Raw genomic sequence first — 57671 nt, forward strand, 5'->3', positions numbered from 1 at the left:
CTCTGTCACAGCGAATCAAGAAATTGAAGCAGCAGTTTTAGGCAATCTTGTTTTTTCCCCCAATGCCAATTTTGATGGCACAACCAACTTTACTTGGAATGCGTTTGATGGCATTGCCTACGCAGCGGCTGCTGCAAGTGTTAACCTCACCGTCAATAATGTTAATAACCTGCCGATTGTCAGTACGGTGGTTAAACAAGGCGATGAAGATACAAACATTGTATTTGATGCAACTGACTTTACGGGTGCCTTTGGAGATTTAGATGGTGAGAATTTAGCGAAGATTCAGCTCACCTCGCTACCTCAAAATGGCACGCTAAGTTTAGCCGGCGCTGTAGTAACGGTTAATCAAGAAATTGCGGTTGCTGAACTCAACAATCTCACCTTTACACCGACAGCTAATTTTAATGGAGCGGTTACTTTTAACTGGAATGCTTCAGATGGCACGGCGTATGCGGCAACAGGTAGCACAGTAAGTTTAACGGTTAAGCCTGTTAATGATCCGCCGACGTTATCGGCAGCAATTAGTGATCAAAGTGCGGTGCAAAATACCGCCTTTAATTTCACGGTTGCCGAGAATACGTTCACGGATGTTGATGGCGACACCCTCACTTACAGCGCCAGTTTAGAAAATGGCGAACCTTTACCAAGTTGGTTAAGCTTTAACCCGACAACCCGCGCATTTTCAGGAACGCCAAACCCAGATGATTTAGGCGCACTTAATGTAAAAGTGACGGCATCCGATGGCGTGGCAACTGCCAGTGATGTGTTGACTTTAACGGTTAATGCGACTCCGAATACTGCGCCGGTAGTGGCAACACCCATTTCAGATCGTACGGCAACGGCGGGAACAGTCTTTACTTATACATTCCCAGAAAATACGTTTGTTGATGCGGATGGGGATGCGCTGACTTATGCGTTGACGCTGGCGGATGGTAGTCCCTTGCCGGCATGGTTGAGTTTCGATTTGCAAACACGCACGATTTCAGGGACACCTCCAGAAGGGACGGCGGCAACGTTTGATGTTTTGGTGACGGTTAAGGATGCGGAGGGTGCTTCTGCCGGTGATAGCTTTAATTTGGCGGTGAGTGTACCAACACCGACTCCGACACCTGAACCCACTCCGACTCCGACACCTGAACCCACGCCGACTCCCACTCCTAACCCAATACGCTTCCCAATACCGGCACCAACTCCCAACCCAACACCGGCACCCACCCCAACGTCTACCGATACCAGTTGCCTCTGCGATATTTTCCCCACGCCTAGTTTAGTTGCTGCCACAATTATTCCGAATCTTGTTGAAAGCAATTTTAATGGGGAAAATGGTGTAGATTCTTTTGTCGGAAATTCTGCCGCAGAAGCGTTTTCTGGTGAAGGCGGTAATGACATTATTGTTGCAATGGATAGCAATGATAATGTTTATGGCGGTGATGGCGATGACTTGCTGTTTGGCAATATTGGTGCTGATTTTATCGATGCCGGTGTTGGCAATGATATCGCTTTTGGCGGTCAAGATGCGGATGGCATATTAGGTGGCGATGGTGATGATATTGTCTTAGGCGATATCGGCAATGATACTATCCTTGGCGGTGCCGGCAATGATTTATTATTCGGCAATATTGGCGATGATTTCATTGATGGCGAAGCCGGGAATGATACGATTTTTGGCGGCAAAGATAATGATGCTTTGTTGGGGAATGCCGGCGATGATGTTGTCTTAGGTGATATCGGGAACGATACGATTGTTGGGGGTGCCGGCAATGATCTGCTATTTGGTAATGTTGGCGCTGATTTTATCGATGGCGGCGACGGTAACGATACGATTTTTGGCGGCAAGGATCATGACATCCTCAAAGGAAGCTTAGGGAATGATATTCTCCTCGGTGATATTGGCAATGACACTCTTTGCGGTGGTGAAGGCAATGATAGTGTCTTTGGTAATGCCGGCGATGACATTATGGATGGGTGTGAGGGTGATGATACTCTCTACGGGGGTAAGGATAATGACACTTTAGTTGGCAATGTCGGCAATGATTTGCTCAATGGTGAATTGGGTAATGATTCGCTTTACGGAAATCAAGGTAGTGACACTCTTGATGGTGGGGATGGCAATGACACACTTTATGGCGGCAAGGATAATGATGTACTGACTGGCGGTAATGGGGATGATGTACTGATTGGGGATTTGGGTAATGATATCCTGACTGGCGGTGCCGGCAGTGATATTTTCTTCTTGAAAGTTGGTGCCGGCAGCGATACGATTACCGATTTTATGGATGGTGAAGATTTCCTGAGTTTAAGTGCCGGTTTAACCTTCGCAAATCTCACGATTACTTCGGGTAATAACGCTGCTTTGATTAGTGCCGGTGATGAACTTCTTGCTTCTTTAACTGGAGTGCAAGCCGGCTTGATCACTGTCAATGATTTTGCCCAAGTGTAGTCACACATACCCTCTGCCTCACATCTCAGCAAGGCAGAGGGAATAGGACGGTTTTCCCCAAGAATTTTGCGGCTATCAGTCGAGTAGGGTGCGTGACTCACGCACCCTACTGTATTGAGTGCCGGCTGACAAAAAAACTCATAACAAAAATAACCTTTTTTCAGATTTAGTGAAAATAATCAACTCTACACAGAAAGATTTTTTTGGGTTAGGGTAGAGGCTGCCGGCGTGTCCAAAATGTGTCACGCTTTATGGAGATTTTCTTCAGTGATACAGCTATCGAACTCAGCCTCAGAACCCTCTCCAGTCTTGAAAATTACTTGTTCGCGTCATTTTCAAGACTGGTTACACTCCCAGCAAATTAGCCTCGCTTTCACGACTTATCAATCCAACCGGCTATTTTTAATTGGATTAAAACCAGACGGGCAACTTTCTGCGTTTAATCGCAGTTTTGACCGGCCAATGGGACTGTATGCTACAGATGAGCGGCTTTACATGAGCACACGATTTCATCTGTGGCAAATTGAAGGCATCAGTGTAAATACTGCCGGCAAAGAAAGCTTTAATTCCTACCAAGACTATGACAAAATTTATCTGCCGCGAACCGGGTATATTACCGGCGATTTAAACACCCATGATGTCGTAGTTCTTCCAGAATCTGAAGAAATCGTTTTTGTTAATACGTTGTTTAGCTGCCTTGCCACTGTTCATCCGCAGTACAGCTTTAACCCGATTTGGAAACCTCCTTTTATCTCCAAACTTGTCCCCGAAGATCGCTGCCACCTCAACGGAGTCGCGGTAGTCGAGGGAAAACCCCGCTATGTTACTGCCGTGAGTGATTCGGATGTGGCGTCAAACTGGCGGCAAAAGCGGGATAAAGGCGGAGTAATCATGGATGTGCAAACAGATGAGGTACTCGTTGCCGGTCTTTCCATGCCCCACTCACCCAGAGTTTACAACGGCAAACTGTGGCTGCTCAACTCCGGCACTGGGGAATTTGGATATGCGGATCTTGACACCGGCAAGTTTGAACCCGTTGCCTTTTGTCCGGGTTTTGTGCGGGGATTAGCATTTCACAACCATTTTGCCATTGTGGGAATGTCTAAACCCCGCGATGGACGCTTAGCCGGCTTGCAACTTGAACAAAACCTAGCCGCCAGAGGAACCGTTGCCTATTGCGGCTTAATGGTGATTGACTTAAATGCCGGCAAGATTGTCCACTGGCTGCAACTGGATGGGGAAGTCTGCGAATTGTACGATGTTGCGGTATTGCCGGGAGTGCGTCAAGCCGCCATTATCGGATTAGAAGGCGATGAAATTGAGCGTCTTGTAACATTCCCGAATGCTCAAGGTATTGTTATCACAAAACCTGCCGTCGCATCGGCAAAAGGGGAACCCATTAACGCCCCATCCCCAATCCCCGATTCCCCATCCCCAACATCATTCCAGGTTAAATACCAAATGGTGCATAACCTGGATGTTGCTTCTTCTTGTGAATACGATGCCCTAACCTTTCCGAGTCTTAAAAAACGCTGGCAAACCCGACAACTGCGAGGCGACTTGTTGGGCGTATCCGCCTCAGTTGGTGGGCAGCTTGTTGGCTTTGCAATTGCAGAAGTTTTGCCAGAAGACAAGCGTGCTGAAATCATTTCTTTTTTGGTTGTTCCAGAGTTTCGCAATCAAAAGATTGGAACTCAATTACTTTACTTTTTAGAAAAAGGATTGGCAGATAATGGCTGCCGGCAAATAGACATTTCTTATCAGCAAACACAAATAACTCAGTTAGCCTTAGAACCGATTCTCAGGAAACTAAGCTGGCAACCACCTGAATCAAAATTTTTGCTGTGTAAAACCACAACGGAAAAAATTGCTCAAGCACCTTGGCTGTACAAAACCAAGTTGCCGGCAGAGTTTGAAATTTTCCCTTGGCAGGAATTAACGCAAGCCGAAGCGCAAAAAATTATTGAGCGAAAAGACTATCCAGAAGCTTTAAGTCCTTTTGGAGATGCCGGCAGAATCGAATTTCTCAATAGTTTAGGATTGCGCTATCAAGGCGAAGTGATTGGCTGGGTGGTAACTCACCGGGTTGCGCCGGATACCATTCGCTATTCTTCCTTATTCGTTTCAGAGAACTTCCAAAAATTCGGACGGGGTATTCCAGCTTTGGCGGAAGCAATTCGACGGCAAATTGCGAGTTCCGTGCCTTACTGTACCTATTCTATTGCTTGGGAGAATGAAGCCATGCGGAATTTTTCAAGACGCCGAATCGAGCCTTATTTAACTTTTTGTAGTGAAGCACGGCATTCATTTAAGCAACTTTAAACACAGAGAGGCTGTCAGAGAAAAATAGCCGAGGTCTAGCAAAGGAAGTCTGCAATCAGACTTCACCCATGACTGATAACGAAATTAGGAGAAACTAAAAATGGCAGCTTTTCAAGAACAAACCGGCAGCAATAACCCCTTTAATGGTGTTGATGTGGGGGGTTCCAGCAAACCAACCTTAGGCGATATTGACGCTGATGGGGATTTAGACGCTGTTATTGGTGACAGTACATATTACAATTCGCAGGGGACTTCGGATGGCAAAATCCGCTACTACCGCAACGATGGGGGCACTTTCATCGAACTTTTCGGCACGAGTAAACCCTTTGACGTGTCTGCGGTCGGTAGTAGTAGGCTCGCCCCTAGTGTCGCCCCAACCTTGGGCGATATTGACTCTGATGGGGATTTAGATGCTTTTATTACGGTAATAAGACCTACTCTTCTTGCGGAACAGGACGGCACAAGCCGCTACTACTACCGCAACGATAGCGGGACATTTAGCGAGCAAACTGGCAGCAATAATCCCTTGAACAATGTGTATGTGGGGTTTAGCAGCGCCCCAACCTTTGCCGATATAGACAATGATGGAGATTTAGATGCTTTTATTGGGGCATGGGACGGCACAATCCGCTACTACCTCAACGATAGCGGCACCTTTAGCGAGCAAACTGGCAGCAGTAACCCCTTTGACGGTGTGGATGTGGGGAATAACAGCAAACCAACCTTTGCCGATATAGATGGGGATGGGGATAGTGATGCTTTTATTGGGACAAGTGACGGCATAATCCGCTACTATCGCAACGCTGGCGGGACATTTAGCGAGCAAACTGGCAGCAATAACCCCTTGAACGGTGTAGATGTGGGGTATGACAGCGCCCCAACCTTTGCCGATATAGATGGAGATGGGGATAGTGATGCTTTTATTGGGGAACGTGACGGCACAATCCGCTACTACGAAAACGTGCCCGTAAGCATCGCCGCCGGCACGTCTCCAACAGAAGCCGGGACAACGGGCACCTTTATCGTTCGTCTCAGTGAGCCGGCACCGGATGGTGGCCTGACGGTATCTTACACGGTAGGGGGTACAGCCTCCAGTGGCACCGACTACAATGCTTTATCGGGAACTGTCTCCTTTGCCGCCGGGGAAACAGTTGCCACAATTAATGTCGTTCCCATCCATGATACGATTGTCGATCAAAATGAGACGGTACAAGTTACCCTCACTAACACGACGAGTGCCGCGGTAAGGGTTTCGCCCAATAACACCGCCACGCTAACCATTGAAGATAATGATATCGAATATGCCATCGTGGCCGGCACTCCTACAGTAGCGGAAGGAAACATCGGCAACACCACACCCATCACCTATACCATTACCCGCACAGGGCGCACAGATCAAGCCAGCAGCGTCAATTTTGACTTAGCCGGCACCGCTACCAATAACGCAGATTACACCCTAGCCAGGGTTTCCGGAGCCGGTGGTAGCAGTAGCACTCCCGACGAAAATATCATGTACTTTCTTGACGGTTCAACAACTGCAACCATCACCCTAGATGTATTAGGCGATGTTGTGGATGAAGATAACGAAACCGTAGAAATTTCTCTTTTTTCCCCTACTGCACCTGCCGGTTTCCAAGCAACAGTTCCCGTCGCCACGCCTGCCAGGACAACAATTACTGATGACGATACGGCAGGCTTTAGCATTACCCCTGTCGGTGTCACGCTCAACACAAATGAAGCCGGGGGAACGGCAACTTTTACCCTTCAGCTAGATACTCAACCGACATCTGATGTCACTATTGCTTTAAATAGCAGCAACACTGCCGAAGGAACTGTCACTTCATCGGTGACATTTAATTCCACTAATTGGAATACTCCTCAAACTGTCACGATTACAGGGCAAGATGATCTTAATGCTGATGGGGAAGTTGCCTATCAAATTATCACGGACGGTGCTGTTAGTAGTGATGCCAACTATAACGGTTTAGATGCGCCAGATATTAATGTCACCAATACCGATAACGATAGTCCTGGCACTACAATTACTCAATCAGATGGCATTACATCTGTTGCTCCACGGGGAGTTACCGACAGTTACCAAATTGCCTTAAATACCGTTCCTACCGGCTCTGTAGAAATTACGGTGACTGCTGACGCACAAACCCAAATTAGTTTAGATGGAACCACGTTTTCCAACACTCTAACCTTCACTCGTAGCGATCTCACCGCCCAAACAATTTCTGTACGAGCTGTGGATGATTCTATTGTTAGTGAAGGCACTCATGCCGGCACGATTACCCACGCAATTACAAATAGCCCAGATAGCAATTATCCGACCACGCTAGCGATTAATTCGGTTAATGTTTCCCTCACGGAGAATACTGCGCCGACTGTTGCAACGCCAATTTCAGATACCCAGGCGACGGCGGGAACACTCTTTAGCTATACCTTCCCGAACAATACGTTTGTTGATGCCGATGGCAATGCGCTGACTTATACGTTGACGCTAGCAGATGGCAGTCCCTTACCGGCCTGGTTGAGTTTCGAGGAGCAAACCCGCACGATTTCAGGGACGCCCCCAGAAGGGACGGCAGAGACGTTTGATATTTTGGTAACGGCATCAGATACTGCCGGTGCCAGTAATAGTGAGCGCTTTAATTTGGCGGTGAGTAATCCGACGCCAACCCCGACACCTAATCCAACTCCAAGACCGACACCTAACCCAACACCGGCACCCACAGCAACACCCACAGCAACACCCACACCAACTCCTGGCATTGCCGATCTAGGAAATCTTGCACTTGGCATCCCCATCATTCCCAATATCAATGAAGTTGAATCTACTCTTACTGGGGGCGAGTCGGACGATACAATCACCGGCACAAATGCAGCCGAAGCAATTGATGGCTTTGCCGGCGATGATTGGCTCTTTGGCAGTGGCGCTAATGACAATCTCATCGGCAGTGACGGAATTGACATCTTATTTGGAAATGCCGGCGCTGATAATATCGATGGCGGCAATGATATTGACGTAATCTTTGCCGGTAAAGACAATGATGTTGTCTTAGGACAAGATGGGGATGATTTGCTGTTTGGTGAACAGGGAAATGACACGGTTCATGGAAGTGCCGGCAATGACTATATTAATGGCAATGCTAATAATGACACCCTCGATGGTGGTAATGGTAATGACACAATCAATGGGGGCAAAGATAATGATCTGCTCATTGGAAACCTAGGCGCGGATCTGCTGCTTGGAGATATAGCCAACGATACTGTTGTTGGCGGTGATGGCAACGACTACCTCAACGGCAATGTGGGCAATGATCTCCTCGATGGTGGTAATGGTAATGATACCCAGAGCGGCGGCAAAGACGAAGATATTCTCATTGGCAATACCGGCGATGATACCCTGAGCGGGGATGCCGGCAATGATGCACTCTACGGCAACGCGGGTGCGGATCTTTTGGATGGCGGCGATGGCAATGATAGCCTCCACGGCGGCAAAGATGATGACACTCTCATCGGCGGTAGTGGGGATGATATTCTCAGTGGAGATATGGGGAATGACAGTTTAATCGGCGGTGCCGGCAATGATCGTTTTGTGCTGAAAGTCGGTGCCGGCAGTGATACGATTACTGATTTCACAGATGGGGAAGATTTGCTGGGTTTAAGTGCCGGTTTAACGTTCGAGAATCTTACGATTACTGCGGGTAATAATGCTACTTTAATTCTTGCCGGTGATGAACTGTTAGCTTCCTTAAAGGGAGTAGAAGCCGGCTTGATTACCGGCGAGGATTTCACCAGCATCTAAACTTATCAAGCCGGTTGGATTGAGTGAGTTTCAACCCAATCGGCTTGATAATCAGCGAAAATTACAAAAACTAGTCTTGAATTTATACAAACATTCCTCATTTTTTGGGTAATGTTTTTAACTTAATTATTTAATGAGGAGCAACGAACAATGGCAACTTTTCAAGAACAAGCCGGCAGCAATAACCCCTTCAACGGTGTGGATGTGGGGGAAGGAAGCCGCCCAACCTTTGCTGATATTGACTCAGATGGAGATTTAGACGCTTTTATTGGGGAACTATTGTACGGTAAAGTCCGCTACTACCGCAACGATGGCGGGACGTTTAGCGAGCAAATCGGCAGCAATAACCCCTTAAACGATGTGAATGTGGTGGCTTACAGCGCCCCAGCCTTAGCCGATATTGACTTGGACGGGGATCTAGACGCTTTTATTGGGACAAGTAGTAATGGCACAATCCGCTACTATCGCAACGATGGCGGGACATTTAGCGAGCAAATCGGCACCAGCAATCCCTTTAACGGTGTGGATGTGGTAGATGTCAGCAAACCAACCTTTGTCGATATGGACGGTGATGGGGATTTAGATGCTTTTATTGGGGCTTATGATGGCACAGTGCACCACTACCGCAACGATGGCGGGACATTTAGCGAGCAAACTGGCACCAGTAACCCCTTTAACGGCGTAGATGTGGGGCGTCTCAGCGCCCCAGCCTTAGCCGATATTGACTCAGATGGAGATAGTGATGCTTTTATTGGGGAAGAAAACGGCACAATCCGCTACTATCGTAACGATGGCGGGACATTTAGCGAGCAAATCGGCACTAATAACCCCTTAAACGGTATAAATCTCGGTTCTCAGAGCACCCCAACCTTTGCCGATATTGACAGTGATGGGGTTTTAGATGCTTTTATTGGGGCACGGGATGGCACAATTCGCTACTACGAAAATGCGCCCGTTGTGAGGATCGCCACCGGCACCTCTCCAACAGAAGCAGGGACAGCCGGCACCTTTATCCTCACCCTCAGTGAGCCGACACCTGTCGCTGGCATCACGGTATCTTACACAGTGGCAGGTACTGCCTCCAATGGCACCGACTATGATGCTTTATCGGGAACAGTCTCTTTTGCGGCAGGGGAAACAGTTGCCACCATTAACGTCGTTCCCACCGACGATGCAATTGCCGATCCAAACGAAACTGTTACCCTTACCGTCACCGACACTGCGAGTTACAACGTCGCGGTTGTGCCCAATAATACCGCCACGCTAACCATTGAAGATAATGATATCGAATATGCCATCGCCGCCGGCACCCCCACAGTCGCGGAAGGAAACACCGACAACACCACTCCCATCAAGTATACCATTACCCGCACAGGGCGCACAGATCAAGCCAGCAGCGTCAATTTTGACTTAGCCGGCACCGCTACCAATAACGCAGATTACACCCTAGCCGGAGTTGCCGGCGCAAACATTACCAATACCGGAAATACCGTTAACTTTGCTGCCGGTGCAACCGTCGCCACCGTCACCGTTGATGTTGCCGGCGACGTTGTCGATGAAGAAGACGAAACCGTGCAAATTTCTCTTTCTTCCCCTACTGCACCTGCCGGTTTCCAAGCAACCGTTCCCGTCGCCGCGCCTGCCACGACAACAATTACTGATGACGATATAACCGGCTTTAGCATTACCCCTGCCGGTGTCACCCTCAACACAAATGAAGCCGGAGGAACGGCAACTTTTACGGTTCAGTTAAATACTCAACCTACATCTGATGTCAGCATTGCTTTAAGCAGCAGCAATACTGCTGAAGGAACTGTCTCTTCATCAGTAACATTTAATTCCCTCAACTGGAATACCCCTCAAACTGTCACGATTACTGGACAAGATGATCTCAATGCTGATGGGGAAGTTGCCTATCAAATTACTACTGCCGGTGCTGTTAGCACGGATGCCAAGTATAACGGTTTAGATGCACCTGATATTAATGTCACCAACACCGATAACGATAGTGCCGGCATCACAATTACTCAATCCGGTGGCATCACCTCTGTTGCGGAAGGGGGTGTTAGCGACAGTTACCAAATTGCCTTAAATACAATTCCCACAGGCAGCGTTGAAATTACGGTGACGGCAGACGCCCAAACCCAAATCAGTTTGGATGGAACCACGTTTTCCAACACTCTAACTTTCACCCGTAGCGATCTGGGCGCTCAAACAATTGCTGTACGAGCTGTCGATGATTCTATCATCAGTGAAGGCACTCATGCCGGCACGATTACCCACGCGATTACAAATAGCCCAGATAGCAATTATCCCACAACGCTGGCGATTAATTTGGTTAATGTCAGCCTTACTGATAACGACAATCCGCCGACGGTTACGAATATCAATAAAGCAGGCGTTGAAGACACCGCTATTACTTTTACTGGGGCTGATTTTACGGGTGCCTTTAGCGATGTTGATGGCAACAGTTTAACGAAAATTCAGATTGTGACATTACCGGCCAATGGCAACTTAAGTTTAAATGGCACGGCTGTCACAACAGGGCAAGAAATTGCCTTGGCTTCTTTAAGCAATCTTTCTTTCACGCCATCTGCTAATTTCAATGGCAATGTTAGCTTTAATTGGAAGGGGTTTGATGGCACAGCTTACGCGGCTGCCGATGCGACAGTTAACTTAAGTTTTAGCGCCATTAATGATGCAGCGACTGTCACTAATATTGTCAAAGCCGGCACTGAAGATATCGCCATTACTTTTGCAGCAGCTGATTTTACTGGTGCCTTTAGTGATGTTGATGGCAACAGTTTAAACAAAATTAAAATCACTTCTGTCCCCGGAAACGGCACCCTAAAGTTGAGTGGGGTTGCCGTGGCAGTTAATCAGGAAATTGAGGTTGCCAATGTCGGCAATCTTTCCTTCAGCCCATCTGCCAATTTTAACGGCAATATTAGCTTTAATTGGAATGGGTTTGATGGCACGGCTTATGCGGCTGCCGACGCAACAGTAAATTTAACGGTTAGCGCGGTTGATGATCTGCCAACGTTATCAACAGCTATTAATGATCAAAGTGCAACACAAAATACTGGCTTTTATTTAACGGTTGCCGAGAATACTTTCACCGATGTAGATGGCGACACCCTAACTTATAGCGCGAGTTTAGAAAATGGGGGTGCTTTGCCAAGTTGGTTAAGCTTTAACCCAACAACGCGCACGTTTTCAGGAACACCAGCACCGAATAATTTAGGGGCAATTAATGTAAAAGTCTCCGCATCAGATGGCGTGGCAACTGCCAGCGATGTGTTGACTTTAACCGTTAACGCAACACTGAATACTGCGCCGGTAGTGGCAACACCTATATCAGATCGCACGGGGACGGCGGGAACCGTCTTTAGTTATACGTTCCCAGAAAATACGTTTGTGGATGCGGATGGGGATGCGCTGACTTATACGTTGACGCTGGCGGATGGCAGTCCCTTGCCGGCATGGTTGAGTTTTAATGCACAAACACGCACGATTTCAGGGACACCTCCCGAAGTGACGGCAGGGACGTTTGCTATTTTGGTAACGGCATCAGATACTGCCGGTGCTTCTGTCGGTGATAGCTTTAATTTGGCGGTGAGTGCTGCCACACCCACTCCTACACCCAACCCAATACCAACGCCGGCACCAATTCCCAACCCAACACCGGCACCAACTCCCAACCCAACACCGGCACCAACTCCTAACCCAACACCGGCACCCGCTCCCAACCCAACACCCACACCGGCACCCACAGCAACACCCGGCATTGCGAATCTGGGAAATCTTGCACTTGGCATCCCCATCATTCCCAATGTCAATGAAGTTGAATCAACGCTTAATGGGGGCCAGTCAGACGATACAATCACCGGCACAAATACAGCCGAAGCAATTGATGGCTTTGCCGGCAGTGATTGGCTGTTCGGCGGCATTGGTAATGACAATATCATCGGCGGTGACGGAATTGATATTCTATTTGGAAATGCCGGCGCTGATTATATCGATGGCGGCAATGATATTGACGTAATCTTTGCCGGTAAAGACAATGATGTTGTCTTAGGACAAGATGGGGATGATTTGCTGTTTGGTGAACAGGAGAGTGACACTGTTTTAGGCGGTGCCGGCAATGACTATATTAATGGCAATGCTAATAATGACACCCTCGATGGTGGTAATGGTAATGACACAATCAATGGGGGCAAAGATAATGATCTGCTCATTGGAAACCTAGGCGCGGATCTGCTGCTTGGAGATATAGCCAACGATACTGTTGTTGGCGGTGATGGCAACGACTACCTCAACGGCAATGTGGGCAATGATCTCCTCGATGGTGGTAATGGTAATGATACCCAGAGCGGCGGCAAAGACGAAGATATTCTCATTGGCAATACCGGCGATGATACCCTGAGCGGGGATGCCGGCAATGATGCACTCTACGGCAACGCGGGTGCGGATCTTTTGGATGGCGGTGATGGCAATGATACCCTCCACGGCGGCAAAGATGATGACACACTGATCGGCGGTAGTGGCGATGATATTCTCAATGGGGATATGGGGAATGACAGCTTAATCGGTGGTGCCGGCAATGATCGTTTTGTGCTGAAATCGGGTGCCGGCAGCGATACGATTACCGATTTCACAGATGGGGAAGATTTGCTGGGTTTAAGTGCCGGTTTAACCTTCGAGAATCTCACCATTACTGCGGGTAATAACGCTGCTTTGATTAGTGCCGGTGATGAACTTCTTGCTTCTTTAAGTGGAGTGCAAGACGGCTTTATCAATGTTAATGATTTTGTCCAAGTGTAGTTAGACAAATTGCCTCTGCTGTCATCTAATATCATGTTGGGCTAAAGTTAAGTTCTGGCGGGGTTTTCACCCCGTCAGGAGTTTATTTGCTGAGGAGAAATTGGCTTTAGTCACTTGGCAATCTGTAGGATTTTTCGATTTAGACGACCCTCGAAACCGAATAGTATTTGTACAAATTATTGGGTAGCGAAACATTTAAAATATCGTGCCGGCAGAAAGTTAGAGGATGTCTAAAGACAGAGGTATGATCGCTGAGGGTGGAAATCTCTACACCCCGGCATACACAATTTCATGAGACGAATTGGTAAAATATATTCAAAGGATTATCAAACTGACTGAGAAGCATTGACGATGAAAAAGTCAATTTTAAGCATTGCACTGTTCGCTTGGTTACTGCTATTGATTACCGCTCCCTTCGCAGCATTCGCTAGTTTAATGCTGTTTGTCGTGGGTGCCGCATTTCTCCGTACTTTTTGGAGTTTATTCGCTGTCTTGATAGCCGGTGATTCCCATGAGTCATCCTAATTACTCTTTAAGGCTTAGGAGGGGTGAGCAAAAATGGTTAACAAAACCGGCCCTAACAAATAGTAATGACCCACACAATTAAATCCTGATTCAATTCCCAATAGTTCACGAGCTTGCGAACTGTAAAACCGGATATCACCGGGAGAAACCCCTAAATAGTGAGGCTGGGATTGCTGGTTGGTGGTAATATCAACTAAATAAAACTTTCCACCTTTTTGCAAGACCCGGCTGACTTCTGCAAACACTTGTTCAGGGGAGGGGTAGTGCAAAAAACTCAGGGTGTTGAAAATAGCATTAAACTGACCATCTGCAAAGGGAAGTGCAAGGGCGTTTCCTTGTATGTAAATAAGACGAGGCCGGTGATGATTGCGGCTGCGGGCTTGACGGATCATTTGAGCAGATAAATCTAAGCCGGTGCCACGCAAATCTGGAAAAGTAGCGGCCAATCTTGAAAGCAGCCGGCCTGTTCCACAACCTAGATCCAAAACATTGGGTTGAGGAGGTAAATCAATATATTCAAGCAACCTTTGGTGAATTGCTTGATAAATGACAGAGGGGAAAAGAGAGTCGTAGGAAGGTGCCCACAGATCAAACAGTTGCTCTTTGTTATTCACCGGCATGATTGGTTACGGTAGCGTGTAACCGCGTTTAAGGTTAGATAGGCGGGACAGTTAGTAACCTTTTCTTCCTGACTATTATAGACAATATTGAAGAAGTTTACTAATAAATCGATTCTGACATACTGGAAAGACAGGGTAGTTTCTTTAATTTATTCAGCTTTTAAATTTGTTTTATAATTTAATAGCGAGTAATTTCATTATTAAAGCAGGTTATTGTCTTCATGAGCAGTTGTATTGACTATTTCTATAACATTTTGTCTCGCCGCGACTATAGCGCTGCCGAACTTCGCAAAAAAGCACATGAGAAAGGCTTTGAGCAAAGCGAAGTTTTAGAAGCGATTAATTACCTTCAAGAAATGGGCGCTCAATCCGATTCAAAGTTAGCGGCTAACCTAATTGCCTCTTATACAAAAAAATATGGCAAATCTGTGATGAGGCGCAAATGCATGGAAAAAGGAATTTCTATGGATTTGTTTGATCAAGCCTGGAACGAACACCTTGAACAAATGGAGGGTGAGGAAATAGATCAACTGGCTGGATTAAAAGCTAAAGTGATGCGAAAGTACAGTATCGATACTTTTCGCCAGCTCGATCCAAAAACCAAATCAAAGTTATGGAATTACCTGCAATATCGCGGGTTTAATCCTTTTGAACTATTACAAAAATGGCAAATAGAAGAGGAAGCACTGGATTAACCGGCATTTGCCCACCCCGATGACTTTCCCTTTCCTAAAACCGCTCGCCATAAGCTCTTTTGCTTTCAACTTTCTGTCACTTAGCCAGCATCTGCGGTTTTCAAACAAAAAATTAACTTTAGTTAAACTCTAGTCTTTACTTAATTTAGGTAGATTAGGAATAATTGAAGCTTGCTGATTTCCCTCATTCGGTGGGGTATATAACCAAGCCCAAGCTATAAAAACTGCTTGGAAAGGTAGCCTTATCCAATAGAGGATTGGAATGTGAGGAATTCCTTCAATTGGGATGCTATTGACAGCCTGGTTAATATTGGCTGGAAACACAGCGATAAAAAGTGCAATGAGTCCCCAAGCTGCTGCACGACTCACCGGCGGGACTAATAGCCCGATTCCACCCAAAATTTCAAAAAAGCCGCTAATATAGACCAATTCTAGCGGATACGGAAGTTGCGGTGGCACGATTCTCACAAATGGAACGGGTACGGCAAAATGCAGCACTCCGACTACTACCATAGCGACAGCAAGGATAACGCGCCAAATTTCCTTTTGGGATTTCATAATAAAAATTGAGCCTGACTTTTCAGTAAGAAACATTAACACCGATACAAGCGTCACTTCACCCACCCGCAGACGTAGATATCAGGGGTGAGCAGTCAGGGATTTTAATGTGTCAGACTATGGATAAAGTCTGCTTTCTTTTTTCTCAACTTTTATCTAGACAAACGCCGACTTATTTGAAAAAAACCTAACTTTCTTAAGAGGTGAAAACCGATGTTAAACTTTTTTAAAAGCTTTTATCATCCCGCTACAGTTATTTTAGGAATGACATTGATAGTAGCGCCGGCAGCTATCGCACAACAACCGCAACAGATAGAGCAAGCCGCACCGCAAAAGAGTATGACTTACGGTTGCTTTGCCGGCTATCCCGATGATACGTTTCGCGGCGATCAACCTGTAAGCCGGTATGAATTTGCTGCGGGGTTGAGTGCTTGTTTAGATCAAATTCGTCAACTAATAGAAAGTTCCCCTTCACAAGGCGTAACGAAAGAAGATTTAACCGTGCCTGCAGCTCAACTAGAGCGATCTCGGCAAGAGTTAGATAATTTACGTGATCGCCTAGATACTTTAGATCCTGAGAGTAAATAAAATGCTGGCTATTAAGGTAACTTTCAGGATGCAATATGTCTGCACATAAATTTGCTAGCTTTCTGCCGCCGGCAGTCAACTTTTTAAGAGAATCTACCTCAATTTCTCTCGCCCAGAAAATCCAGCAAATTCCCATTCTTACACCCCTCCATTCCCAACCGATTGCCACCGCCTGCGTGCGACAAGGAATTGGTGGGACTCCCCTCGTCTTGCTGCATGGTTTTGATAGTTCTATGCTAGAGTTTTCCCGACTTCTTCCCCTCCTAGCTAACCACAACGAAACTTGGCTTTTTGATTTATTGGGATTTGGTTTTACAGAGCGACTATCAGGGCTTTCATTTACCCCGGCAACTCTTAAAACGCATCTTTATTATTGCTGGAAAAGCTTAATTGATCAACCAGTAATTTTAATAGGAGCTTCAATGGGCGGTGCCGCAGCAATTGATTTCGCGCTCACCTATCCCGAAGCCGTTAAAAAGCTAATTTTAATCAATAGCCTCGGTTATTCAAGTTGGTTGTCTATCGGGCAATTGTTATTTCCTCCTTTTGACTATTTAGCGGTTGAATTTTGGCGACAGCGAAAACTCCAAGCCTTGACACTTGGCAGCCTCAGCGGTTGGGATTCCCATTCGCTTGAGGCTTTAAGATGCGTTTGTTTACACATGGAAATGCCGGCTTGGCATGAAGCGTTGAGCAACTTTACCAAAAGTGGAAGTTACGCTGGGCTAGAGGATAAAATTCCCCTCCTCAATACCCCAACGCAAATTTTATGGGGAGAACTTGATAATGATTTGGGAACTGACGATGCGAGGAAGTTTAAGCAAAATATCAAGAATTCACAGCTCATTTGGCTCTCTAACTGCGGTCACACTCCCCATTTAGAAAAGCCGGCTCCTACTGCCCAACATATTCTAGAATTTAGGTAAACTGTTTAGGTATAAATTACTTGAAAACGCAACAATTAAAAGCACAGGCTGCTAAATTTTTCATGGGAACATAGTTTTTAACTATTTATCAAAAAATTGCTAAAAATCAAGATTCAAGCTTAACGAAATAACCCTATATTTATACCGTAAAATCCGCATTCTTAGGGCTGCAAAGCCGTTGGTTATAAGCTAAAATAGAAGTAAGTCACAAACCCATTGTTTTGCGATTATGAAAATCCAATCTTCCATGTTAGTTCATCTGGGATTCGGCAAATACGTGCGCTCCGATCAAGTCACAGCGCTGGTGCCGGTTGAGGAAGATCGGGGTCCAGGGCGACGAACTTTTGTTCATGTAGAAGGGCAAACAAATCCGATTGTCGCTGCGCGTGCTGAAGACACGATTGTGCGCGATTTAGTGCAAGAACCGCGTGAGGTAACTCAAGCGCGTCAGCAACAAGATATCCTGCAAGATTTGCTAGTAGATTTGGGCAATGTCAACGCAACTGTGCGCCGAATCAGTCGTGACGAAGGAGGGCTGGATCTCGAACGTTTAGAACGGCGTATTCGCCAAGTTTTAGAGTCATAGTAAATTCCAGAGTTGAGTCTAAAATGAGCTAGCTCTGTAGCCTAATAAACAAGGAGCGTGAAAAGCATGGGGTTTCCCTGCCTTCGCGCTCCTTTTGATGTTTTTTATTAATATTTTTAGCTGTTATTTTGAAGTAAAATCGGCACTCACATTGCTAATTTACTAGCTTTATTCGGATTTGATAGAAGCCGGAATTTCAGGGCTGGTAAATAGAAGAGGTATTAAGTGCTGAATGTCTTTTTTGACTGCTAGCAAGCGTTCTGTACCGTGGATGCCGGCGAACCCGATCACGGTAAGGTAAGGCTTTGTATCTTTGCCGGTGTTTACAAAAAAAATTTTCAAAAACAGAATACACCTGCATATTCGGTGCAACCCGCTCCCTAATAAATTGATATCAGGGAGTCAGTACCTTTAAAGGTGATTTATCAAGAGCGTATCCCGTTTTGTCCATTGTCCACAGCCTTAAAGCCTGGGGAAATGAAAACGAATCACCCGGATGTAGCCGGCTTTGTTTGTATAGCTGGCTTTCCTATCGCTGGGTATTTTTGCAAAAGTGAGATGCACCCTGTATCACATCTAGGGTCAGGAAAATATATACTTTCTTTATTGCTCTCGGAGACTCGGCTAAAATGTCCAATTTTTTGTACCAGGACAGCATCCCCAGATTGCCAGATCGTTTGGATAACCGCGACAAATTTTCTATGTATCTTATGCTTGATACTCGAAATTTCGGGCAGGTAATTCAGTGGAGATATAACCTTCCTTTGCAACGTAATTTTGCGTTATACGAAAAAAATCTCGATTCGTTTTCCCGGTTATGTCGTATACCAGATCAAGGCAAAAGCCTGGTGCAATTTTGGATGAATCTAGCACTTGAAACAACTTCAGACCGGCAGCAAGATTGGGAACCAGAAAATAGGAAGCAGCTAGCATTAGAACACTTAGCAAGTTACTTTGAAGCAAATTGCTATCATGCTGCTAGAACTATATATATAAACTCAATTGATCGTCCGTGGGACGAATTCCTTTGTCTTGCTAGAGTCAGTATTTATGACCTCAACAATCTTTTGAAAATTTTAGCCGGTTATGAAGCTTCTCAAGGAGCAAGTCTAGAAACTTATGTTCAGGAAGTTGTTATAAAAACTGTTAAATCTGCAACGGCTGTTAATAAATTTTCGCGGTGGCGCTTGCTTTGTAAGACAAGTGATAAAGAGTTAAAAGAAGCGCTGCAAACAGCGGGACAACGGGAACCAGATATTTCTAGGTGTTTGTTTGCACGGAAATACTTTAAACAAGTTTATTTAATGAACAAAGTTAAAAACCCCACTCGGAAAGCCGGCCAAAAATGGCCCGATCCAGATAGTGAAGATTTTCAGGCAGTTGCTCAGTGTTACAACGTGGAAAAGTCCCTTGCTGCGGCACCGCATGAAGTGTCTGCCGGCTCAAACATTAACAGAGAGCAAATTCAAGGTTGGATGGAATTTTGCATTTCCGCTTTACAAAATTATCCCAAATCAATTATACCGAGCTATTCTATTGAAGCACTTCAAGAAGTTGGACATGAAGTTACGTCTGAACAACCTCAGCCGGCTGTAAAAATAGAATGGCAAGACGTTGTAGAAACAGAAGATTCTGGAGAAAATTGGCAAAAGTTGGCAAGTAAAACTGATTTAGCATTACGCCGGCATCTGCAAACTTTAAAACCAGAACAACACAAAATTTTACTACTATATTATGGAGCTGGATTCACACAAAAACAAGTGACAGTTAGTTTGGGAATTACACAAGGCTCGATTTCTCGCCGACTTGACACCATCAAAATTAAATTACTGAAAGCTTTAGCGGAAATGGCGCAACCTAATCAATGGGTGGCACATTATGTAAGTGGCTGGTTAGAAAAAGATTATCAAACTCCTCACCACTCAGATTTGATTCAAGCCGCTTTAGTTAAAGCAATCAAAGAACTTGAACCTGTAGAACGAGAAGTTTTACAGCTTTGCTATGGACAACATTTAGATGAACAAAAAGTTGCGGCTCGACTTGGCATGAACCAGGCAGAAGTGACGGCTAAAATTCGGACTGCAAAGCATAAGCTACAAGATGATTTAATCAATCGGCTTAATACATGGATTAAAGAATATATAGAGCAATGGTTAACAAATCTATATCAATCTTTGCTTTATTCATCTAATAAGGTTTTAGATACAGCCCTGAAAAATCAAACAGAACCGGACAAGTTTGAAAATATCTTAAATGAATGTTTGCGAAGTTTTTTCAATTAAATTAGGGAAAGTCAAATCATGTTTAGTGGCAATCAATTACAGCGTTCTGAAACAAATTATTTGGATTTGCATATCTTGCCGGCAGAACAAGAAAACGCATGGCAGCAAGCTCAGTGCCATTCAAATCCAATCTCCCGTTATAACGCTTATCTCAATCGTCTTTGTGTGGTGACTTTCCTCAAATGGATGGAGGAATGGCTTACAGAAGAAAAATCTATCGCTACACCTTCATTATGGCCTAATGAGGAAAGTTTATCTGCAATTTGGGAAGTTGTCACCGGCACAGCAATTCAATTTGGTCAAACCAGACTGGTATTAATTCCAAGTGACAGTGCTGATACCAAAGAATTATGTGTGCCTCAAGAGTGGGTAGATAATCCCAAATGGGCTGCTGACTATTATATCGCAGTGCCGATAAATTTGGATGAAGATGAGGATGAGTGTTCGTTGCAAGTTTGCGGTTTCACCACGCATCGAAAATTAAAAAATGATGGCAAATATCACCACAAAGAACGCACTTATTCTTTGCCAATAGAAGCGTTAACCGAAAATTTATCTGTGATGCAGATTACGTTTGGATTATCTGTGCGAGAAGAAGTTACAGAATTGCCGATTTTATCTGAAGCAGAAGTCACAAAATTATTGCAAGTTTTAGGCGATTCTTCTCTCTATTCACCCCGGTTGCAAATTGATGTACCTTTTGAAAAATGGGCGGCATTGTTAGGAAATGATCAATGGAGACAGCAACTTTATAACCGAAGAATGGGCGATTTTGTTGAAGCACCTAGCACTCCATCCCCGAACAATTTAAGTCAATGGTTTCAGAGTATATTCAATGCCGGCTGGCAGGAAATGGAAGAAGTTTTAGATATATTAGGCACACACCCAGCCAATTTAGCGTATAGAAATGCTGGCGTTAGAAAGCCGGCTTCTAACCAACAGGAGGCAATTTCCACACTCATTGAACTTTTACAAAATAGCCGAGATCAAGGAACTCAATTGAAAATTGTTGATTTATTGGGTCACATTGCGCCTAATAACGAAGATGCGATCCAAGCATTAACTAATTTGCTGAATAACACTCAGAATGAGAGAACTCGCCGGGAAGCATCTCTCAGCTTGAGGAAAATCACTCGCAGCCATTCTCAAGCCGGCATTAGAAGGGCTAAGATTATCGACTTAGGAATGCAACTGAACGAGCATCAAGTTGTACTGGTGGTAACACTGATGCCAGAAGCTCAAGAAAAAACTAACATTCATTTGCGGGTGTATCCTGTTGCTCAGCAAACGTATTTGCCGCCTAACTTGCACCTAATTGTAGTGGATGAATCTGGAGAAACTGTACTTTCTGTTCAATCAAGAAATTCTGACAATGCCATTCAACTCGAATTTAAGGGAGATCCGGGAGATTTTTTCAGTGTAAAGCTGGCACTTGAGGATGCCAATGTTACGGAAAACTTTGTGATTTAATTCAAACAATAACTCCTGGGAAGCAATGACTAAGCTAGCAATTTTAGAAATTGGCGACGGCGACTTTGATAGAGGTTTTCTGGTAAGACTACGAATTGAGGATAATGGCACATCCCCTACCGTGATGGCTGGTAAACTGCCGCCGGCACCCCTGCTTCCTCAACAATATGAGAATTGGAAATCAAGCTATCGTGAAAGCGAGTTGGGTTCTTATCGAAAACTGGAACCCATCAAAGGGCAAACTACTCATATTTCAATTTCTGAATCAGCGTCAGAGTTATATTTGAGTCTCAATGAGTGGCTGAATTCTAGCTATTGGCAATTTCAACCGATTAGGGATAAATTGGTAGAAACCTTCAGCCAGAAAAAAGAAGAAACCAGGTTTATTATCCAAACAGATGAATTTCAACTTTGGCGACTGCCTTGGCATCTTTGGGATCTTTTAGATGGTCGTTATAACGTTGAACCGAGTTTAAGCCGGCTCACGATAGAAAAAAAAGAATTTGTGCCGAAATTTCTCAAATCTAAAGTCAAAATTTTAGTAATTTTGGGCGATAGCACAGATATCAATGTGGAAGCTGATTTAGAGTTGCTCAAAGATCGATTGCCGGATGCCTATATACAACCACTTATTGCAAGCCGGCGCGAACAGTTAAGTGATGAACTTTGGGAGCAAAGCTGGGATATTTTGTTCTTTGCCGGCCATAGTTCTAGCGAATCAGAAAATTACCAAGGAAAGTTGTATATTAATGAAACTGAAAGCATCACCATTGAAGATTTAAAGCATGGTCTAGAAAATGCCATTAAACAAGGTCTTTGTTTAGCGATTTTTAACTCTTGTGATGGGTTAGGGTTAGCCAGAGATTTGGCTTCTCTACAAATGCCGGCAATTATTGTCATGCGTGAAAGAGTGCCGGATGAAGCAGCGCAGAAGTTTTTACAATATTTTCTTAAGGCATTTGCAGAAGATCAAAAATCTTTACGCAGTTCCGTGCGAGAAGCAAGAAAAAGGTTGCTTGAAAGTCTTGATAATGAGTATCCCTGTGCGAGTTGGTTGCCCACACTTTTTGATAATCCGGCTGAAGAACCGCCCACTTGGATAGGCTTGCGAAAGCGTAATGAAGAAGCTAAAAAACGGCAGAAACTTTGGCAGGTATTGGCGATAAGCTTAATGATAACAACCCTATTAATGGGATTAAGAACATTTGGTATTTTTCAAACATCAGAACTGCAAACCTATGATCGATTCATGCAGTTGCGCCCCTCTGAGCCGGCTGATTCTCGTCTTCTAATCGTTGCAGCAGATCGCGATGATCTTGAGAATGATGAAGGTTATCTCCTGCCAGATGCTAAAATTGCGAAACTAATAGAGAAACTCGCTCAGTATCAACCGGCAGTCATTGGCTTAAATATCTATCGTGATCGACCTCAGCAGCCCGGAAATGAAGCCTTATCAGCTCAATTAAAAAATAACAAGCATCTAATTACTATCTGTAACTTTACTGTTAATACAAAAGGAATTGAACCCCCGCCAGCAAGCCCGCTTGAACAAGTCGGCTTTGATAATTTACCCAAAGATTCAAACTCAATTTACCGCCGATATTTATTATTTCGCACTCTCAATCCTACTTCTACTTTTGATGCTTGCAATACCCACTATTCTTTTAGTTTTCAAATTGCCTATAGATATCTGCATAAACAAGGAATTCAATGCAATTACAATATTAGGAATGATTTGTATTTCCGCAATACCGTTTTTGAAAGATTAAAACGCCATAGTGGCGCTTATCAAAATTTTGATGACAAGGGCAGCCAAATTCTAATTAATTATCGCGCTACGTCTGACATTGCCCGAAAGCTGACAGTCCGAGACATTCTAAATAGTCAATTTGAGCCAAACTGGATTCAAGGAAAAATTGTTCTAATTGGTGGAGATGATATTTTTCAAAACTATGAATTTAACACACCCATTGGCCCACTGAAAGGGTTATTTGTTCAGGCACACGTAATCAGTCAAATGATTAGTGCCGTATTAGATACGCGTCCTCTGATATGGTGGTTGCCTTTGTGGGGCGAGGGGATTTTGATTTGGTTTTGGTCATTCTTTGGTGGAATAATTGTTTGGTATTTGCAAAAATCACCCTTGCGGCTGTTCCTGGCAACGGCGCTTGCCTTAACTATTTTATCGCTGCTCTGTTTGGGTTTCTTTTTACAAGGCGCTTGGCTGCCGCTTGTCCCTTCAGCATTCGCCTTAATGACCACCGGCACAGTTGTGGCAGTCGCCAGTAAATTTCAAACGCGATCCTAAAAATAAACAGTTCTATACTTCTATGAAACCACTTTTCTCGTCCATAAAACTTGCAGTTTTTATTACTTTGGGAATGATTGCCGGCTTCACACACAACGCCTTAGCAATTCCAACGCAGTCAATCATTAAAATTAGCCAAGCCCCACCGCCAGTGCCCCCTGTAGGCACACCGGACGGCCCTCAAAAAGGCAGTGGAACTCGTCCACCTGATTCTAAATGTCCGGCTGTCAGTAATGCTCCGGTTTCCTTTTTCAGTACCAAGGCAGAAACAATTGCCGAATCTCCTACCTTTTTGTTTTATATTCCCTATGCATCCAAAGATATCGCCTTTGTAAGTTTTGTAATTTTGGATGATCAAGATAAGGTTATTCAAAATTCAGAGAAGATACAAATACCAGAAACACCAGGGTTTATTAACTTGCATCTTCCTCCTGGCTTTCAACCTCTGGAAATTGGCAAGCTTTATCGCTGGTATCTCTCAATTCATTGTGATCCGCAAAAGCTAGAAGATGGTATTTTCTTTGAGGGAGCAATTCACAGAATTTCACCCAGTTCCGAGTTCATTGAGCAGTTACAAGAAGCCTCACCTAAAGAGCGTATTATTCGTTACCGACAAGCCGGCTATTGGTATAAAGCCCTTAGCCTTCTAACTGAACTTCGCAGCAAAAATCCCAATGATCCTGAGCTTAAAGCTATCTGGAATGAATTACTAACTTCACCTGACTACAGTGAAATAGTTGATGAACCGATTAATCCATCCATTAACCTTGATTAATCTCCACCATATTTAGGAAAAATTGCTGGAATTGTTTGTCTTTTCAAACCCTGAAAATTAAATTAATTCAGGTACAAAAAAATAAGCCGGCATCATTAACCGGCTTTACTTTTATTCCTAAAAACCTCACTTAGCTGATGTAAATTCTCAAGAAGAAACCGATGCTGGTTTATGCAACTGCGCTGTCAAAGCACTGCGCTTGCTGGCAATTGGCATCCGCCAACCCGTACCAAAAGCGCGATCTGTCACTTTTAATCCCGGAGGCGCTTGCCGGCGCTTAAATTCCGCAATATTTACCAGCTTCACTACTCGCTCAACGACAGCGCTTTCGTGTCCCGCCGCAACAATATCAGCCGGAGATTCATGATTGTGGATAAATCGATGCAAAATATCATCTAAAGTATCATAATCTGGCAATGAATCTTGATCGACTTGACCAGGTTTTAGTTCAGCGCTGGGTGGCTTCACAATCACATTTTCTGGAATAATTTCCTTGGTTCCACCGTTCCCCACCTCCTCAGCTTTCCAGCTATTATTAAGCCACCGGCAGATAGAATAAACCCGCGTTTTTGGCACGTCGGCAATTGCAGCCAATCCGCCATTCATATCACCGTAAAGGGTGCAGTAACCTACTGCCATTTCTGATTTGTTGCCGGTGGAAATCAGTAAATGACCGAATTTGTTAGAAATTGCCATTAATAAGTTTCCACGAATTCGAGATTGCAAGTTTTCTTCTGCAATACCAAAAGCAGTGCCGGCAAACACATCAGCCAGTGTTTTATCGTAATCTTTCATTAACTCACCGATAGCCAAAGTGTGAGTCTGAATTCCCAAATTTTCTGCTAATTTCAGCGCATCTGTTACAGAATGAGCTGAACTGTAAGGAGATGGCATGAGAATGCCGAGGACGTTTTCTTTCCCTAAAGCTTCCACCGCAATTGCTGCTACCAAAGATGAATCAATTCCGCCACTTAAGCCAATGACAACCTTAGAAAAACCACATTTACGCGCATAATCTCGCACGCCTAAAACTAATGCAGAAAAGATTTCTGCGTCTTCATTTTCTGGTGGCTGCACGATGGATGCCGGCAAAATATCGTGCTGGGTTTCATCAAATTCTATTTGCACGAAATCCACCACAAACGCGCCGGCACGACACACGACTTCACCGGCACGGTTAAACGCCACACTGCCACCATCAAAAATTAAGTCGTCATTTCCCCCAACTTGATTCGTATAAATGATTGGTTGCTTGAAGCGTGTCGCTGTATGCCGCAACATTGACTCTCGCAATTTGTGCTTTCCTACACTGTAAGGCGAAGCCGATAAGTTAATGAGCAAATCGACACCAAGTTGAGCTAAGTCAGCAATTGGATTCGTGGCATAAGTACGCTTTCCCCAAAATTCCTCGTCATTCCACAAATCCTCGCAAATTGTGACTCCAATGCGGACATCATCTAGGGTAAAAAAGTTGCTTTCACCAGCCGGCTCAAAATAGCGATACTCATCAAAAACATCATAAGTAGGCAACAAACGCTTGTGAAACATCTGCCGCACACTGCCTTTTTCTAGCAAAGCAATGCTATTAAATAAAGGCTTGCCGCCAGTAAGACTCACTCGCGGATTCGGATCGACTGTTCCTACCAATACTGCAATAGATGCCGGCAGATCTTGCGCTAACTGCTGCAAAACGACTGACATCTCCTCAACGAAACTCGGCGCTAACAGTAAATCTCGTGGGGGATAACCGCATAAAGATAACTCTGGCGTTAGCAATAAACGAACATTATTTTCAGCAGCCTTTCTCGCAGCACTCAAAATCTGCTGAGCGTTGCCGGTTAAATCACCGACTGTGGGATTGAGTTGGGCAATTGCAATCTTCATGTTGTTCCTCACAAATGTTTTTTAACGTCAAATATTTATGAATTCATTCACATTTTAGCTGCAAAGTTTACGTTTAAATAAAAACCAATGGCTTATCTTTTAATCGTGCAAATGCTTCCGCATCAAATCGGTATAAAGTGGCCGGACGACCGGCACCGCGTGAAACCTTAACTTTCGTATCATATAAAAACCCCAACTTCAGCAGACGCGTGCGGAAATTAGAGTAATCTGAGAAATTTTCTCCCAAAACTGTTGTGTAAAGTTGATAAAGGTCACTTAAAGTAAATACTTCGGGCAACACTTCAAAAGCAACGGGACTATATTCCAATTTATTTCGCAGCCGGCGGTAGCCATACTGCAAAATTTGATTGTGATCAAAGGCAAGTTGCGGCACACGATCAAGCGGATACCAAGCAATACCGGCAACCCCATTCGCAATTAATTCGGCTTCCTCAAACCGCACTAGCGCAAAGTAACTAACCGCAAGGTAGCGCACACCAAAACTATTTGGAGATTCTCTGGGATCGCGCCCCGGCCCCCCGAAGGTGTATAACTGCTCTAAATACAAATTTTGTACCCGAATTTTCTCAGCCAAAATTCGGTAAGCAGCATCTTCAAGAGATTCTCCTTGACGAACAAGTGTTCCTGGCAGACTCCACTGACCAAAAAACGGTTCGTCTTGCCGCATAACTAACAACACTAGCAGCCGGTTTTGTGCCGTATCAACCGAGAAAATAACATTATCGACCCCAACTTTGAAGTCTGCTAGTGAACTTTGTGTTCGCCCTTGTTTTTCCACCGGCACTGCCATGTTTGTTAGGGGAATGTCACATTCAAAATGTTTCAAATGCCTTACTTACCCTGAATATTACTAATGTTTTAAATTCGACCTAAGCGCATCTTTGCATACATACAAATGCTCTTGATGGATATAAGCCTCAACCGGCGGCGTTAATGCCTCCGTCTCCCCTCTCTCACGATATGCAGTAGAAGAGACAGCCGGCGCAGTTAAATCCGCAATTGCCACTTGTGCGCCCATCTGTTTCAGCGGTTCTAAATCCCCCTCTTCTAACGTATAAGACGATCTCGGCACTACCAATAATTTAACTTGTTGCAACAACTCATCAACACAATACCAGCGAGGCAACTGACTCACCAAATCCGAACCAATTACCAAAGTAAAATCCGCATTTTGCCATAAAGAGCGAGCGCGTTCTACTGTTGTGAGAGTCCTCGGACTACTCAGTTCTGGATGAACAGCAATATTATGCCGGCGCGGCGAAATATCCTCAATCAATAACCGCAGCATTCTCTCTCGATGTTCCAGCGGAGTTTGATGAGATTTAAACGGATTATCAGACGCCCAAACTGCCACCTCATCAAACTGTTGAGACAGCCAACCGAGAATCTTTTGGTGACCAATTGTTGGCGGATCAGCACTTGTCCCAAATAAAGCAATCTTAACCATTTGAAATTCAAGTTAAAACAACAAAGATTCAATCAGCAGAACTCTCGATTAACCCATCCTCCCCATCATTACCACCCTGGCAAAACTAGATAAATCATCTGTATTAATCTGTGTTTATCTGTGTGCATCTGTGGTTTAATATCTTCAAAAGTCCCTCCTATCAGAGCCAATACAAAACAACTACGAATTTCTCGTTTGTTGCGTAAGCATTTGCAACTCGGCAGAAAGTTCCACCGGCACCCCAACCGCATCATGTAACCGGCGTGCCTCAGACGGCAAACTCGCAACCGAAGCAGCCGTGCGCTGAGCGATCGCTTCCAGCGGTTCTGCCGGCAGCAAGCGTTTACCCTGCTTCATAACCAGTTGCAACAATTCAATTTTGGATTGCAATTCTTTTCCAGTTTCCCCCTCCGTCACCAATCCCAAAATATCTTCTTGAACTTGCCCCCCTTCCAGCCGGCGAAAAATCTGCTTGCGCCCCGGATAAGTCCCCTTATCGGGAGATTTTTTCATCACCGGCACCCCATCAATTTCCACCAATTTGTAAACCCCATTCACCGGCGTTCCCGTCACCAGTCGCGTTCCCAACCCATAACCGTCAATAGTCGCGCCGGCAGCTTGCAACCGCCCAATTTCCCACTCATCCAAATCCCCGCTAGCAAAAATAGGAACCCCCGGCAAGATCGCCCGAACCTCCTGAGATAACTTAACTAAATCCCCAGAATCCAGCCGCACCCCGCGCAACTCCATTTCTCCCGTTTGCAGCCGGTGGGCTAATTCCTGCGCCGCCGCAATCGTATCGTAAGTATCTATCAATAGCGGCGCACCGGGGAAATAGTGGTGAAACGCTGTAAACGCCTGCCCCTCACTGCCAGAGGTTGCCGATAGCGCCATTACCAGTGCGTGTGCCATCGTGCCGGTGGGTTTGCGCCCCAATTTCAACGCCGCCAAAACATTAGAAGTGGCATCCAAACCCGCCGCCAGTGCCGCCCGTGCCGCCCACAGAGACGCCTGGGGGCCAAAAGCTCGTCGCGTCCCAAATTCCATCAGCGTCGCTTGAGGGCCGGCTACATCCCGCAGACGGGCTGCCCGTGTTGCGATCAAGGTTTGGTAATTTAAGGTGTTCAGCAGATAAGTTTCCACCAGTTGCGCCTGCCACAGGGGTGCTTCCACACGTAAAAGCGGTTCATAGGGAAAAATCGCCGTTCCCTCCTGCACCGCCCAAACATCGCCGGTGAAACGTCCCTCCTCCAGCAAAGACCAAAATCTATCTGGGGCATCTGTAAAAATTCCCGTTGCCTGCAACGCGGCAATTTGCTCTGGCGTAAAGTGAAATTGCTCCAGGTAGTCCAACGCCTGCGCTAGTCCCATCGCAATTAAATAGCCATAGCCTGCCGGCAACTTGCGGGCAAACAGTTCAAAACTGGCTTGCCGCTGATCTAAACCTTCGCCGGTGTAGCAAGCCGCCATCGTCAGCTGGTATAGATCAGTAAGAAGGCTGTAATCTTCAGGATAGATTGTCAGTTCTGGGTTGTCTCTCTTCACCTGTTGCTGAAGATTCTCCGCGTGCGAACTGTTCCAGTCAGTAGCAATACTCATATAACCAGCTCCCTCAGGAGGTCTGTCTTTTTAATTATAGTACAAATTACCAAAACTGCATCAGGAATATTTTAAAAATAATCAGATTTTTTCAGTAAAATCAGCTCTTTTGGGGATTTAACGCCCTCAAAATGACAATTTATCTCAATTATTTTGGTAAGTTTTATTAAAATTAGGATTAGCCTGAACGATTTGCGCCCACCGGCAGCTTAACTTTTTCCCATACAGCGATGCTGACCTTGCTTAGCAAATAGGTGGGTAGATTATAACCGGCAACTGACAGAGCAAACCGTTCACCCGGATCATTTACCCTAATCCAGGCAAATTCTCAAGCTTTTGCGAACAACTGCTCAACAATTGTCAATTTTCCCGTCAAGAATTAACGAGAAAGTTTTTCAGCCTTGCAATAAATTTTCTGTGGCGCTTGATTAAAATACTTAAACAAAGCTGGACACAACCATCCTTCTAAATTTTGTGCCCGCCAGCGATACCAATTGCCCCCATACTCGTCTCTCAGCCAAATCATTTCTATCTGATAGCCTGGGAAAGGAGTTTGAGAGAACAACAGCTTAAACCCCTGATTTGCATCAGGAATATCTTGAACCAGCTTGTTAATCATCTCAGGAATCCCGCTAACAAAAGGCTCGCGGACAAGCCCCACTCGCTCATCATCAAACACCCAAGTCCCCTGATATAAATAGGGGAAAATTACCAGAATTGCATTTGACATTACCCTTACCCCTCAGTCCGGCACCGGCATTTAGCTCGATATTGACTTCTATAGTGGCAGAGTCAATGATTGCGCTTCTACAATATTAAGTATTGTTAAACACTTCGGAGCGCTCGCGGTTTACTCATGTGCCGTATCCTTGGCTATTTTGGCCCGCCCATTCTACTAGACTATGTCCTGAGCAAACCCGAACACTCGCTGATTGTTCAAAGCTACCAACCCCGTGAAATGACCTCTGGAGTCGTTAGTGCAGACGGCTTTGGCGTTGGTTGGCATCACGCGCAACGGGACACTGATGCTTTTGTGTACAAAAACACCCTGCCAATTTGGGGTGATCTTAACCTCGAAAACCTCAGTCGCTATATTGAGTCAGGATGTATCCTCGCTAATGTTCGCAGCGCGACAGGGGGGCAATCGGTGGATTTAAGCAATTGCCAGCCTTTTCGGAATCAGCGAATCTTATTCACGCACAACGGTTTCATTAAAAACTTTCGCAAGACGCTTTACCGGCCCATTCGAGAGCGTCTTAATGATACCGCTTACCAAGCGATTGACGGCACCACTGATTCGGAACATATTTTCGCCCTATTCAATACTCAATTAAGTGCCGATCCCGATCTTTCCTTAAAAGATGCCTTGCAAACGACATTAAGCACGGTGTCTGATTTGGCAACATCCCATGAAACGGATGCCTCACTCAATATCATCGTCAGCGACAAACACCAAATGGTTGCCAGCCGGTTTTCCACAAAATCACCGGCACCTTCCCTTTACTGGTTGCGGGACGATCCAACTTTCCCAGATGCTGTAATTATTGCCTCTGAACCTATGTTTGCCGGCGGCAACTGGAACCGATTTCCAGAAAATAGCATTTTGACTGTGGGAGAGAACCTTGATATCAACATCGATCAACTGTAGAGACACCATCCGCAACGCCTTGCAACAGTGTCGCACCGGCACTCTGCAACTTTTTGAAGGAATGGATGACGCCACCTTCCGCCGGCAAGCGCATCCTGAGTTCAGTCCCGTTGGCTGGCACTTAGGACATATTGCCTATACGGAAGCCTTGTGGTTGCTACAGCGCAGCGCCGGCTTACCCCCGGCGTTTCCTGAATATCACCAGTTATTTGCCGCAGATGGCTTACCCAAAGCCAAACGGGTGCAACTGCCAAACCTGCCAGAAGTGCGTCACTACCTTGATGCTGTTCGAGAAAAAGTCCTCACCTACCTCGAAACCGCACCCCTGGAGAAACAAGAACGTCTTTGGCGCTTCATGATCCAGCACGAAAGTCAACACTGTGAAACGATTGCCTTTGTGTTGCAGCTAGCAGCCGCAAGCGCCGGCAGAGAATTACAAAAATCCCCGAATCCCCGTATCCCAGCTAAAATTCTCCATCCCCCTTCACAGATGATTCAAATTCCCGCCGGCGAATTTGAACAGGGGAACGATTCAGCCGACGCGATGGATAATGAAAAACCCCTTCACCGGCGCTATCTTGAAACTTACTGGATTGATCGCTATCCCGTCACTTGCCGGCAATACTGGCAATTTATGGCAGCCGATGGTTATTATAATCCTGAATTTTGGTCAAATGCCGGCTGGCAATGGTTGCAAGCAAATCCCGTTACACAGCCGCTTTACTGGCTAGACGATCCTAGTTATGACAATCACCCCGTCTGTGGCGTGAGTTGGTACGAAGCGGAAGCGTATGCAAAATTTGCCGGCAAACGACTACCCACAGAAGCGGAATGGGAAAAAGCAGCCGGTTGGGATGGGGAAACAATAAGCCGACGCACCTATCCTTGGGGAGAAACAGAACCCAATGCCAGCCGGTGTAATCATCAGCTAGTTAAAGATACAACCCAAGAAGATGCCCCTATTCAAAATCGCACAATGCCGGTGGATGCTTACCCAGCCGGCGTCAGCGCCTATGGCTGCTACGATATGCTGGGCAACGTTTGGGAGTGGACAGCAACGTGGTTCGATGGGTATGAGGGGTTTAAATTATATCCCTATGCCGGTTATTCCCAAGCTTACTTTGACGGTGAGCATCGGGTGCTGAAAGGGGGCAGTTGGGCAACGCGTCCCTGGGCGATGCGATGTAGCTTTCGCAATTGGTATTATCCCGGCGTGCGTCAAATCTTAGCCGGTTTTCGCTGTGCCAGTAGCGTGAATTTGCCCACTTAAAGCAGTTATGCCGGTACAGCATCAACCCCTGAACTTCAGGCAGATTTAGCCAAAGTCAGGTGCGTGCGACAATAGCTTACGGGTGGCTGCCTGGAAAATCGCACTCAGGTGTGAGGGTGAGCGGAAAGGCTGGATGTGTCACCCGTTGGTGCTTCTGAGATATAAAGCGTGATGAAATTTTCAAGACAGTCTGACATGGCGAATGCCCTTTCCAGCGCAACCAGCCATCCATTTACCCTGGAAGATCGATTGCATCTAGAGCGATTAATTAGCCCGATCCAAGCTTCAGCAGAAGAACAAACAGGCGGCAGTGATGTGATCAGCGGTTTAACGCAAATTCCCAAATCACTGCCGCCACGCTATTTTTATGATGACCGGGGATCTGAGTTATTTGAACAAATTTGCGATCTGCCAGAATATTACTTAACGCGAACTGAGGCGGCGATTCTGCGTCGGTGTGCCGGCTCAATTGCTCAATTAACAGACGCGTGCGAAATCGTGGAACTCGGCAGCGGCAGTTCGACAAAAACCCGCATCCTGTTAGATGCCTATAACCAGCAAGGTTATCCGCTGCGCTATTTACCGATTGATGTCAGTGGCGGCATCTTGGAAAGCAGTGCCCGCGATTTATTGAAAGATTATCCTTCGCTGCAAGTTCACGGATTGGTTGCAACCTATGAGCAGGCATTGCAAAAGCTGACACCGGCACGTTTGCCAAACCGGATGATTTCTTTCCTTGGCAGCTCACTCGGTAATTTGAATTCCTGTGAATGTGATGTCTTTTTCTCTCAAATTACCGGCGCATTGCAAGCCGGAGAATATTTTCTTTTGGGGATTGATTTACACAAATCAAAAGAAGTTTTGGAGCCGGCTTATAGCGATTCTCAAGGGGTCACGGCTGAGTTTAATTTGAATATGCTGCGCCATTTAAACCGGCGGTTTAAGGGAAATTTCGATGTCGCACAATTTGAACATTGGGCTTTTTATAATGAAGACCAACATCAAATAGAAATGCACTTGCGAAGTTTACGCGAGCAACGTGTTTATTTACGCGCCCTTGATTTAACCGTAGAATTTGCAGCCGGCGAGACAATTTTGACAGAAATTTCTCGGAAGTTTGACTTAGACGTGATGCAGCAGTATCTCAAAGCCAGAGGATTAGAGCCGGTGCAAGTTTGGACTGACTCGAATCAATGGTTTGGTTTATTACTGTGTCAATTACAGCCGGCACTCTAAAGAAAGCATCCCATTTTTGTAAACTTGTCGTGCCGGCATCTTGCTCGCTTGCCTTAATCGTAGGGAGCAAGATGCTGCGACTCTAAATATTTTGGCAAATCTGAGATGCACCCGCTCTAAACTCCTGACATCTTTTCCTTGGGGCATCTCACGATTTGCGAATCCTAGGGAGCGTGACTCACGCCCCTACTGCAATCCCTTAATTACTGCTGTTGATTTCTTTCTGGGCGCGATTGACGGTACTGCTCCATCTGCTGAAGCTGTTCAGGAGTCAGAATTGCTTTCATCTTCTCTTGCGAGGCGCGACGCACTTCCTGAATTTGCGCTTGTTGTTCTGCGGTGAGATTCAGCGAAGACAAAACCTGACGCATATTTTCCCGATTTCCTTTAGCCGCTTCTAGACGAGCTTTTTGCTCATCTGTCAGAATGTTGTTCATCTGCTCCCGCTCGGCTTGCTTGATGAGCTTCATCTGTTCCTTTTGTTCTTCCGTCAAGTTCAGCCTGTTCTTGCCTTCTCGCCGCTGCTGTTGTGCCGGCGCATCCGGTGCATTCGATTGAGCAAAGGCTGCCGGAATCACACTAGCAGATAGCGTCAGAGAAGCCGCAGCCATCAACAGAGGCAAAAATTTAACTGTGGAAACCCGGTTTTTTAAGGTCAGAGTGAAATTAGATTTCATAGAAGTCCTCAGAGATTGAACGAACAAACGATTCGGGTGTTTGTTATTCACATCTTAGTCATCGCCGGCTCTCTCTGGCATGGGTCAAACTTCCTAATTTGATGTAGTACCAAAGTCCTAATTGATTTAGGATTTCGGTTAGAAGGTGCCTTTTTTAAAGCAGAACCCTAAAATTTTGGCAACTTCTGTTCTGGGTGAAATACATTTAAACTGAATAATTATTGCAAAGCTCGTTCCTGCTCTCCTTCGTCGCGGAGAGCTAAAATTATTTGACGTTGCTTAATCAGGGTATGAAAAAAATAAGTTGAAAATCCCGAAGCTTTGTGGATAATGGTTTCTATGACTTGCATATTTAGCCTTTCATACCGTCGCTCAACGCCGAAAATACTGCCCAAAGCTTAGCCGGCACTTCTCCACCTTCAATTAAAATACCAATTTCCTTCAGTCGCTTAGCTTTATTAAAAGGATCGCCCGACAAAAAGTTATAGCTACTAATTATCGCACTTTCATCCACGATAAAAACTTTAGAGTGGCAACCCTGTTTATACTCCAAAACCCCTTTAATTTGTGCCACCTGTTGTGGAAAATCTGTTTCTTTTTGTCCTAACCTTTCTTTATCACCATATAATACAATTAAAGACTCTAGATTGTTTGAACGCTTCTGCAAGGGATTTATTAACCTAAATCCAGCTACTTGTTCATCAGGATCGATTTGATGGGAAACCACAAGACACCGTTTTTGAGCCTTTTGAAGGTATTGTCGCATTAGTGCCGCATGTTCGCGAGCGTGTACTATACGAACAGTTGAGGTTGGCAACTCATCAGCTTTTTGCATCTCCTTTGTTTTATATAAGTCTATTTGCTCTTGCAAATCTGCTGCTATTTGTTGCCAACGACCAGGAGAATTTGATGACAAACTGTTTTGTTCAGTATCCCATAATCCAGCAACTGAACGGCATAAATCAGCTACTAATCCAGGGTGACGCAAGCGGATAGTAACATCACTACCATTAAAGTCACTAGGGCTTCCTTCTACTTTCGTTGGTTTAGATAGCCAGTTGTAAGAGCCTACATAAGCTTGGTATCCTTCCTCAGTGTCATAAATTAGCAGCTTGGCATGGGAGTTTGTAGGTATTTCGTTAAAGTGCAAATTCCCCCTTTTTAATTTTTTCGCTTGTTTTTGGAGTCCTTCAAGCCACTCTTTTGTTCGTTTTTCTGAATTATTATCGTCTTTATAACCCCATAGTAAGCTTACATTCACACCCCGTTCTAAAGCTTTAATTACCCAATCTTTTACATCTGATAAATTATCTATTTTGAGAAAAGCTGAGGTAATTATTATATCTGTTTTTGCTTCTTCAGTTAAAGCTTTTCCCAATTGTTGAACATGAGTGGTGTGGGTCAGCAGCAGGTCATTTAAATCTATTTTGGTTGAATAACTACCAGCAAACTCTTCTGATGTCTGCCTTGTGCGATCTGTGCGATCAATTGATCGCACTTTTACATAGCTTGCTTTGGCTCGTTCTGGATACTTTTGAGCAAACTTTTCAGCTTCCTCTAGTAAAAGCTGTTTTAAACTGCCCTCCCAACAATCGGGCAACCCAATCACCCGTTGTTGTTCTATGTCTGCGTTCATAGCTAACCAATAATAATTCTGAGAAACTAGCGCTGGAGGAGCTATGAAACGGATACGTTCCCCACTTTTTCTGCGAAGAAGGTGCTGTACCTGTTCTATACCTAAGCTCTTATCTATTATCTTGTTCGGTAGTTTGCACGCAATATCGCAAACAGTTTTTTCGCCGATTTTATCGTCTTTAAGCTGAGTAGTGTTCTGATAGATAATTTCATTAGGTGAAACAAGTTCACCCGTAAAACGTTCCATGATAATAAAAGCCATTTCCGAACGAATGCTAGTTCCTGGTGGTAGCTGCTGATCTGGTGTACCAAGGACAGCAGTTCCCTGGCGAGTAAGGATAAAACTGCCTTCTTTATCGTGACTAATAGCAATCCATCCAGCTTGAGCAAGTGTAACGATAACTTCCACAAGAAGTCGATTGGGGAGGCAAAAGATGTCCTGTAAATCTTGAATTGTTTTTGCTTTTTCTTCTTTAAAAGCACGAAGTACCAACTGGTCTAATTTGGAATATGGTCTACCTTCTGCTAACTCATATTTGACTTGATACCGATTCAATGGGAGGAGCATCGTTACCATATTAAACCTCTTTGCATTTAACTATTTGCCTGTATGGAATTTTGAGAGCAAGACCGCTGGTAAATCCCTCATTTAACATCTGAAAGATGTTTTTCCATTCCCAAAGAGAGTTATGGCGATCCTCGATATTAATATCTTCTAAATGCCGCTCAAAAAACTTCCAACTTCCTACTAGCACTAATAGCTTCTCCGCACGAGACAGGAGCACATTTAGACGTTTCGCTTCCTTAAGAAAGCCCATTCCGTCAGGAAATTTGTCTTCTGATAATATATGATTGTTCCGAACCAAGCTAATAATAACAATGTCTGCTTCATTACCTTGGAAAGAATCTACTGTATGTACAAGTGGCGGTTGGTTATTCTTCCCTTTTCTAGCACGGAGGTTTTCTTTCCGAACTATTTTAGGAGGTAATTCAAGTTTATCCAACTCCTTCCTTAACAGAGCAACTTGCTGAGCGTATGGAGAAAGTACAGCAACTTTTAACGCTTGATCGGGAGCTTTATCATAGCGAAGTTTGCTCAAAAATTCTTTGACTGCTTCAACTTCAAAGGGATTAGTGTAACGTGGCTTAGCTTTATTCTCTCCCTCTTCTTCATATTCAGGTTCATCACCATACCAAGGGATATCAATCCAAACTACTGCTTTGTCTTTTATATTCCCAGGCTCTATGAAGGGATGGCAAACTCTTAATTCTGGATTTCCTTCGTCATTTGTGACAGGTTGATTGTAAGTATTTTCTTCGTCGTATAACTTATCCTCATTGTAAAAAGTTCTGAAAATTAAGTCGCCAATAGTCGGGTGCATTCGATACTGCATAGATAGCCTGCCCGCCGCTGCTCCTTCTGACTCAGTAGTGGTTATTTTTTGCTGTCCATAAGCTAAATCGCGTAAATTTTCAAACAGGTACTCAAAAGTGGTCAGCCTGTGTTCCGCATATTTGATGAAATCATTTTTAGCTTGAGCTTCTTTGTCTTTCCAATTTCGCAGCCAATCGTTGTCTAGCAAACTTCGATCGCGACGTGGCAGTTTGTCCAGATTGTTAACTACTTGGTCTAAGTTTGTAAGACATTTAAGGTAATCAGTGTAACGATATGGCGGTAGTTGTTTGTGATCTCCCAGAAGCATCCAGCGATGACCAGCCTGAAGTGGTAGCGCAAGCTCAAAGCCATGTGCTTTTCCTGCTTCTTCTACGATTGACCAGTCAAAGGACTGGTTGCTATTTGCCAATTCTTCTAAGTCTCCAGCGGTGGTAGTACAGTAGGCGATGTTAGCTCCACGTTTGACAAGTTCTTGAAACTCAGCAAGTGCAGGTTCTGATGCTGAGGATTGAGCATGGAGCATTTGTTCGAGGATTTCAGACCACTCTTGTTGAATTGCAGAAGGCGAGGAGAATTCGGATAACTGATTAAAGGTTTTTTGGAGCAAATCTCGGCTAACTTGTTCTACAGTGCCTTCAACATTGCCTTCAGCATCGTCTCCTACCCCAAGACGAACAGCAATTGGTTTTTGGGCATTATCCACATCGCGAAAAGCCTCGTTCCATACCTTGTCCCTGAGAACATCTACAGCGGAGTGAGCCTGAGCAGTTACTAGAACCTGTGCGACTGGATCTTCATCGATAATTTCTCGCAGCAAATGAGCTACAAGGGTAGTCTTACCAGTACCGGGAGGCCCTTGAAGGGTGTAGATTGGGCGTACTCGTAGGATATCTTGAATCGCTGCTTTTTTGGATCTGTCTAGGCCAGTAGTGTCTAATCGATCCAGCGGTGGTATCCACTTAGTATCCATTGGCCTTGGAGTTGCGAGTGCCTGTAGTAAATATGAGTGATCCTCTAAGCGGTCAATAGCATCTTTGCGGCGCTGGATCACCTTGATTTGAGCAAAAAGATTCCAACTACGCAAGTAGCCTGATTCTGGTGCTGGGTTTTGGGGTACTCCATCAGAGGTAGCACGTCGCAGTTCTGCATACTTCTGTTCGCGATTAATCCGAACAAATTCCCAGGCTTCGTTCTTTTGCCTTCCTCCATCAATAGTCAGGGAATTGTCGTCAGTTAGTAGGAAGAGTTTGCAATCTTTTCTCCCAGAGTCAAACTCTCGTTGAAGGAATTCCAGCATTCCTCCTCTAATCTGGCAGAATGAAGATACTGGGTGATCGCGTTCTCTTTCTTCAATGTAAATAAGCTCATCTGTACCTTCTATTTTTTTATCCTTGATGCGATAAGCAAAAATTTCTGCATCCCGCATCAGAAGTTCTAATTGATTAGTACATTGTAGAAACTCTCGGAATTTTGCTAGAGGTTCGCGCAGAGCTTTTTTCTCATCAATTTGAGGTAGGAAAGCTTTCCAACTCTGACTTTTAGCGTTTGTCGTTGGATTTTTTTTTGCTTCGCTAATTATTATAACTTCAATAGGAATATCTCTCAATTCTTTAAAATTTTCATCTTCATTACCTCGTAGTTCGCCAGGATCGTAAGCAAAAGCAATATCCCAAGTACCTGGCTGACCAGGTTGTTTTTGAAACTGGTCTATCAAAAGAGTAATTCGTTGTCCAGCCAACACATAAGTAGTTTTTCCACGCATGGGATACAGCTTGGCACTCTCCAGATTTTCTCTAAGAAAATTTTTTAGTCGACTTATATGTGACGAGTTATTAAAATTATAATCTTCATCTGGTTTACTTGGATTGGGAACAAAACCTCCTTGGCGTGCAGTATCGCTAATTTTTTCGTTTTTTGGATTGAATGCCAACTTAAGTGGCTGTTTCTTCCCACCGCCAATGATGCCGATGCCAATGTTCAGCTTATTTATAATTTCGTCGAGTTCTCGAATAATTTCTGTACTAAACCTCAGACGCTCTTCAGGTCGAGAGGTAATCAGTTGTTGAATCAAAGCAACCTCGACAGATGATAAATTACTATAGTTGTCTTCCAGCCTTTGCAAGACTTGATCGTACGGTTCGTTTGGAGAGGACTTATCTTGCTCTTCTGAGTATTTATAAAAACACCGAGCTGCCAGCATACCGAAGGCATACCAGTCAGTATCGAAAGTATAGCCAATCGCCTCCTCATCAGAAAACTCTGGCGGAGTGTTCCAACTTTGAACGGGTGAATTATGTGACGCATTACCTAAACGAACGCTCCATTCAAAGCCGCCAAGCCGCCAAGAGTCTGGCCCTTGGTTCTCAGCAAAGTAGATATTTTCCGCGCAGATATTCCGATGAATAACCTGCTGTCTGTGAAGTAATTCAATTCCCGTAGCTATTTGGCGAAGTCCCTGCCATATTTGTTGGCGAACTTCGGCTTTCTTTATCTGATTAATCTGTAACCAATTGCATTTTTGCCACCGGGGATCTTGCCGATTAGTAAATGCTGTAGCTAAGGTTTCATAACCGTTACAGTCACTGTTAAGCACCATTACAAAGGCTCGGCAATCGCGATCTATGCCAGCATCGTACAGAGTGAGAATAGATTCTTCAGCGCCTGGGGAACTACTCAAACGGTATAAGGTGCGTAGCTGGTTATCCCAAATACGGCGTAAAACCTCATTTGGCTGTTTTTCTGGATAGCGCTGTAGGTTAATCAAGTAGTCAGAACAATCTTCATCTTGACCTAACCAAGATTCGCTACCATCGATAGCATTTAGGTTATGGTTTAGCTGATACCGTCCCTGTAAAAGACTGTTATTTGGCTCATCAGTGTCTTGAACTAGCAATTCATTAGGCTGTGGTGTGTCTCCCTGTGTATCGTTATGGTTCTCTCCACTGGTAACTGGTAAAGCCTCAACAGGCGTGCTGTCTTGAACCACTTCCAAAGAAATAGGTTTAGCTTCACATTCTGTTACTGATACGCTAAACTCATCTGTGCTTTTTTCAATTGTTCCTATTAGTTCGCCTGTATCTTCAGGTGACTTTTGGGATGCGGTCTGAGTTGAAACTTGCTCGGAGTTGCTAGCTTTTTTGATCGCTGTTGGCAGTATTAACTCATCTTCAGTTATTACGTTTTCTTCAGAAGGTACTTGAACACTAACTCCACCAGGAAGTTTTTCTATACTAGAAGTTGCCGCAACTTCGCTTAATTCTCTCATAGAGGGAGTTTTATTACATTCGGCAGTAGTAATTGCAGGGCTTTCTCGCAGTAATTCCTCTGAAATGCACAGATGTCCCATCAATGCTGCCACAGATAGTTCTTCCCCGGATTTGGGAAATGATTCTTTGACGACTTTTTGTAGGTTAGCCAAATCTATGTAGGCCGAAGTCTCCCTGCGTTCAACCAGCTCAAGCAATGCTGCCAATGGATGCTTTCCTAAAGCCAAGGATTCGATATCCTCACGCCAATCTATACATTTAGAATCATTAGCAATGGTATGGCGAAGTTCGCTAGCCTGCTGCTGACATTCCTGTAGAGCGGGAAAATCGACGCGATCGCGTTTAATAATGGCAAGAATGCGGTCTAGAACCTGCAAGGCATTTTTGCGTACTCTCTCATTTTCTGCCTCTTGAAGTTCCTGAAGCAAAATATTAATATCGTTGAGAGCAACTATTTCGTCAAGCGTTTTAGTTAGGAAAATTGGTAGACAGCTAGCCGCATCAAACACTTTATTTCGTAACTCTTGAAACTTAATGCAACAGATTCCCAGGGATTCAATCTGTTTTTTATATTGGAAAATATCGTAATTTTGTATATCTTGATTTCCTTGGGATAGCTGCTCACTGAGTTGAGAAAAATTTTGTGCCAGAACCTCGAATTGCTGACGTAAGTCTACCGCATCTTTTTCCATATCTTTTTATTGTTAATTAAAATTTGAGCAATTCAAATTGCCGGGTAAATACTGTATAACAGTATCCAGTATTAAATTATTACTGTTTCTAAGCAGCCTCCAAGTGTTTGGATTTTTAACGTCCTAACTTCCGAAAAGCGGCTGTCTAGATTATAATTGGTGTAAAACTATTCTATATTCTAGCAGGTAGATATCAGTTGAGTCGGCTCTCTTTGAGTTATGGTGATAACCCTGACTGATTAATGAATCCAAAGCCTTACAGGCTTTAGCATTCGCCATGCCCGACGCTATATGTCCCCAAAATAGATTTTCCCCATAAATCCAAGAAAACCCTTGAGGCTGACCAGGAATAAAGTAAAACTAGAACTCTTTACAAGATTCCAACGCCGCCAGTAGCTACTGTTGGGTGATGTAGAGCGATCGCGCCATCCTACTCTCCAAGCCAAAATAGGTAACAAACCGTTTGAGATTGCCCGCAGCCATCCGGTACAGGTAATCAGCCACCTCAGCCGCCACCCGGACATTCACCTGATCGCTCTGCACCTTCAGCACTGCCATCTCTGCACAAGATAGGTTTTTTGTCAACAGTTCTGGTAAAGGGGGAGCAAAAGAGGAGGTTTCAGCGATCGCACTACTCGATCGATTCATGAAAAAAGTTAGCCTTCAGATTTGATATTACTCCCAGTAATTTTCCCAATCATCCTTAAAAGCTTGCTGCAATCTCTGCATATACGCATCAGTCTTAATCTTCACCATCCACAGATTATTAGAATTGCGGCCTCCCTTGCACACAACACCTTCATCTACACCGTATTTCCCCTTGCGAAGATCATCCATAAACTTGCCCGTCAGTTTGCCGCGATAAATCACTCGCGCAATATTTAATTTACCAAAATCCTGAATAAACCGATCGGGAACAACCATACCGCCCTCAGTTTCCACATCAAAAAGCACCAGTTGTTTGCGATCGTCCTTTTTGTGCTTCCCCGCAAACGAGTTAGCACCAAAAAACTCTGTAAACACAGTAATTTCAGGGCAGTGATACAGTTCGTTCTCTCGAAATATAGACTCTAAGGGACTAGCAAAGTCTCTTTTAAATATTTCCGGTGCTTCTTCTAAACCTGGATGTGCAGCATTAAATTCTGCAATTCCCATCTCATCCAAATCAAATCTACTGCGGCGCGTACCAAAAGCATACCAACCAAGTTCAACTTCCCAAACCCAATGCAAATTAGTGCCATCGTACTTCTCAAAAGCTACACATTGTTCGTTAGGGCAATTTCTACTATCTGGAATTTTGGGATAGGCAAGTAGCATAAGTCGTGCGTTAGCGAAGCCCTCGAAGACGATCGCTCCGCAATAAAAGAAACTATTCTCAGTTTACGCCATAACCGACGAAAGGGTTTGCCATAAAATGATCGCGGTTTTTCCCGTACCGAACTCCTGGAGTATTGCTATATATATGAAGGGCTAAAAAGTTAAGCTTAAAAACTTGGCGTTGCATAATTAGAGTATGAATAGAGGGAATCACCATGCAATGTCCTGAGTGCAAATCAACCCATATCCGTAAAAACGGGAAGAAAAAAGGAAAACAGAACCACATTTGTGTCAAATGTGGCCGTCAATTTATTGATGATTATGAGTGCCACCGAGGTTACAGTGAGACTGTGAAACGGGAATGCCTAAAAATGTACGTCAATGGTATGGGTTTTCGGGCTATAGAGCGAATTAAGGGAGTTCATCACAGCACCCTAATAACTTGGGTAAGACTTGTGGGAAAACTATTACCAGATGCTTATAACCCCGAAGTCATGCCAGAAGTCGGTGAGCTTGATGAATTACAGACTTATGTTAAAAAAAACACAAAATCTGGCTGTGGACAGCCGTTGACCACTTTCGGTCAGGAATTTTAGGATAGGTATTAGGAGATCATAGTTCCGAGACGTTTGAATCGTTGTGGGACAGGGTAAGTGCCTGGAAATGCTATTTTTATGTCACGGATAGATGGCCAGTCTATCCGATGTTTATTCCTGATGAAGCTCACATCATCAGCAAGACTTATATGACACGAGTAGAAGGGGAAAATACGAGGTTGAGACATTATCTGGCAAGACTACACCGCAAGAGTCTTTGTTATTCTAAGTGCGCGGAAATGCTCAGGCACTCTATTAAATTATTAATACATTACCTAAAATTTCAGGATGTTCCCGTTCCGGCAGTATTCATACCTTGATTCAGCAACGCCAGTTATTTTTCCTTCCTTACTATGCACCGTCAATCACCCTTTTTCAAACATTCCTTTCGCCTCATGCTTTATCTGGAATGGATTCTGCTGGGGATCACACTGCTAGGACAGATTCGACCAACCCGGTTTGGAATAAATGAGACGACGCTATCGTTATCAATTCTCACCTTAATTTGCTTTGGTTTAATGGGTTTAAAGCTGCCAACAGAGAAAACTCGTGACAAAGTGCTTTATACAGGGTTGGAATTTGGATTACTGTTTTTAACTTTACTGCTAGATAGCCGAACCGGATTTTTCCCGCTGTTGGGCTTGATTATTGCGATTCGCAGTTGTTTGATTTTTCAGCAGGTTGGGCGCTTAATTGTGGCAGGACTGGTGTTTACTGCCTTCCTCCTAACGTTGTTTATACGAGTGCCGGCAGTGCGTTCGATGAAACATGGCCCAGTGCCAGACTACATTGCTAATACGATTCTTACCCTCAAACTGAATACGGCAGTCTCTTTTGGTCTTACGCTTCTATTTATCTTGCTATTAGTAAATGCTTTGCTTGCCGAACGTCAAAGCCGGGAGAAAATACTGCTAGCAAATGCCCAATTACGCCAGTATGCCTTACGAATAGAAGACCAGGCAACGCTGCAAGAACGCAATCGAATTGCTCGCGAAATTCATGATGCATTGGGACACGCTTTAATTGCCCAAAGTATTCAGTTAGAAAATGCCTTATTATTTTTGCCGGCAGGCGCAGAGAAGACTGCTTCATTTTTGCGGGAAGCAAAACAGTTAGGTTCGACAGCATTGCAAGAGGTGCGACGTTCAGTTTCCACACTTCGTTCTGATGTTTTGCAAGGACAATCCTTAGAAGCGGCACTTCTCAAAGCAGTTAGCGAGTTTCGCCAGACAACCGGCATTGTTCCCCAGTGTCGGATTTACCTACCGCAAGCAATTCCTAACGAAATCAGCACAACACTTTACCGCATCATTCAGGAGTCGCTCACCAACATTTTTAAGCATAGCAATGCCACAGCCATCACAATTCACATTCAGGAGATCGCCGGGGTGATTCATCTCCAAATTGACGATAATGGGCGAGGTTTCAATCCAGAGCAAAATACAACCGGCTTTGGACTTCAGGGAATGCGGGAACGAACGGCGGCTTTAGGCGGACAGTTTTTCTTAGCAAGCCAACCGACAAAAGGCTGCCGAATTACTGTATCAATTCCGTTACCTAAATTAGCCCTATGACAGATGCCAAAATCCGCCTATTGCTGGTTGACGATCAGATGATTATTCGTCAAGGTTTGAAGAGTTTGTTAGAAGCCAAACCCGACTTAGAAGTTGCCGGCGAAGCAGAAAATGGTGAACAGGCGATCGCACAAGTTGAAACGCTGCAACCTGATGTTGTTTTGATGGATGTCCGGATGCCGGTGATGGATGGTGTTGCCGCGACGCAGTTGATTTGCCGGCAATTTAGCAAAACAAAAGTGTTGGTACTCACAACTTTTGATAATGATGATTATGTCTCGCAGGCAATGCGATTAGGTGCTAGAGGCTATCTGCTCAAAGACACGGATTCCGACGACTTGGCAGAGGCAATTCGAGCCGTTCATAAAGGCTACACGCAAATGGGTCCCGGCTTGTTAGAAAAAGCAATCGCCTCTCCATCTCCCTCAATGCCACCGCAACCGACTTGTCTTCCACCGGCATTAGCAGGATTGACGGTGCGAGAGCGCGAGGTGTTATGTTTAATAGTTGCAGGAGCCAGTAATCGCGAAATTGCGGAAGCGCTTTATATTGCAGAGCGAACCGTCAAAAATCATATCACCAGTATTTTGAGTCAGTTGAGTTTGCGAGATCGCACCCAGGCTGCGATCTTTGCCAGTGCTTTCTTGCCGCTATTGCAGCCGTAATTGGGAAAGGCAACTGGCTGATTTAGCAAATAGGCCGGCTACCGGGATTCACCGCATGGATAGACTCACTGCCTGAAACCGGCCATCCGCGCCGGTAAGAAGCTTCCTCTGGCTGTCCCCAGCCTAGCTGCAAAATAATTTCTAAAAAGTTACTGTTTTCCCACTTACACAGACCGGCCCATTCTGTCCGCTGCGCCAGCGTTTCCACATCAGCCGGCTGGATCTGCCGATGATCTTTGCCGGCGTTCACACTTAAATATAAATCCATCCCCTCCGTCACTTCCCGCCAGAAGGTTAAAATTGAATGCTTCGCCGCCTTCAGCACCTCCACATCGCTTGCCAGTGCAATCAATTGGTCGTCTACTTCTGGATAAGATAAAGTCTTGCCCTTAACGGTGAGATAGCGCCAGACAATGCCTGAGACGCGGTGTTCCCGCTGGTAGCGGTGAACAGTGGCTTTAAAGTCTTGATAGGCGGTGAACTTTTGCACCCCATCCGGTTTCAGAAACTTATCGATTAACGGATTGACCCCAGAAGTTTTCGCAGCCAGGTTTAACCGCTGGCCATTGAGACAGGCGCGACGCTCATCAGCCAAGATGTTGATTAGCTCTTGTGTGCTGTAAACCTTGCTCATCTGAACCCTATCAGGTCGCAGTTTCCCATAGTTTAACCTCTACAACAGAAGAGGGGGAGAGAATTAAGAATTGAAAATTTACACAGTTCTCAATTCTCTCGAATCAATCAGTTGCCGGTGGCAATTTCTAAGCTTTCGTGCTTACTTACTCACCTCAGAGCTATACTCGTTAAACGAGCGGCGCTTCATTAGCTCAACGGATTTTGCACGCGGCACCAAATCAAATACCTCCCGGAAAGCATCGTCTACTTTCTCAAATGCCACTTGTCCTTTGGCATCTAAAACGACTTTGCCAGACTGGTCAATTAAAACCGTTTCTGGAACGACCCCGTGGTAGTAATAACCCGGTTCTGTCTTGTCATAGGTAGATTTCACCGGCAACGCATCCACATTTAGGGGAAGAAAATCTGTACTTCGCCCGTAGTAAGATTGAAGTCCCGATACGACCGCCGCAAATTGCTTGCAATCGCTGCTGTCATCTACAAAAAATACCAGCAGTGCCGGCTTGCCTTGCTTCAGGGAATCTGCCAACTTAACCTTCGGCGGCACTAAAGAGCCATTCCCGCCATAAAGGGCGTAGATATTACCATCAAATCGGTCATCATTGATCCCCGCTTGAGCTGCCGGTGTTCCCACCCACAACCCGCTGCCGAGAATAATCAGTAAAGCAAGCAAGCAGCCGGCGAAAGGACGCAGCCATGACCGGCAAGCTGCAACAGTTTTGCAAAAGTCAATGTGTAACAAATGAAAAATCATACCAAAGCAGTAGTGGAACTTCTATTGTCTCCGAGTAGGCTATACATGGGCTTTGCCTTCTCTCATTTTGGCGTGTTATGAAGCGACTTCTCACTCCCACGCAGATCACAGGACTTTCGCTAGTGCTCTGTGGTTGGTTTGTCAGTTTCTCTTCTAGCGTCGCACAACGCCCCCCAATGGCGAATAAAGAAGCTGAACGTTGGGTGCAAATTCGCCGAGTTCAGGGCGAAGTGACTTACCAAGGACAACCGGCTAGAGTCGGGGATAGGCTGGCAGAAGGCGAGAATCTCAGCACCGGCAGCAATTCTAGCGCTACTTTGGTTGTGGATGATGGTATTGGGACAATTACTGTCTCAGAACTGAGCAATCTGCAAATCCAAAATTTAGATATTCTTCCCAACGGTGCGAAAATCACCAGAGTGTTCACCAATCGAGGGCAGTCAGCGGCGCGACTTCGACCTTTTGTTAATCCCGACTCCCGCTTTGATATTGCTTTTAGAGGGAACGATGATGATGAGGAAGGCGGGGTTGCCGGTGCTCGCGGCACAGAATATGGCGTTGCGGTTGGCCCGACTGGGAAAACCGGCATTTCTATCCGTAGCGGTACAGTCGAAGTCGTCGCTCAACAGCAAAGCGTACTCCTTAATGCCGGCACTTCTTCTGTAGTCGTTCCGGGAAAAGCCCCAACACCCCCCAGAACCACCGGGGAGAATGTACAGCTAAAAGTAAAAATTTTGCCAGCCACCCTAAATAAACAAGTCCGAGTTAGTGGTGAAGTTGATCCACTTAACTTGGTGTTTCTCAACAATCAACCCCTCGAAACCGGAACTGACGGCAAATTCGATACGATTGTCCCCCTCTTACCAAATCGGATACTGAGGTTAGAGGTTCGCACGCCATTAGGGCAAGAGCAAGTTTATGAATTAGAAGCCGCTTCAGCACCCTAAGCAGCAACTTCTCAATTTAGAAATTCATTCTTATAAAACTCCTCTACGCCATCTTTCTTAAGATAGATTTTGCCGGCTGAGCAGTTTTTGCTTTGCCGGTCAGTCCTTGCACAAAAGCAAAGGAAAGCTCACCCAGCAGAGGGATGTGAGAGAGCCTGATCGAATGCGTAACTAGACATACGGGTGGTATTTTACTCTAGATTGCCACGCTACTGAATTCAGGGTGCCACTGGGTGCATAATCACTGATTCAACGAGAGTGGATGTTGGGGTTTTAGATTCGTCAGGGGCATCTACCATCCATTAAGACTGCTGAAAGTAAGTATTTAAGCACTCCCACTTTCTAGCATAGAGAAGATCGTGAGCCTCTTGGGTCGAATCTAGGCGAGTAGCACGCAAGTCCTGACACTGCCAAAACCTTTTCCGTTGCAGTATTTGGACAGCTGGGCTGGGTAAGGACTTCGTGCGCTAATGGTGTAATTTCAATGGGCACAAGTGTGATAGCTCAAAACTCTACTAAAGCCAGCAATCGCTCCGATCTCGCCTCTAAACAGATATTTGGCAAGAGGCTAGGCAACCCGCGCCAATCCGCTTCAAGTTTGCTGAGGAGTTGTCTGTTTCAAGGCCAAAAAATCTGGAAAGCTGTGGCTGGTATTCACACGTTCATTCCCGGTGCAGTGGCAGCCGGCCTTTCGATTGGAATGTGGCAATTAGGTGCGTGGCAACCACTGGAACAGTTAGGTTATAACGCAAAGTTCCAAATGCAAGAGTTGGGATTTATGCCCAGTCCCGGCTGGAATGACAAAATTGTGGTAATTGGCATTGATAATGCAAGTTTTGACAAATACGAAAGATTTCCCTTGTCGCGGGATCGCTATGCCCAACTATTGCAAGTGCTGGAACCCTCGAAGCCGGCAGTGATCGGGTTTGACATCTTGTTTGTTGACAAGGGTCAAGGGGATGAGGAATTTGCCAGTGCAATCTCTCAAACCGGCAATGTGGTGCTCTCAATGGCTTGGGATGAGCGAGGACAACCGCTCAAACCTCTACCAGAATTTAGAAAAAATGCAGCCGGCATCGGTCAAATTTGGCACAGTCCCGATCCGGATGGCATCAGCCGGCGCGCAGCACTTTACGCGAAAAATAAGCCGGCGCTGGGTGTGGCAATGCTTCAGGTGTACAACCAGCAGACACCGGCTTCCTTATCGAAAATTAACCTTCCCCAGCCAATAGCCGGTAAAAAGCGCCAAACAGTTTGGTTAAATTGGCCGGGGAAAGCGCAATCTTTAACCACTTATTCGTTTGCAGATGTAGCAGAAGGAAAAGTGCCTTCTCGTGCTTTTACCGGCAAGCTAGTATTAGTGGGTGTCACCGCAACAGCGATTGATTCGATCAGATCCCCTTTCAATCAAAATTCTCCGACATCTGGGGTTTATCTCCACGCCGCTTTAATTGACAATTTGCTCAACTCAAATTTATTAAAACCGCTGGACGAAAAACTGATTTTGCTGTTATTGCTGGCAGTTGGACTGGGAACCTGTTATGTGTGGGAACACAGAGGAGTAGTAGGCCGGCTGACGCTAATTGTTGGGTTGCCACTCGCTTGGCTGCTCATTGCTTGTTGTGCTTTAAGCTGCTTTCAAATTTGGATGCCGGCTGCTGCGCCGGTGGGGACAATGCTACTAGCCGGCTTCGGGGTTCAGTTGCGCGATCACTGGGAGAAACTGCAAGAACGGCGCGAAAAACAATTATTAATGAGTTTATTTGAACAATATGTGGCTCCAGAAATGGCTAGCCTCATTTGGCAGCGCAAAACCGAAATTTTTCACAACGGTCATTTGCTTGCCCAAGAACAGGTGGCAACGGTTTTGTTTATGGATATTCGTGGCTTTACTTCTATTTCGGAAAAAATGCCTCCAGGAGAGCTGTTTACCTGGCTTAATGAATATTTAAACGCGATGACCGAGTGCATTATGGATCGCGGCGGCGTTGTTGATAAATACATTGGGGATGCAATCATGGCCGTGTTTGGGGTGCCTTTCGCCCACACGGAAGAAGAGGACATTCGCCAAGATGCCTTAAATGCAATTGATGCTTGTATGGCAATGCACAAAAAGCTAAAACAGCTCAACCGGCGCTTAAGATTTGAAGGCAAACCCCAAATTAAAATTGGCATTGGTATTCACACCGGCCCTGTGATGGCCGGCAGCATGGGAGGCAGCCGGCGTCTTAATTATTCTGTGGTGGGAGATACGGTGAATGTGGCATCGCGCTTGGAATCGATGAATAAAACCGTGACCTCTGAAAACCCGTATAATTTGTTAATCAGTGGCAAAACTTATGCATATATTCGCAAGCATTACCGGGCACAATCAGTTGGGGCCACTCAACTTCGGGGCCGAGAAAAAGCCACGATGATTTACTCGATTTTAGGTAAAGAAAGAAGCAAGTAAGTTACTGAGCCAAATTAAAGCTCACTCGTGAACAGGCGAAAACAAAATCTGCCGTTAAACCGCTTGCAGAAGTTAAAAGCCCTTGAAAACTATCTGTATTTATCTGTGGACGCAGGCGGAACTTGAATCAGGAGCAAAGCACATTCGGGTTTCACCTGCGGAATCTGGGGTTTATATCAAAAACTCGACTTTTGCGAGAAGTTTCCAGAATTCGCAAAAGCTTCGGGTTTTGTAAATTCTTTGGCGGTGCCTTTCTCTCGCTTGCCAAAGACTACGCATTAATTTTAACGGCTTCTCGATTGCCGGCACGCCATCACAGAACATCTGCTCACCTTGCTGCCAAACCGGCCTTCTTGGAGCCGGTCATGCTAAAGTTTTCTGACAACACCGACTCTAGCTAGATGCCAATTTCAGCCCTAGATGGTAAATTAGCTTAAAAATAAATATTAGTGGGACGTCGGCAACTGCCGGCTCCCAATCCTGCCATAATCATTCATATTCTTTGGAGCTGCAAGCCACCGTGAGCCAAACCGAATCCATACAATCCCTGCAAGCAGAAAACGCCCAGCTACGGGAAGAACTGCAAATGCGCGACCAACTTGTACAACAGTTATCTCAGGAGCTTTTCCGGCTCGTTAAGGGCAAAACAACAGTAGCCCCCCAGCCAGAAGTTTCTGAGCGCAGCAAAGCCCAAATTCAAGCCTTGCGCGAACAGTTGCAAGGTGTGGAGCAACAGGTCACGTTTTACCAAGAGCAAATTGCTGAGCGCGATGCCGAGATTTATCAACTGCGTCAGTCTGTCCAAGAATTAACGGATCGCAGTCGGATGCTAGAGCAAGTGGTGCAAGAACTGCCGAGTGTGTATCGCGAGAAGTTTGCTGAACGCATGGAACCCGTGAAAGAAAAAGTGGCCATGCTGCAAAAAGAAAATCGCCAACTTCACGCAGAGTTGCAAAGCGCGAGTTACCGGCTGGCGGTGAGAAGCAAGCGTACAAATACAGGCCGGCTCGATCTACCCAGCTTCGCACCGGGAAGTAACCCAGGGCTAAATCTGCCTTCATTTGGGAATGCCTGAAGTTCTGATTGTGATCGATGCATCTGCTGAGCCGGCGGGAGAAATTCTGCCGGCAGTTTTTGCGCTTGATCCCATGATTTCTGCGTTTCAGCAAGCCATTGCATTGACTTCTGCCTCGCCACACTCACCGGCACCAACCGTCCGGGTGATTACAGCCGATGCCCTTGACACAATACCGGCATCTGATGTGCTGCTGTGTCCTTTCACCCTAAATTTGCCGGCCACACTTTCTTTTCCAGCTCAGCAAATTTACCGGGTGTGCCGCGATATTGTAAAGTTACGGCAGCGCGTCGAGGGCATGGGATACGCCACGGGTGCCGGTAATTTTTGGTTGCCTGTTGTCCTCACCGGCAAAGGGCCACTTTACGCCGAGGTGATCGGTTTAACTGATGAACTGCCGGCAGCTAAACCCACAACACTCTCCGCCGCTTCCTCTCTCTCCTACTGCCAGCCGGTGCATCTATCCGACGCTTGGCGTCAGCAACTCTACGAACTCGCCTGCAAATTGGTGCGAGCGCTCGACGCCCCACCGGCTACCTATTTAATGCAATTTGGATTTCAAGAAGGCGCGATCTGCTTTGACCGCCTCTGGCCATTTCCCGCAGCGCCGGCACTCGCCAGTCTTGGTGTCCAAGAACCTAACTTGTTTACCTGCCACTGGTACTGCTTGGCCGGCCAGCCTATCTTAGACGTAACTATTTCTGGCTCATCTGCATCTTATCTGCATTTTGAATAAAAACGAATCGCTCTGCCCTCTCTCCCCAACCGTTGATTTCTCGTTTCAGCAGATGAAGCGATGAAATTTACACTATAAAATGGCTAGTGTTTCTCGCTTTTTAGACAAATTTTTAGCTTATTGGTAGAAACACTGAAAGTAATTTAAAGAATTTATGAAGCGATAAAATTTATACTGACACTTCAAAAGTCGCTTTCTTCAAAGCAAAACCTTTAGCTATTTTTTACCCGTACAAGATGCACCGACTGATAGATCACACACACCCATTCAAACTCAACCCTTTAAGCCGCGACTAGCCCGATATTTATCAGCGGCGCAGCGTCTTGAACCAAAGTTTGCACAAACCCATCATAACTGTCAAAAATTTCAAATGCTCTATCAAGCTGGGTGATTTCAAAAATCAGTCGTACCGTCGCTTTCAGGTTACAGATCACCAGGCGGCATCCCTGTTGACGCGCCGCTCGCAGCCCCGCTACTAATTCAAATAAGCCTGAACTATCCACAAAATCAACCAAACTCATATCAATGACCCAGAGATTATGCTGCTCTGGTAAGATTGCGGCAACCTGTTGCTGAAAAGCTCTGCCACCGCTTGCATCTAAACGTTCTGGTGGGTGAAGAAGGATAGTTTGATTGACTGATATGGATTTCATTAGTTTGACCCTAGTAGGTAGAGAAAATAAGTGCGTATTGCCGGCTGAGAAAAACTCAAAAGCAATACTGTCGTGATGCTATTAGGATGGAATAAGTTTCCTGAAGTTGGTTTGTATTCCATCACAATCATCCTGTGATTCGCATCACACAGCACAGGCTTATGAAATTTGTAGTATTTAGCAAGCCTTAAAAGATAGTCGGCAGCCTATTTATAGGGGGGAATTTTTTACTGAAAGTTGGTTATGTAATTGCGATTTTGACGCAACCAAAGGCTTAGTAGTTGCCATTTAGGCAGGAAAATCGATTTCTAGAAAAAATAGGGAGGAAGTGCCGGCAGTCCAGCAGTTTCAGGCTTTGCCGGCACTTTCTTAACCCATAGAGGATTTGGCCCGACCATTAGTCCCGCCCTAGGGCCGAAGCCTAAAAGCGCGGATAAATCAACTTCCTTAGCCAAAAAAAGGCTCAGAAGCTGTCTTTTTGGCAAATACCCGCAACTTCTAAGAAATCCTCCGATTTTGTTAAAATAAGTTCATACTAAGTTTAGTCAGTTCGGACTAAACCTATCCCAACCTTGACCGGCAAACACAAAAGCCCCACGGGTTGGCTCAAAGTCGTTTCCGATTAAGCAGAAACGCCCATCTGTGAATACAGGTTTCCACCGGCACATAAACGAGTTGCCGTCTGGAGGATGTGACAAAAGTCTAAAAATTTGAGAAGGCTGTGTTGAATGTCCCTTGAATTTGTATCGCTGGAGACAATCCAGGAAATCGCACGTCAATACGGCTACTGGGCAGTGTTTCTCGGCATTTCCTTAGAAAATGCCGGCATTCCCCTTCCCGGTGAAACAATTACCCTCGTTGGTGGTTTCCTCGCCGGCAGTGGAGAACTAAATTACTGGTTCGTCCTAGCAAGCGCAATCGGCGGGGCTGTGTTGGGTGATAACTGCGGTTACTGGATCGGTAAATGGGGCGGCTGGCCCTTAATGCTGCGTCTGGGTAAAATTTTTCGCTTCTCAGATGAGCAGTTACAAGAAGTCCGAACCCAATTTATTGACAATGCTGCTAAAGCCGTATTTTTAGGCCGATTTGTGGCATTGCTGCGGATTTTTGCCGGCCCGATGGCAGGCATCGCTCAAATGCCCTACGGAAAATTTTTGTTGTGTAATACTGCCGGTGCAACCATTTGGGCTGCTGTCATGGTGAGTTTAGCCTTCTTTGTGGGCCGAATTGTCCCCTTAGATCAGTTAGTCGCTTGGGTCGCTCAATTTGCCATCGTGGCTTTAATTTTAGTCGTAGCTTGGATTGCCGTTCCCATTTGGCTAGAATCTCGCGCAAAGCGACTGGAAACGAGGGACTAGAGAAATGGGAAGAGAGGGATTAGGGATTAGGGAAGAGTAGAAGAAATGTCTCAACTCTCCCCCTCTCCCCCTCTCCCCCTCTCTTTCTGCTAACCTCTCGTTTTCTGTGACCAAACGCGAGTCGGCAGCCCCCAGACATAGATAAAGCCTTCGGCTGCTTTATGGTCAAAGGTGTCGTCAGCCCCATAAGTTGCTAAATCAGGGCTGTAGAGAGACTTGTCAGACTGCCGGCCTACCATTGCGGCGTTGCCTTTAAACAACTTGACTCGCACCGTTCCAGATACTCGCTCTTGAGTCTTTTCAATAAAGGCATCCAAGGCAGCTTTCAGCGGACTGTACCACAGACCGTTGTAAATCATCTGGCCGTAGGTTTCTTCAATACCGCGCTTGTAATGGCTGACATCTGCCGTTAAAGTCAGGCTTTCCAGATCGCGGTGTGCTTGAATTAACACCCAAAGAGCGGGCACTTCGTAGATTTCCCGCGACTTGATTCCCACAAGCCGGTTTTCTACCATATCAATGCGGCCAACTCCGTGATTACCGGCCAACTCGTTCAGCTGGGAAATCAGCGCCACCGGCGACAGATTTTGGCCATTGAGACTGGTGGGAATGCCCCGTTCAAAGCCGATTTCAACATACTCAGGTTCGTTAGGAGTATCTGCGATCGCTTTCGTCATCTGGTAGATTTCTTCCAGCGCTTCCGTCCACGGATCTTCCAACGGGCCGGCTTCAATGCTACGACCCAACAGATTTCGGTCAATACTGTAGGGGGAAGATTTTTTCACCGGCGCAGGAATGCCACAACGCTCTCCATAAGCGATGGTTTCCTCGCGACTCATCCCCCATTCCCGTGCCGGTGCCAGGACTTTTAAGTGAGGATTAAGCGCCGCTATTGAGACATCAAAGCGGACTTGGTCGTTGCCCTTGCCGGTGCAACCATGCGCGACCGCATCAGCACCGTATTGTTCAGCCGCCTCGACTAATAGCTTAGCAATCAGCGGACGAGCCAGAGACGTCGAGAGCGGATAGCGATTTTCGTAGAGAGCATTCGCCTGAATGGCTGGAAATGCGTAGTCCTTCACAAAGCTTTCCGTCGCGTCTACCACAAGAGATTCTGCTGCACCCGATTTCAGTGCTTTTTCTTTAATCGGGCCGAGTTCTTCTCCCTGCCCCAGATCAGCAGCCAGGGTAATCACTTCCTCAACACCCCACTCTTGCTTTAGGTAGGGAATACAGACGGAGGTATCGACTCCACCCGAATATGCCAGCACAACTTTTTTAGCGCGACCCATTGATATTCGATTTCCTAAAACAACCAACTTTTCATTATCAACCCATTTCTTCCAGATCGTGTCAGGCACTCATGAGAAACGCCGGCAATTCTGGCTGCACAGAAAAGGCTGCACTGAACGCACCGCGCACGCGATCTTCTGGGTGAGGGGATAAAAATCCTGAATTTATCTTCAGCCGTGCGCTTACCGTTGGCTTCAACGCAGGCTGCCGGTGAAGACACTCAGTGTTGGCTACCCGTGACAGGTTAAGGCAAGTTATTTAGCCGTTACAAACTTTGCTAAGATTGTTTTATTTAGGACTTTCTGCTGTAGGCGGTAAAATCATAGTTTACTAAACTTTTACATGAAAACTAGGAAGCAAACTCTTTAGTTATTTTTTATCTGTGTAAGAGAAGCGTCTCAAAAACCTCCGCACAATTAACCCTGGAATCGAGAAAAAGTGGGTTTAAACAATTAAGTTGTTTTGATTTTTGCTCAAAAATTGAAATTATCTGAACTTTAGTAGGGAATCTACCTATAAGAGTCTCTAGAAATATTTGATAGAATTGTAATAGTTTAATTAGTATTTTAATGTTGGAGCTAGAAACTAAGCGGCGCTTGATAGGTGCTTAAGGCAGGGGGTAATAGACAAAAGAGTTGCCGGCCAAAATAACTCAGAGCTTTGGCGAGCGGGTAATTTTGAGCAAAAACTCTCAATACCACTCCTTTTTTTCCAGGAGAAGGCAAACAGACACTTTGCTTAAAGCTGGTGAAAGATTGAGAGCGGACAAGGGGAGAAATGCTCAAGTGAATCGTTACAATTCTTAACCTATTGAACATCCCAATTTTAAGCGCAAAGCGGTCAATCTTTAAGTTCCGTATCCATGACTGGAGAAAGAAAATTAACAAAAAAAAGAGTGTCTCGAAGGCAGTGTTTTGGGAAATTGAGGTGCTGAAACAGGCGTGAGTCCAAGCGAAGCCCTCACAGGCAAATTATCATAAACATCAGGATGCAGATGGGAATGCTTCATCTGAAGAGGATGCGCTACAGCATTGAAATCGGAGATCACTCACCGGCAGAGGAGATATCCGAGAGCGCGACATCAAAGTTGGTTAAGCCGTTCAAACCAAGAGGCTGAGCAATGAGCCGCATTTTACTCTTGCTACACGATCAGGAAAACCGGCAATGGCTAGCGGCTGAGCTAGCCAAACAATACCATGTCACAATCCCTGATGAAGAGACGAATGAGCCGATAGCAGATGTCGTAGCACTGGCGCGTTTCGATCTTTGCCTTGTGGACGCACCGGCTTTTGAGCAGTACCGGCACCAGCTAGAAGTGAGAAAAGCGTCTGAAGAACCCGTATTTTTGCCCGTTGTACTTGTGGGGGATCGCCGGCATTTGCACAGCCTAGCGCTCCCGTCGTGGCACAGTAGTGTTGATGACGTGTTGCTCACACCCACGCTGCCGGTGGAACTAAACTTGCGGGTGGACAGCCTGTTGCGAACTCGACGCCTCTCATTAGAAATGCAACAGCGCAAAATAAAAGAAATGTTAGAAGCCACCTCTTTGATGCGGCACAGTGAAGAAAGCTTTCGCTTGTTAATTGAAGGACTGACAGACTACGCCATTTTTATGCTGGACATCGATGGGCGAGTCACGAGTTGGAACATTGGTGCTGAACGCATTATGGGCTACCGCGCTGAAAAAATTTTGGGGGCGCATTTCTCCTGCTTTTACACCCGCGAAGATATTAGGTGCGACAAGCCGGCACAAGAGTTGCAAATGGTGCTCACCGCCGATCAGTGCGAAGATGAAGGCGTTCGCGTGCGTCAGGATCGGTCGCAATTTTGGGCAAATATGACGATCACTGCTTTGCGGGATGCTAACAAAGAGCATCCGAAGGGTGAAAAGCAGGAGTTAGTCGGTTTTTCCGTAATTATTCACGATCTGAGCGAGCGAAAAAAGATTGACGAAGAACTCTGTCAAGCCAACCGATCCCTAAGACTTCTTTGTGATTGTAATCAGGCACTTGTCCGCGCTTCAGACGAATCGGAATTACTGCACGATATTTGTAGAATTATCGTAGAAATTGGCAAATACCGTGCTTGCTGGGTTGACTTGAGCGAAC

45 protein-coding genes and 2 pseudogenes (2 of these 47 cut by a window edge) are annotated in these 57671 nt (G+C 45.4%); 26 read left to right on the forward strand and 21 right to left on the reverse strand.

The features are described from left to right. The 5 genes from H6F73_RS17050 to H6F73_RS17075 form a co-directional block, all read left to right on the forward strand. A protein-coding gene (locus H6F73_RS17050) for a DUF4347 domain-containing protein (RefSeq protein WP_190759967.1) crosses the window boundary here: on the forward strand, nucleotides 1-2443 show its 3' end. It extends 4718 nt beyond the left edge of the window; only the last 2443 of its 7161 coding nucleotides appear in the window; the start codon falls outside the window, past its left edge; it ends in the stop codon at nucleotides 2441-2443. A gap of 267 nt (nucleotides 2444-2710) precedes the next feature. After that, nucleotides 2711-4765 (forward strand): TIGR03032 family protein, encoded by a 2055-nt coding sequence (locus tag H6F73_RS17055; protein ID WP_190759968.1) that lies wholly within the window; start codon nucleotides 2711-2713, stop codon nucleotides 4763-4765. 100 nt (nucleotides 4766-4865) lie between these two features. After that, nucleotides 4866-8579 carry a putative Ig domain-containing protein gene (locus H6F73_RS17060; protein WP_190759969.1) on the forward strand — a complete coding sequence of 1238 codons (3714 nt, stop codon included), beginning with the start codon at nucleotides 4866-4868 and terminating at the stop codon, nucleotides 8577-8579. Nucleotides 8580-8729: 150 nt separating this feature from the next. After that, entirely contained in the window at nucleotides 8730-13403 is a 4674-nt protein-coding gene (locus H6F73_RS17065; RefSeq protein ID WP_190759970.1) for a putative Ig domain-containing protein, read from the forward strand. A gap of 351 nt (nucleotides 13404-13754) precedes the next feature. Next, a complete protein-coding gene (locus H6F73_RS17075; RefSeq protein ID WP_190759971.1) occupies nucleotides 13755-13928 on the forward strand; it encodes a hypothetical protein in 174 nt (57 codons plus the stop codon). A 14-nt stretch (nucleotides 13929-13942) separates the two neighbouring features. Here the strand turns inward: H6F73_RS17075 and H6F73_RS17080 are convergent, their stop codons facing one another. Then, nucleotides 13943-14548, reverse strand: a complete 606-nt coding sequence (locus H6F73_RS17080; protein ID WP_190759972.1) for a class I SAM-dependent methyltransferase — start codon at nucleotides 14546-14548, stop codon at nucleotides 13943-13945. Between the two features lie 221 nt (nucleotides 14549-14769). Here H6F73_RS17080 and H6F73_RS17085 point away from each other — a divergent pair, with 221 nt between their 5' ends. Next, the gene (locus tag H6F73_RS17085; RefSeq protein ID WP_190759973.1) at nucleotides 14770-15243 is read left to right on the forward strand and encodes a regulatory protein RecX; all 474 of its coding nucleotides are present in this window, start codon (nucleotides 14770-14772) and stop codon (nucleotides 15241-15243) included. Between the two features lie 129 nt (nucleotides 15244-15372). On the opposite strand, the gene H6F73_RS17090 is transcribed toward H6F73_RS17085, so the two are convergent. Next, nucleotides 15373-15801: a DoxX family protein gene (locus H6F73_RS17090; protein WP_190759974.1), complete on the reverse strand. Its 429-nt coding sequence runs from the start codon at nucleotides 15799-15801 to the stop codon at nucleotides 15373-15375. Nucleotides 15802-16146: 345 nt separating this feature from the next. Here H6F73_RS17090 and H6F73_RS26645 point away from each other — a divergent pair. The 3 genes and pseudogenes from H6F73_RS26645 to H6F73_RS17105 form a co-directional block, all read left to right on the forward strand. Next, nucleotides 16147-16299 (forward strand): annotated as a pseudogene (locus H6F73_RS26645) (S-layer homology domain-containing protein); the annotation flags it as partial. Between the two features lie 125 nt (nucleotides 16300-16424). Then, nucleotides 16425-17315, forward strand: a complete 891-nt coding sequence (locus H6F73_RS17100) for an alpha/beta hydrolase (RefSeq protein ID WP_190759976.1) — start codon at nucleotides 16425-16427, stop codon at nucleotides 17313-17315. A 229-nt stretch (nucleotides 17316-17544) separates the two neighbouring features. Further along, nucleotides 17545-17901, forward strand: coding sequence for a hypothetical protein (locus tag H6F73_RS17105; RefSeq protein ID WP_190759977.1), 357 nt, complete (start codon nucleotides 17545-17547; stop codon nucleotides 17899-17901). A gap of 168 nt (nucleotides 17902-18069) precedes the next feature. Here the strand turns inward: H6F73_RS17105 and H6F73_RS17110 are convergent, their stop codons facing one another. Beyond that, on the reverse strand, nucleotides 18070-18243 hold the full coding sequence (locus H6F73_RS17110) for a hypothetical protein (RefSeq protein WP_190759978.1): 174 nt from the start codon (nucleotides 18241-18243) through the stop codon (nucleotides 18070-18072). Nucleotides 18244-18761: 518 nt separating this feature from the next. Between H6F73_RS17110 and H6F73_RS17115 the strand changes: the two genes are divergently transcribed. The 4 genes from H6F73_RS17115 to H6F73_RS17130 are packed head-to-tail and all read left to right on the forward strand — an operon-like array spanning nucleotide 18762 to nucleotide 24736. After that, complete coding sequence (locus H6F73_RS17115; protein ID WP_190759979.1) at nucleotides 18762-20183, forward strand: sigma factor-like helix-turn-helix DNA-binding protein; 1422 nt, start codon at nucleotides 18762-18764, stop codon at nucleotides 20181-20183. Nucleotides 20184-20201: 18 nt separating this feature from the next. Next, complete coding sequence (locus H6F73_RS17120; RefSeq protein WP_190759980.1) at nucleotides 20202-21653, forward strand: DUF1822 family protein; 1452 nt, start codon at nucleotides 20202-20204, stop codon at nucleotides 21651-21653. A gap of 25 nt (nucleotides 21654-21678) precedes the next feature. After that, complete coding sequence (locus H6F73_RS17125; protein WP_190759981.1) at nucleotides 21679-23961, forward strand: CHASE2 domain-containing protein; 2283 nt, start codon at nucleotides 21679-21681, stop codon at nucleotides 23959-23961. A gap of 22 nt (nucleotides 23962-23983) precedes the next feature. Next, complete coding sequence (locus tag H6F73_RS17130; protein ID WP_190759982.1) at nucleotides 23984-24736, forward strand: DUF928 domain-containing protein; 753 nt, start codon at nucleotides 23984-23986, stop codon at nucleotides 24734-24736. Nucleotides 24737-24883: 147 nt separating this feature from the next. Here the strand turns inward: H6F73_RS17130 and H6F73_RS17135 are convergent, their stop codons facing one another. The 5 genes from H6F73_RS17135 to H6F73_RS17155 all read right to left on the reverse strand — a co-directional run bounded on the left by H6F73_RS17135 (nucleotide 24884) and on the right by H6F73_RS17155 (nucleotide 30417). Next, nucleotides 24884-26620 carry an NAD+ synthase gene (locus tag H6F73_RS17135; protein WP_190759983.1) on the reverse strand — a complete coding sequence of 579 codons (1737 nt, stop codon included), beginning with the start codon at nucleotides 26618-26620 and terminating at the stop codon, nucleotides 24884-24886. Between the two features lie 73 nt (nucleotides 26621-26693). Continuing rightward, nucleotides 26694-27431: an NUDIX domain-containing protein gene (locus H6F73_RS17140; RefSeq protein WP_190760059.1), complete on the reverse strand. Its 738-nt coding sequence runs from the start codon at nucleotides 27429-27431 to the stop codon at nucleotides 26694-26696. A gap of 60 nt (nucleotides 27432-27491) precedes the next feature. Further along, a complete protein-coding gene (locus tag H6F73_RS17145) occupies nucleotides 27492-28088 on the reverse strand; it encodes a nicotinate-nucleotide adenylyltransferase (protein ID WP_190759984.1) in 597 nt (198 codons plus the stop codon). Nucleotides 28089-28268: 180 nt separating this feature from the next. Continuing rightward, on the reverse strand, nucleotides 28269-29687 hold the full coding sequence (locus H6F73_RS17150) for a nicotinate phosphoribosyltransferase (RefSeq protein WP_190759985.1): 1419 nt from the start codon (nucleotides 29685-29687) through the stop codon (nucleotides 28269-28271). Between the two features lie 379 nt (nucleotides 29688-30066). Continuing rightward, nucleotides 30067-30417: a DUF6717 family protein gene (locus tag H6F73_RS17155; protein WP_190759986.1), complete on the reverse strand. Its 351-nt coding sequence runs from the start codon at nucleotides 30415-30417 to the stop codon at nucleotides 30067-30069. A gap of 126 nt (nucleotides 30418-30543) precedes the next feature. Here H6F73_RS17155 and egtC point away from each other — a divergent pair, with 126 nt between their 5' ends. The 3 genes from egtC (at nucleotide 30544) to egtD (ending at nucleotide 33841) form a co-directional block, all read left to right on the forward strand. After that, nucleotides 30544-31335, forward strand: coding sequence for an ergothioneine biosynthesis protein EgtC (gene egtC, locus H6F73_RS17160; protein ID WP_190759987.1), 792 nt, complete (start codon nucleotides 30544-30546; stop codon nucleotides 31333-31335). Next, nucleotides 31310-32605, forward strand: coding sequence for an ergothioneine biosynthesis protein EgtB (locus tag H6F73_RS17165; RefSeq protein WP_190759988.1), 1296 nt, complete (start codon nucleotides 31310-31312; stop codon nucleotides 32603-32605). Before egtC ends, H6F73_RS17165 begins: the two co-directional genes overlap by 26 nt. Before the next feature lie 195 nt (nucleotides 32606-32800). Further along, on the forward strand, nucleotides 32801-33841 hold the full coding sequence (gene egtD, locus H6F73_RS17170) for an L-histidine N(alpha)-methyltransferase (RefSeq protein WP_242072529.1): 1041 nt from the start codon (nucleotides 32801-32803) through the stop codon (nucleotides 33839-33841). 203 nt (nucleotides 33842-34044) lie between these two features. On the opposite strand, the gene H6F73_RS17175 is transcribed toward egtD, so the two are convergent. The 6 genes from H6F73_RS17175 to H6F73_RS17195 form a co-directional block, all read right to left on the reverse strand. Beyond that, nucleotides 34045-34518: a hypothetical protein gene (locus H6F73_RS17175; protein WP_190759990.1), complete on the reverse strand. Its 474-nt coding sequence runs from the start codon at nucleotides 34516-34518 to the stop codon at nucleotides 34045-34047. Nucleotides 34519-34736: 218 nt separating this feature from the next. Then, nucleotides 34737-34868, reverse strand: coding sequence for a hypothetical protein (locus H6F73_RS27060; protein ID WP_277882622.1), 132 nt, complete (start codon nucleotides 34866-34868; stop codon nucleotides 34737-34739). Nucleotides 34869-34870: 2 nt separating this feature from the next. Next, a complete protein-coding gene (locus H6F73_RS17180) occupies nucleotides 34871-36730 on the reverse strand; it encodes a phospholipase D-like domain-containing protein (RefSeq protein WP_190759991.1) in 1860 nt (619 codons plus the stop codon). Nucleotide 36731: 1 nt separating this feature from the next. Continuing rightward, entirely contained in the window at nucleotides 36732-41507 is a 4776-nt protein-coding gene (locus H6F73_RS17185) for an AAA domain-containing protein (RefSeq protein WP_190759992.1), read from the reverse strand. 396 nt (nucleotides 41508-41903) lie between these two features. Then, nucleotides 41904-42155 (reverse strand): hypothetical protein, encoded by a 252-nt coding sequence (locus tag H6F73_RS17190; RefSeq protein WP_242072517.1) that lies wholly within the window; start codon nucleotides 42153-42155, stop codon nucleotides 41904-41906. Between the two features lie 27 nt (nucleotides 42156-42182). Continuing rightward, complete coding sequence (locus tag H6F73_RS17195) at nucleotides 42183-42824, reverse strand: RNA ligase family protein (protein WP_190759993.1); 642 nt, start codon at nucleotides 42822-42824, stop codon at nucleotides 42183-42185. Nucleotides 42825-43039: 215 nt separating this feature from the next. Between H6F73_RS17195 and H6F73_RS17200 the strand changes: the two are divergent. The 3 genes and pseudogenes from H6F73_RS17200 (at nucleotide 43040) to H6F73_RS17210 (ending at nucleotide 45659) form a co-directional block, all read left to right on the forward strand. Then, a pseudogene (locus H6F73_RS17200) lies at nucleotides 43040-43740 on the forward strand (IS1 family transposase). A 75-nt stretch (nucleotides 43741-43815) separates the two neighbouring features. Continuing rightward, nucleotides 43816-44994 carry a sensor histidine kinase gene (locus H6F73_RS17205; RefSeq protein WP_242072518.1) on the forward strand — a complete coding sequence of 393 codons (1179 nt, stop codon included), beginning with the start codon at nucleotides 43816-43818 and terminating at the stop codon, nucleotides 44992-44994. Beyond that, nucleotides 44991-45659, forward strand: a complete 669-nt coding sequence (locus H6F73_RS17210; RefSeq protein WP_190759995.1) for a response regulator transcription factor — start codon at nucleotides 44991-44993, stop codon at nucleotides 45657-45659. The genes H6F73_RS17205 and H6F73_RS17210 overlap by 4 nt, the downstream gene beginning before the upstream one ends. Nucleotides 45660-45681: 22 nt before the next feature. Here H6F73_RS17210 and H6F73_RS17215 read toward each other — a convergent pair whose 3' ends face one another. Next, a complete protein-coding gene (locus tag H6F73_RS17215) occupies nucleotides 45682-46293 on the reverse strand; it encodes a hypothetical protein (RefSeq protein WP_190759996.1) in 612 nt (203 codons plus the stop codon). A 141-nt stretch (nucleotides 46294-46434) separates the two neighbouring features. After that, nucleotides 46435-47049: a thylakoid membrane photosystem I accumulation factor gene (locus H6F73_RS17220; protein ID WP_190759997.1), complete on the reverse strand. Its 615-nt coding sequence runs from the start codon at nucleotides 47047-47049 to the stop codon at nucleotides 46435-46437. Nucleotides 47050-47126: 77 nt separating this feature from the next. Between H6F73_RS17220 and H6F73_RS17225 the strand changes: the two genes are divergently transcribed. The 5 genes from H6F73_RS17225 (at nucleotide 47127) to H6F73_RS17245 (ending at nucleotide 52259) form a co-directional block, all read left to right on the forward strand. After that, nucleotides 47127-47996: an iron dicitrate transport regulator FecR gene (locus H6F73_RS17225; RefSeq protein WP_190759998.1), complete on the forward strand. Its 870-nt coding sequence runs from the start codon at nucleotides 47127-47129 to the stop codon at nucleotides 47994-47996. A gap of 643 nt (nucleotides 47997-48639) precedes the next feature. Beyond that, complete coding sequence (locus H6F73_RS17230) at nucleotides 48640-50448, forward strand: adenylate/guanylate cyclase domain-containing protein (RefSeq protein ID WP_199330633.1); 1809 nt, start codon at nucleotides 48640-48642, stop codon at nucleotides 50446-50448. Nucleotides 50449-50570: 122 nt separating this feature from the next. Then, nucleotides 50571-50849, forward strand: a complete 279-nt coding sequence (locus H6F73_RS17235; RefSeq protein ID WP_190759999.1) for a hypothetical protein — start codon at nucleotides 50571-50573, stop codon at nucleotides 50847-50849. Nucleotides 50850-50968: 119 nt separating this feature from the next. Then, the gene (locus H6F73_RS17240) at nucleotides 50969-51523 is read left to right on the forward strand and encodes an Npun_F5560 family protein (protein WP_190760000.1); all 555 of its coding nucleotides are present in this window, start codon (nucleotides 50969-50971) and stop codon (nucleotides 51521-51523) included. Nucleotides 51524-51533: 10 nt separating this feature from the next. Next, nucleotides 51534-52259, forward strand: a complete 726-nt coding sequence (locus H6F73_RS17245) for a hypothetical protein (RefSeq protein ID WP_347239558.1) — start codon at nucleotides 51534-51536, stop codon at nucleotides 52257-52259. Nucleotides 52260-52540: 281 nt separating this feature from the next. On the opposite strand, the gene H6F73_RS17250 is transcribed toward H6F73_RS17245, so the two are convergent. The 3 genes from H6F73_RS17250 to H6F73_RS17260 form a co-directional block, all read right to left on the reverse strand. Beyond that, a complete protein-coding gene (locus H6F73_RS17250; RefSeq protein WP_190760002.1) occupies nucleotides 52541-52912 on the reverse strand; it encodes an STAS domain-containing protein in 372 nt (123 codons plus the stop codon). 308 nt (nucleotides 52913-53220) lie between these two features. After that, nucleotides 53221-53367: a hypothetical protein gene (locus tag H6F73_RS17255; protein WP_190760003.1), complete on the reverse strand. Its 147-nt coding sequence runs from the start codon at nucleotides 53365-53367 to the stop codon at nucleotides 53221-53223. A 90-nt stretch (nucleotides 53368-53457) separates the two neighbouring features. Further along, nucleotides 53458-53610: a hypothetical protein gene (locus H6F73_RS17260; protein WP_190760004.1), complete on the reverse strand. Its 153-nt coding sequence runs from the start codon at nucleotides 53608-53610 to the stop codon at nucleotides 53458-53460. A gap of 30 nt (nucleotides 53611-53640) precedes the next feature. On the opposite strand from H6F73_RS17260, the gene H6F73_RS17265 reads away from it, so the two are divergent. Further along, nucleotides 53641-54270 (forward strand): DedA family protein, encoded by a 630-nt coding sequence (locus H6F73_RS17265; RefSeq protein WP_190760005.1) that lies wholly within the window; start codon nucleotides 53641-53643, stop codon nucleotides 54268-54270. Nucleotides 54271-54359: 89 nt separating this feature from the next. Here the strand turns inward: H6F73_RS17265 and H6F73_RS17270 are convergent, their stop codons facing one another. Then, nucleotides 54360-55562 (reverse strand): argininosuccinate synthase, encoded by a 1203-nt coding sequence (locus tag H6F73_RS17270; RefSeq protein ID WP_190760061.1) that lies wholly within the window; start codon nucleotides 55560-55562, stop codon nucleotides 54360-54362. Between the two features lie 61 nt (nucleotides 55563-55623). Next, on the reverse strand, nucleotides 55624-55761 hold the full coding sequence (locus H6F73_RS17275; protein ID WP_190760006.1) for a hypothetical protein: 138 nt from the start codon (nucleotides 55759-55761) through the stop codon (nucleotides 55624-55626). Between the two features lie 922 nt (nucleotides 55762-56683). On the opposite strand from H6F73_RS17275, the gene H6F73_RS17280 reads away from it, so the two are divergent. Beyond that, nucleotides 56684-57671, forward strand: partial view of a PAS domain S-box protein gene (locus H6F73_RS17280; RefSeq protein ID WP_190760007.1) — the 5' end (the start) only. Its footprint extends 4394 nt past the window's final position; only the first 988 of its 5382 coding nucleotides appear in the window; the start codon lies at nucleotides 56684-56686; its stop codon lies beyond the right edge, outside the window.

Origin of the sequence: Microcoleus sp. FACHB-68, assembly GCF_014695715.1 — a bacterium.
Taxonomy (GTDB): Bacteria; Cyanobacteriota; Cyanobacteriia; order Cyanobacteriales; family Oscillatoriaceae; genus FACHB-68.

Bases quoted from the DNA above. Each gene is read 5' to 3' on its own strand.
- H6F73_RS17225 (WP_190759998.1), top strand. From the start codon at position 47,127: ATGAAGCGACTTCTCACTCCCACGCAGATCACAGGACTTTCGCTAGTG.
- H6F73_RS17195 (WP_190759993.1), bottom strand. From the start codon at position 42,824: ATGCTACTTGCCTATCCCAAAATTCCAGATAGTAGAAATTGCCCTAAC.
- H6F73_RS17135 (WP_190759983.1), bottom strand. From the start codon at position 26,620: ATGAAGATTGCAATTGCCCAACTCAATCCCACAGTCGGTGATTTAACC.
- H6F73_RS17140 (WP_190760059.1), bottom strand. From the start codon at position 27,431: ATGGCAGTGCCGGTGGAAAAACAAGGGCGAACACAAAGTTCACTAGCA.
- H6F73_RS17185 (WP_190759992.1), bottom strand. From the start codon at position 41,507: ATGGAAAAAGATGCGGTAGACTTACGTCAGCAATTCGAGGTTCTGGCA.
- H6F73_RS17155 (WP_190759986.1), bottom strand. From the start codon at position 30,417: ATGTCAAATGCAATTCTGGTAATTTTCCCCTATTTATATCAGGGGACT.
- H6F73_RS17120 (WP_190759980.1), top strand. From the start codon at position 20,202: ATGTTTAGTGGCAATCAATTACAGCGTTCTGAAACAAATTATTTGGAT.
- H6F73_RS17205 (WP_242072518.1), top strand. From the start codon at position 43,816: ATGCTTTATCTGGAATGGATTCTGCTGGGGATCACACTGCTAGGACAG.
- H6F73_RS17270 (WP_190760061.1), bottom strand. From the start codon at position 55,562: ATGGGTCGCGCTAAAAAAGTTGTGCTGGCATATTCGGGTGGAGTCGAT.
- H6F73_RS17085 (WP_190759973.1), top strand. From the start codon at position 14,770: ATGAGCAGTTGTATTGACTATTTCTATAACATTTTGTCTCGCCGCGAC.
- H6F73_RS17210 (WP_190759995.1), top strand. From the start codon at position 44,991: ATGACAGATGCCAAAATCCGCCTATTGCTGGTTGACGATCAGATGATT.
- H6F73_RS17105 (WP_190759977.1), top strand. From the start codon at position 17,545: ATGAAAATCCAATCTTCCATGTTAGTTCATCTGGGATTCGGCAAATAC.
- H6F73_RS17145 (WP_190759984.1), bottom strand. From the start codon at position 28,088: ATGGTTAAGATTGCTTTATTTGGGACAAGTGCTGATCCGCCAACAATT.
- H6F73_RS17075 (WP_190759971.1), top strand. From the start codon at position 13,755: ATGAAAAAGTCAATTTTAAGCATTGCACTGTTCGCTTGGTTACTGCTA.
- H6F73_RS17180 (WP_190759991.1), bottom strand. From the start codon at position 36,730: ATGGTAACGATGCTCCTCCCATTGAATCGGTATCAAGTCAAATATGAG.
- H6F73_RS27060 (WP_277882622.1), bottom strand. From the start codon at position 34,868: ATGCAAGTCATAGAAACCATTATCCACAAAGCTTCGGGATTTTCAACT.
- egtC (WP_190759987.1), top strand. From the start codon at position 30,544: ATGTGCCGTATCCTTGGCTATTTTGGCCCGCCCATTCTACTAGACTAT.
- egtD (WP_242072529.1), top strand. From the start codon at position 32,801: ATGGCGAATGCCCTTTCCAGCGCAACCAGCCATCCATTTACCCTGGAA.
- H6F73_RS17220 (WP_190759997.1), bottom strand. From the start codon at position 47,049: ATGATTTTTCATTTGTTACACATTGACTTTTGCAAAACTGTTGCAGCT.
- H6F73_RS17115 (WP_190759979.1), top strand. From the start codon at position 18,762: ATGAATCTAGCACTTGAAACAACTTCAGACCGGCAGCAAGATTGGGAA.
- H6F73_RS17150 (WP_190759985.1), bottom strand. From the start codon at position 29,687: ATGAGTATTGCTACTGACTGGAACAGTTCGCACGCGGAGAATCTTCAG.
- H6F73_RS17190 (WP_242072517.1), bottom strand. From the start codon at position 42,155: ATGAATCGATCGAGTAGTGCGATCGCTGAAACCTCCTCTTTTGCTCCC.
- H6F73_RS17250 (WP_190760002.1), bottom strand. From the start codon at position 52,912: ATGAAATCCATATCAGTCAATCAAACTATCCTTCTTCACCCACCAGAA.
- H6F73_RS17060 (WP_190759969.1), top strand. From the start codon at position 4,866: ATGGCAGCTTTTCAAGAACAAACCGGCAGCAATAACCCCTTTAATGGT.
- H6F73_RS17090 (WP_190759974.1), bottom strand. From the start codon at position 15,801: ATGAAATCCCAAAAGGAAATTTGGCGCGTTATCCTTGCTGTCGCTATG.
- H6F73_RS17130 (WP_190759982.1), top strand. From the start codon at position 23,984: ATGAAACCACTTTTCTCGTCCATAAAACTTGCAGTTTTTATTACTTTG.
- H6F73_RS17265 (WP_190760005.1), top strand. From the start codon at position 53,641: ATGTCCCTTGAATTTGTATCGCTGGAGACAATCCAGGAAATCGCACGT.
- H6F73_RS17100 (WP_190759976.1), top strand. From the start codon at position 16,425: ATGTCTGCACATAAATTTGCTAGCTTTCTGCCGCCGGCAGTCAACTTT.
- H6F73_RS17125 (WP_190759981.1), top strand. From the start codon at position 21,679: ATGACTAAGCTAGCAATTTTAGAAATTGGCGACGGCGACTTTGATAGA.
- H6F73_RS17215 (WP_190759996.1), bottom strand. From the start codon at position 46,293: ATGAGCAAGGTTTACAGCACACAAGAGCTAATCAACATCTTGGCTGAT.
- H6F73_RS17080 (WP_190759972.1), bottom strand. From the start codon at position 14,548: ATGCCGGTGAATAACAAAGAGCAACTGTTTGATCTGTGGGCACCTTCC.
- H6F73_RS17065 (WP_190759970.1), top strand. From the start codon at position 8,730: ATGGCAACTTTTCAAGAACAAGCCGGCAGCAATAACCCCTTCAACGGT.
- H6F73_RS17175 (WP_190759990.1), bottom strand. From the start codon at position 34,518: ATGAAATCTAATTTCACTCTGACCTTAAAAAACCGGGTTTCCACAGTT.